Source organism: Oceanisphaera sp., assembly GCF_048268965.1.
GTDB lineage: Bacteria > Pseudomonadota > Gammaproteobacteria > Enterobacterales > Aeromonadaceae > Oceanimonas.
Genome location: NZ_JBLWUK010000004.1, coordinates 1 through 57,671, shown reverse-complemented (window position 1 = coordinate 57,671; position 57,671 = coordinate 1). Strand labels below are relative to the sequence as shown.

General features: G+C 54.4%; 48 protein-coding genes, 2 tRNA genes and 1 other RNA gene (1 of these 51 running past the window's edge). 20 read left to right on the top strand and 31 right to left on the bottom strand.

Annotated elements, in window-relative coordinates; all coding sequences use genetic code 11:
* From rbfA to rlmE, 11 genes are all read right to left on the bottom strand, one after another.
* A protein-coding gene (gene rbfA / locus ACN0VL_RS03570; RefSeq protein ID WP_417614752.1) for a 30S ribosome-binding factor RbfA crosses the window boundary here: on the bottom strand, positions 1 to 155 show its 5' portion. 274 nt of this gene lie to the left of the window's left edge; only the first 155 of its 429 coding nucleotides appear in the window; its start codon is at positions 153 to 155; its stop codon lies beyond the left edge, outside the window.
* A 130-nt stretch (positions 156 to 285) separates the two neighbouring features.
* Positions 286 to 2,976, bottom strand: a complete 2,691-nt coding sequence (gene infB, locus ACN0VL_RS03565; RefSeq protein ID WP_417614751.1) for a translation initiation factor IF-2 — start codon at positions 2,974 to 2,976, stop codon at positions 286 to 288.
* A 19-nt stretch (positions 2,977 to 2,995) separates the two neighbouring features.
* Entirely contained in the window at positions 2,996 to 4,498 is a 1,503-nt protein-coding gene (gene nusA / locus ACN0VL_RS03560) for a transcription termination factor NusA (protein ID WP_417614750.1), read from the bottom strand.
* A gap of 14 nt (positions 4,499 to 4,512) precedes the next feature.
* Positions 4,513 to 4,971, bottom strand: a complete 459-nt coding sequence (gene rimP, locus ACN0VL_RS03555) for a ribosome maturation factor RimP (protein WP_417614749.1) — start codon at positions 4,969 to 4,971, stop codon at positions 4,513 to 4,515.
* A gap of 193 nt (positions 4,972 to 5,164) precedes the next feature.
* Positions 5,165 to 5,241 (bottom strand) — tRNA-Met (locus tag ACN0VL_RS03550).
* Between the two features lie 76 nt (positions 5,242 to 5,317).
* Positions 5,318 to 5,404, bottom strand: a tRNA-Leu gene (locus ACN0VL_RS03545).
* 10 nt (positions 5,405 to 5,414) lie between these two features.
* The gene (gene secG / locus ACN0VL_RS03540; protein WP_417614748.1) at positions 5,415 to 5,750 is read right to left on the bottom strand and encodes a preprotein translocase subunit SecG; all 336 of its coding nucleotides are present in this window, start codon (positions 5,748 to 5,750) and stop codon (positions 5,415 to 5,417) included.
* 544 nt (positions 5,751 to 6,294) lie between these two features.
* Entirely contained in the window at positions 6,295 to 7,632 is a 1,338-nt protein-coding gene (glmM, locus tag ACN0VL_RS03535) for a phosphoglucosamine mutase (protein ID WP_417614747.1), read from the bottom strand.
* 4 nt (positions 7,633 to 7,636) lie between these two features.
* A complete protein-coding gene (gene folP / locus ACN0VL_RS03530; protein ID WP_417614746.1) occupies positions 7,637 to 8,470 on the bottom strand; it encodes a dihydropteroate synthase in 834 nt (277 codons plus the stop codon).
* 69 nt (positions 8,471 to 8,539) lie between these two features.
* On the bottom strand, positions 8,540 to 10,492 hold the full coding sequence (ftsH, locus tag ACN0VL_RS03525) for an ATP-dependent zinc metalloprotease FtsH (RefSeq protein WP_417614745.1): 1,953 nt from the start codon (positions 10,490 to 10,492) through the stop codon (positions 8,540 to 8,542).
* A gap of 42 nt (positions 10,493 to 10,534) precedes the next feature.
* Positions 10,535 to 11,164, bottom strand: a complete 630-nt coding sequence (gene rlmE, locus ACN0VL_RS03520) for a 23S rRNA (uridine(2552)-2'-O)-methyltransferase RlmE (protein ID WP_417614744.1) — start codon at positions 11,162 to 11,164, stop codon at positions 10,535 to 10,537.
* A gap of 84 nt (positions 11,165 to 11,248) precedes the next feature.
* On the opposite strand from rlmE, the gene yhbY reads away from it, so the two are divergent.
* A complete protein-coding gene (gene yhbY, locus ACN0VL_RS03515; RefSeq protein ID WP_417614743.1) occupies positions 11,249 to 11,545 on the top strand; it encodes a ribosome assembly RNA-binding protein YhbY in 297 nt (98 codons plus the stop codon).
* 109 nt (positions 11,546 to 11,654) lie between these two features.
* The gene (locus ACN0VL_RS03510) at positions 11,655 to 12,266 is read left to right on the top strand and encodes a PilZ domain-containing protein (RefSeq protein ID WP_417614742.1); all 612 of its coding nucleotides are present in this window, start codon (positions 11,655 to 11,657) and stop codon (positions 12,264 to 12,266) included.
* Between the two features lie 46 nt (positions 12,267 to 12,312).
* Here ACN0VL_RS03510 and greA read toward each other — a convergent pair whose 3' ends face one another.
* From greA to grpE, 4 genes are all read right to left on the bottom strand, one after another.
* Positions 12,313 to 12,789 carry a transcription elongation factor GreA gene (gene greA / locus ACN0VL_RS03505; protein WP_417614741.1) on the bottom strand — a complete coding sequence of 159 codons (477 nt, stop codon included), beginning with the start codon at positions 12,787 to 12,789 and terminating at the stop codon, positions 12,313 to 12,315.
* Between the two features lie 131 nt (positions 12,790 to 12,920).
* The gene (dnaJ, locus tag ACN0VL_RS03500; RefSeq protein ID WP_417614740.1) at positions 12,921 to 14,051 is read right to left on the bottom strand and encodes a molecular chaperone DnaJ; all 1,131 of its coding nucleotides are present in this window, start codon (positions 14,049 to 14,051) and stop codon (positions 12,921 to 12,923) included.
* Between the two features lie 91 nt (positions 14,052 to 14,142).
* Positions 14,143 to 16,068 carry a molecular chaperone DnaK gene (gene dnaK, locus ACN0VL_RS03495; RefSeq protein ID WP_417614739.1) on the bottom strand — a complete coding sequence of 642 codons (1,926 nt, stop codon included), beginning with the start codon at positions 16,066 to 16,068 and terminating at the stop codon, positions 14,143 to 14,145.
* A 125-nt stretch (positions 16,069 to 16,193) separates the two neighbouring features.
* Complete coding sequence (gene grpE / locus ACN0VL_RS03490) at positions 16,194 to 16,811, bottom strand: nucleotide exchange factor GrpE (RefSeq protein ID WP_417614738.1); 618 nt, start codon at positions 16,809 to 16,811, stop codon at positions 16,194 to 16,196.
* 193 nt (positions 16,812 to 17,004) lie between these two features.
* On the opposite strand from grpE, the gene nadK reads away from it, so the two are divergent.
* Both nadK and recN read left to right on the top strand, forming a co-directional pair.
* On the top strand, positions 17,005 to 17,889 hold the full coding sequence (gene nadK, locus ACN0VL_RS03485; protein WP_417614737.1) for an NAD(+) kinase: 885 nt from the start codon (positions 17,005 to 17,007) through the stop codon (positions 17,887 to 17,889).
* 150 nt (positions 17,890 to 18,039) lie between these two features.
* Positions 18,040 to 19,710, top strand: a complete 1,671-nt coding sequence (recN, locus tag ACN0VL_RS03480; protein ID WP_417614736.1) for a DNA repair protein RecN — start codon at positions 18,040 to 18,042, stop codon at positions 19,708 to 19,710.
* Positions 19,711 to 19,795: 85 nt separating this feature from the next.
* On the opposite strand, the gene udp is transcribed toward recN, so the two are convergent.
* Complete coding sequence (udp, locus tag ACN0VL_RS03475; RefSeq protein WP_417614735.1) at positions 19,796 to 20,554, bottom strand: uridine phosphorylase; 759 nt, start codon at positions 20,552 to 20,554, stop codon at positions 19,796 to 19,798.
* A gap of 231 nt (positions 20,555 to 20,785) precedes the next feature.
* On the opposite strand from udp, the gene ACN0VL_RS03470 reads away from it, so the two are divergent.
* On the top strand, positions 20,786 to 21,124 hold the full coding sequence (locus ACN0VL_RS03470; protein ID WP_417614847.1) for an outer membrane protein assembly factor BamE: 339 nt from the start codon (positions 20,786 to 20,788) through the stop codon (positions 21,122 to 21,124).
* Positions 21,125 to 21,160: 36 nt separating this feature from the next.
* On the opposite strand, the gene ACN0VL_RS03465 is transcribed toward ACN0VL_RS03470, so the two are convergent.
* Together ACN0VL_RS03465 and ACN0VL_RS03460 are read right to left on the bottom strand one after the other, a co-directional pair.
* Entirely contained in the window at positions 21,161 to 21,508 is a 348-nt protein-coding gene (locus tag ACN0VL_RS03465; protein WP_417614734.1) for an RnfH family protein, read from the bottom strand.
* Positions 21,489 to 21,938 (bottom strand): SRPBCC family protein, encoded by a 450-nt coding sequence (locus ACN0VL_RS03460; RefSeq protein WP_417614733.1) that lies wholly within the window; start codon positions 21,936 to 21,938, stop codon positions 21,489 to 21,491. The genes ACN0VL_RS03465 and ACN0VL_RS03460 overlap by 20 nt, the downstream gene beginning before the upstream one ends.
* 174 nt (positions 21,939 to 22,112) lie before the next feature.
* On the opposite strand from ACN0VL_RS03460, the gene smpB reads away from it, so the two are divergent.
* The 4 genes from smpB (at position 22,113) to ACN0VL_RS03440 (ending at position 25,656) form a co-directional block, all read left to right on the top strand.
* Positions 22,113 to 22,598 (top strand): SsrA-binding protein SmpB, encoded by a 486-nt coding sequence (smpB, locus tag ACN0VL_RS03455; protein WP_417614732.1) that lies wholly within the window; start codon positions 22,113 to 22,115, stop codon positions 22,596 to 22,598.
* 42 nt (positions 22,599 to 22,640) lie between these two features.
* Positions 22,641 to 23,000: a transfer-messenger RNA gene (gene ssrA / locus ACN0VL_RS03450) on the top strand.
* Positions 23,001 to 23,104: 104 nt separating this feature from the next.
* Complete coding sequence (locus ACN0VL_RS03445; protein WP_417614731.1) at positions 23,105 to 24,670, top strand: diguanylate cyclase; 1,566 nt, start codon at positions 23,105 to 23,107, stop codon at positions 24,668 to 24,670.
* 380 nt (positions 24,671 to 25,050) lie between these two features.
* Complete coding sequence (locus ACN0VL_RS03440) at positions 25,051 to 25,656, top strand: Yip1 family protein (RefSeq protein WP_417614730.1); 606 nt, start codon at positions 25,051 to 25,053, stop codon at positions 25,654 to 25,656.
* Between the two features lie 69 nt (positions 25,657 to 25,725).
* On the opposite strand, the gene purF is transcribed toward ACN0VL_RS03440, so the two are convergent.
* From purF to lrp, 8 genes are all read right to left on the bottom strand, one after another.
* Entirely contained in the window at positions 25,726 to 27,246 is a 1,521-nt protein-coding gene (gene purF / locus ACN0VL_RS03435; RefSeq protein ID WP_417614729.1) for an amidophosphoribosyltransferase, read from the bottom strand.
* A 20-nt stretch (positions 27,247 to 27,266) separates the two neighbouring features.
* Complete coding sequence (locus ACN0VL_RS03430; RefSeq protein WP_417614846.1) at positions 27,267 to 27,755, bottom strand: CvpA family protein; 489 nt, start codon at positions 27,753 to 27,755, stop codon at positions 27,267 to 27,269.
* 198 nt (positions 27,756 to 27,953) lie between these two features.
* Positions 27,954 to 29,561: an AbgT family transporter gene (locus ACN0VL_RS03425; RefSeq protein ID WP_417614728.1), complete on the bottom strand. Its 1,608-nt coding sequence runs from the start codon at positions 29,559 to 29,561 to the stop codon at positions 27,954 to 27,956.
* A 551-nt stretch (positions 29,562 to 30,112) separates the two neighbouring features.
* A complete protein-coding gene (gene serS, locus ACN0VL_RS03420; RefSeq protein ID WP_417614727.1) occupies positions 30,113 to 31,411 on the bottom strand; it encodes a serine--tRNA ligase in 1,299 nt (432 codons plus the stop codon).
* A gap of 106 nt (positions 31,412 to 31,517) precedes the next feature.
* Entirely contained in the window at positions 31,518 to 32,843 is a 1,326-nt protein-coding gene (locus tag ACN0VL_RS03415; RefSeq protein ID WP_417614726.1) for a replication-associated recombination protein A, read from the bottom strand.
* A gap of 1,005 nt (positions 32,844 to 33,848) precedes the next feature.
* On the bottom strand, positions 33,849 to 34,457 hold the full coding sequence (gene lolA / locus ACN0VL_RS03410; RefSeq protein WP_417614725.1) for an outer membrane lipoprotein chaperone LolA: 609 nt from the start codon (positions 34,455 to 34,457) through the stop codon (positions 33,849 to 33,851).
* Entirely contained in the window at positions 34,457 to 37,048 is a 2,592-nt protein-coding gene (locus ACN0VL_RS03405) for a DNA translocase FtsK 4TM domain-containing protein (protein WP_417614724.1), read from the bottom strand. Before ACN0VL_RS03405 ends, lolA begins: the two co-directional genes overlap by 1 nt.
* 176 nt (positions 37,049 to 37,224) lie before the next feature.
* Positions 37,225 to 37,728, bottom strand: coding sequence for a leucine-responsive transcriptional regulator Lrp (gene lrp / locus ACN0VL_RS03400; protein ID WP_239552505.1), 504 nt, complete (start codon positions 37,726 to 37,728; stop codon positions 37,225 to 37,227).
* Positions 37,729 to 38,339: 611 nt separating this feature from the next.
* Between lrp and trxB the strand changes: the two genes are divergently transcribed.
* Entirely contained in the window at positions 38,340 to 39,293 is a 954-nt protein-coding gene (trxB, locus tag ACN0VL_RS03395) for a thioredoxin-disulfide reductase (RefSeq protein ID WP_417614723.1), read from the top strand.
* Positions 39,294 to 39,417: 124 nt separating this feature from the next.
* Here the strand turns inward: trxB and dauA are convergent, their stop codons facing one another.
* The gene (dauA, locus tag ACN0VL_RS03390; RefSeq protein WP_417614722.1) at positions 39,418 to 41,190 is read right to left on the bottom strand and encodes a C4-dicarboxylic acid transporter DauA; all 1,773 of its coding nucleotides are present in this window, start codon (positions 41,188 to 41,190) and stop codon (positions 39,418 to 39,420) included.
* A 109-nt stretch (positions 41,191 to 41,299) separates the two neighbouring features.
* On the opposite strand from dauA, the gene ACN0VL_RS03385 reads away from it, so the two are divergent.
* The 4 genes from ACN0VL_RS03385 (at position 41,300) to infA (ending at position 43,176) form a co-directional block, all read left to right on the top strand.
* Entirely contained in the window at positions 41,300 to 41,473 is a 174-nt protein-coding gene (locus ACN0VL_RS03385; protein WP_417614721.1) for a CopG family transcriptional regulator, read from the top strand.
* Positions 41,474 to 41,484: 11 nt separating this feature from the next.
* Entirely contained in the window at positions 41,485 to 42,207 is a 723-nt protein-coding gene (aat, locus tag ACN0VL_RS03380) for a leucyl/phenylalanyl-tRNA--protein transferase (RefSeq protein WP_417614720.1), read from the top strand.
* Complete coding sequence (locus ACN0VL_RS03375) at positions 42,174 to 42,881, top strand: arginyltransferase (protein WP_417614845.1); 708 nt, start codon at positions 42,174 to 42,176, stop codon at positions 42,879 to 42,881. Before aat ends, ACN0VL_RS03375 begins: the two co-directional genes overlap by 34 nt.
* Positions 42,882 to 42,957: 76 nt before the next feature.
* Positions 42,958 to 43,176, top strand: a complete 219-nt coding sequence (infA, locus tag ACN0VL_RS03370) for a translation initiation factor IF-1 (protein WP_007419779.1) — start codon at positions 42,958 to 42,960, stop codon at positions 43,174 to 43,176.
* Positions 43,177 to 43,344: 168 nt separating this feature from the next.
* Here infA and clpA read toward each other — a convergent pair whose 3' ends face one another.
* On the bottom strand, positions 43,345 to 45,600 hold the full coding sequence (clpA, locus tag ACN0VL_RS03365; RefSeq protein WP_417614719.1) for an ATP-dependent Clp protease ATP-binding subunit ClpA: 2,256 nt from the start codon (positions 45,598 to 45,600) through the stop codon (positions 43,345 to 43,347).
* Positions 45,601 to 45,648: 48 nt separating this feature from the next.
* Positions 45,649 to 45,966: an ATP-dependent Clp protease adapter ClpS gene (gene clpS, locus ACN0VL_RS03360; RefSeq protein WP_417614717.1), complete on the bottom strand. Its 318-nt coding sequence runs from the start codon at positions 45,964 to 45,966 to the stop codon at positions 45,649 to 45,651.
* A gap of 403 nt (positions 45,967 to 46,369) precedes the next feature.
* Between clpS and cspD the strand changes: the two genes are divergently transcribed.
* The 4 genes from cspD (at position 46,370) to dbpA (ending at position 52,494) form a co-directional block, all read left to right on the top strand.
* The gene (gene cspD / locus ACN0VL_RS03355) at positions 46,370 to 46,579 is read left to right on the top strand and encodes a cold shock domain-containing protein CspD (RefSeq protein ID WP_417614716.1); all 210 of its coding nucleotides are present in this window, start codon (positions 46,370 to 46,372) and stop codon (positions 46,577 to 46,579) included.
* A gap of 165 nt (positions 46,580 to 46,744) precedes the next feature.
* Positions 46,745 to 49,393, top strand: coding sequence for a bifunctional uridylyltransferase/uridylyl-removing protein GlnD (gene glnD, locus ACN0VL_RS03350; protein ID WP_417614715.1), 2,649 nt, complete (start codon positions 46,745 to 46,747; stop codon positions 49,391 to 49,393).
* Between the two features lie 197 nt (positions 49,394 to 49,590).
* Entirely contained in the window at positions 49,591 to 50,622 is a 1,032-nt protein-coding gene (gene dapD / locus ACN0VL_RS03345) for a 2,3,4,5-tetrahydropyridine-2,6-dicarboxylate N-succinyltransferase (protein ID WP_417614714.1), read from the top strand.
* 495 nt (positions 50,623 to 51,117) lie between these two features.
* A complete protein-coding gene (dbpA, locus tag ACN0VL_RS03340; RefSeq protein WP_417614713.1) occupies positions 51,118 to 52,494 on the top strand; it encodes an ATP-dependent RNA helicase DbpA in 1,377 nt (458 codons plus the stop codon).
* Between the two features lie 62 nt (positions 52,495 to 52,556).
* Here the strand turns inward: dbpA and ACN0VL_RS03335 are convergent, their stop codons facing one another.
* Entirely contained in the window at positions 52,557 to 52,838 is a 282-nt protein-coding gene (locus tag ACN0VL_RS03335; protein WP_417614712.1) for a DUF3081 domain-containing protein, read from the bottom strand.
* 79 nt (positions 52,839 to 52,917) lie between these two features.
* The gene (locus ACN0VL_RS03330) at positions 52,918 to 54,822 is read right to left on the bottom strand and encodes an SLC13 family permease (protein WP_417614711.1); all 1,905 of its coding nucleotides are present in this window, start codon (positions 54,820 to 54,822) and stop codon (positions 52,918 to 52,920) included.
* A gap of 314 nt (positions 54,823 to 55,136) precedes the next feature.
* Between ACN0VL_RS03330 and ACN0VL_RS03325 the strand changes: the two genes are divergently transcribed.
* Positions 55,137 to 55,970, top strand: a complete 834-nt coding sequence (locus tag ACN0VL_RS03325; protein ID WP_417614710.1) for a S1 RNA-binding domain-containing protein — start codon at positions 55,137 to 55,139, stop codon at positions 55,968 to 55,970.
* Positions 55,971 to 56,226: 256 nt separating this feature from the next.
* The gene (locus tag ACN0VL_RS03320; RefSeq protein WP_417614709.1) at positions 56,227 to 57,213 is read left to right on the top strand and encodes a diaminopimelate dehydrogenase; all 987 of its coding nucleotides are present in this window, start codon (positions 56,227 to 56,229) and stop codon (positions 57,211 to 57,213) included.
* Positions 57,214 to 57,671 lie beyond the last annotated feature (458 nt).

Genomic DNA, 57,671 nt, shown 5'->3' with positions numbered 1-57,671 from the left:
AATACCTTGGCATAGCTCAAGTCTTTGGACAGCTCGACACCGGATACGGTGACCAGCTTCAGACGCTCATCTTTAATTTCCCGCTGCAGTATCATCGCAATTTCTTTTTGCAATTCCTGCCCAACCCGGCGGGCGCGGCTGAATTCTCTAGCCATAATGCTATTTTCCCATTAAAAAAGGAGCCAACAGGCCCCTTCATATCAAATCAGGTGACAAAAGAGCGGCCGGTTGCCACAGGCACAGCCGCTGCTTTCGACCCCGGTAAAATCGGGGTCGGCGTCGCCCTTACAGGGTGCGCTGTACTTCTACAATCTGGAAGACTTCTATCTGGTCGCCCACACGTACGTCATTATAGTTCTTCACGGCGATACCGCATTCCATGCCATTACGCACTTCCTGCACATCGTCTTTAAAGCGACGCAGAGATTCCAGCTCGCCTTCGTAAATCACCACGTTGTCACGCAATACCCGAATCGGATTGCTACGCTTGACGTTACCTTCGGTGACCATACAACCTGCCACTGCACCAAACTTGGGTGAGCGGAACACGTCACGTACTTCGGCCAAACCGATGATTTCCTGCTTGAATTCCGGTGCCAGCATGCCAGTCATGGCAGACTTCACTTCATCCAGCAATTCATAGATAACGCTGTAGTAACGCAGATCGATATCTTCAGATTCGATCATCTTGCGAGCAGACGCATCGGCACGCACGTTAAAGCCCAGAATAATGGCATTCGATGCCGCGGCCAGGCTGGCGTCGGTTTCGGTAATTCCACCCACACCCGAGCCGATAATCTTGACCTTGACTTCGTCGGTAGACAGCTTTTGCAAGGAGTCGGAAATAGCTTCAATGGAACCCTGTACATCGGCTTTCAGTACCAGGTTCACTTCGGCCACTTCGCCCTCTTCCATGTTGGCAAACATGTTTTCAAGCTTGGCGGTCTGCTGGCGTGCCAGTTTCACATCACGGAACTTGCCTTGACGATAAAGAGCCACTTCACGGGCTTTTTTCTCGTCACGTACCACTGTGGCTTCATCGCCCGCAGCCGGTACGCCAGACAGACCCAGAATTTCAACCGGAATAGACGGGCCTGCGCTTTTCACTTCACGACCCAGTTCGTCACGCATGGCACGCACTCGGCCATATTCCAGACCACACAGCACGATATCGCCCTGGTTCAGGGTACCTTCCTGTACCAGTACGGTGGCAACCGGACCACGTCCCTTGTCGAGGCGAGATTCGATGACTACGCCGGACGCCATGCCGTCGTAAATGGCTTTCAGCTCCAGTACTTCCGCTTGCAGCAGAATGGCTTCCAGCAGTTCATCGATACCCTGACCGGTTTTGGCCGAGATAAAGGTGAACATGTTTTCGCCACCCCAGTCTTCCGACATCACGCCGTGCTGGGAGAGTTCGCTCTTGACGCGGTCGATATCCGCTTCCGGCTTGTCCATCTTGTTGACGGCAACAATCAACGGGACGCCGGCGGCCTTGGCATGCTGAATCGCTTCTACGGTCTGTGGCATAACGCCATCGTCCGCAGCCACGACCAGAATAACGATGTCGGTGGCGCTGGCACCACGAGCACGCATGGAGGTAAAGGCGGCGTGACCCGGGGTATCCAGGAAGGTAATAATACCGTTATCGGTTTCTACGTGATAAGCACCAATGTGCTGGGTAATACCACCCGCCTCGCCCGATGCAACCTTGGCGCGACGAATGTAATCCAGCGTCGAGGTTTTACCGTGGTCAACGTGACCCATGATGGTCACTACAGGTGCACGTGTCTGACGCTCGGCATCGGTATCACGGTCGGACAGCACAGACTCTTCCAGCTCGTTTTCACGACGCAGAATGACTTTGTGGCCCATTTCTTCCGCAACCAGTTGCGCGGTTTCCTGGTCAATGACCTGGTTAATGGTCGCCATGGCACCCATCTTCATCATCACCTTGATGACGGCGGCGCCCTTGACGGCCATTTTATTGGCCAGTTCGGCCACGGTAATGGTTTCACCAATCTCGACGTCGCGGTTAACCACTTGCGCCGGCTTCTGGAAGCCGTGCTTCATCGAGTTGGGCATCATGACCTTGGCGCGCTTGCCTTTACGCAGACGCTCGTTGCGGCTTTCACGGTTTTCGCGGTCTTCTTTGTTCTTGCCGCCTTTGCGCTTCTTGCCACCGGTACGACGCGCTTTCTGCTCTTCGCTTTTATCCGCTTCATCTTCGGCGGCCTTGGCAGACGCGTTGGTCATAACATGGTAGTCGGCATCTTCAGGCTTCTTCGCTGCGGCTTCTTCTGCCCAGCGCTTTTCGTTTTCTTCTGCCAGCTTGCGTACTTCTTCCGCTTTCTTCTGGGCATCCAGCTCGGCTTTGCGCAAGACTTCTTGCTCACGCTGTTGCTTCAACTTTTCTGCTTCGCTTTTGGCCATATCGTCCACCTTTTTCTGCTCTTTGCTTTTGGGGGTTGCCCCCTGCTCTTTGGTGTTCCGAGCTTGCAGCTGAGCCTGGCGGGCTTTTTCTTCCGCGTCACGCTTGGCTTTTTCTTGCGCCTCTTGCTTGGCCTTTTCTTCGGCTTCACGTTTGGCTTGCTCTTCGGTTTCACGACGAGCCTGCGCTTCTGCTTCCAGGCGCGCCTGCTCTTCTGCTTGCAGCTGATTCTGTAACTCTTCAGCCGTGTCACGTCTTACGTAGGTACGCTTCTTGCGTACTTCAACCTGAACAGCCTTGCTCTTACCACCCACCACGGGCACATTCAAGGTGCTCATGGTCTTACGCTGCAGCGTCATACGCTTGGGCTCTTTTGCCTCAGCGCCGTGCTGTTTCTTTAAATGTGTCAGCAACTCGGCCTTTTCGGTTTCCGATACGGTATCACCGGTTGACTTCTCTATGCCGGCTTCGCGAAACTGCTGCACAAGACGATCCACTGATGTGTCTATGTCGCTGGCGAGCTGCGATAATGTAACTTCTGCCATTCATTTACCTCCGCTGATCTTATTCTTCGGTCTGGTCTCCAAACCAGCAGATATTACGGGCCGCCATAATCAGCTCCCCAGCCAGGGCTTCATCAAGACCTTCAATTCCTTCAAGATCATCAATACCCTGTTCTGCCAATTCTTCCAGATCCGCAACACCACGGGCGGCAAGCAAAAACGCCAGCTCCCGGGTCATGGAGGGCAGTGCGAGCAGATCCTCTGCCGGCTCAACCCCTTCGAATGATTCTTCTTGGGCCAACGCCCGGGTGGTCAGAGCGTCCTTGGCACGATTACGCAGCTCCTCCACCATGTCTTCATCCAGGCCTTCCACGCTCAACAGCTCGCTGACCGGCACGTAGGCAATTTCTTCCAAGGAGGAAAAGCCTTCTTCCATCAGTAGCGCGGCAAAATCGTCGTCGATATCCAGGTGCTGGGTAAAGAGATTGACGATCTTGTCACTTTCAACCTGATGCTTGCTCTGCAAATCTTCTACCGTCATGACGTTCAGTTCCCAGCCAGTCAGCTGGGCCGCCAAACGTACGTTTTGACCATTGCGACCGATAGCTTGCGCCAGGTTGCCTGATTCCACGGCAATATCCATGGAATGGCTGTCTTCATCCACTATGATGGAGGAAACATCGGCCGGGGCCATGGCGTTGATCACAAACTGCGCGGGATTATCGTCCCACAGCACGATATCTACGCGCTCACCGTTCAGCTCACCGGATACGGCCTGCACCCGCGCGCCACGCATGCCAACACAGGCACCGATAGGATCGATACGACGGTCGTTGGTTTTAACCGCAATTTTGGCACGGCTGCTCGGATCCCGGGCGGCGCCCATGATTTCAATGATTTCTTCACCGATCTCCGGCACTTCAATACGAAACAGCTCTTTCAGGAAGTCGGGATTGCTGCGGCTGACAAAAAGCTGGGCGCCTCGGGCTTCCGGACGAACGGCATACAACAAGCCTCGTACCCGGTCACCGCTGCGAAAAGTTTCGCGGGGCAGCATGTCTTCACGGAAAATTACCGCCTCGGCGTTGTTGCCCAGGTCCAGAATGACGTTATCACGGGTCGCCTTTTTGACCACACCGGTAATGATTTCACCTTCCTGATCCTTGAATTGCTCAACCACCTGCATCCGCTCGGCTTCACGTACTTTCTGTACGATAACCTGTTTGGCCGTCTGGGTAGTGATCCGATCGAAGGTAACCGAGTCGATTTCATCTTCGACAAAATCGCCAATCTGAATCTCGGGCTCATCAATTTGAGCCGCTTCTAGCGTCATCTCGCCGTAAGGGTTGGTCAGGGCGTCCTGATCGGCCACCACTTGCCAGCGACGGAAGGTTTCAAAGTTACCACTTTTACGATCGATTTCGACTCGTACCAGTATATCACCTTCATATTTCTTTTTTGTGGCCGTGGCCAGCGCGGTTTCCAACGCCTCAAAAATCTTTTCGCGAGGCACAGCCTTTTCGTTAGAAACGGCATCAACCACCAGCAATATTTCTTTATTCATGTCCGACCGCCTCGTTAGTCAAAGTTCGGAACCAGATGTGCTTTTTGGATATTAGCGAAGGCGATGGGAAACAGGGTTCCTTCCACCTCCAGACTGATCATGGTGTCGTCTACCGCCACCAGAAGTCCGCTCAGTTTACGACGGTTGTTCACCGCCATACGCAGGGATAACTCTACCTGCTGACCAATAATGGCCTGATAATGAGCCGGCTTGAACAGGGGGCGAGCCATACCCGGAGAAGACACTTCCAGATCATATTCGGTAGAAATGGGATCTTCCACATCTAACACGGCACTTACTTGCCGACTTACCTCGGCACAATCAGTTACTTCAATACCGTTTTCATGGTCGATATACAAACGTAAGGTCGAATGCCGGCCGGCGCGTACAAATTCGAGCCCCAGCAATTCAAAGCCCAGAGCCTCTACCGGCTCTGTCAGCATCTCGGTCAATCGTTGTTCCAATGTAGCCAAAGCTACCCCTCCGAAAACAAAAAAAGGGCTCGCAGCCCAGTGAATGTGCACCAATTGTTACTGGCGCTGAAGTGCAGATAACAAAAAGCCCCGATCTTCAAATCGGGGCTATTCACCTGTACCCTGACTGTTGTCTTTCGACAACCGCTTATCGCATCTACCGTTAAAACGAGCTGCAATAACCGTGAGGATTTGGTTGCGGGAGCCGGATTTGAACCGACGACCTTCGGGTTATGAGCCCGACGAGCTACCAGACTGCTCCATCCCGCGTCCGAAACGTACAAAACGTACAAAACGTACAAAATTATAGTTACTTTGAACTTAAAAGTACAACCTAACTCAATTTTGGTGCCGAGAGCGGGACTTGAACCCGCACGCCCATACAGGCACTACCCCCTCAAGATAGCGTGTCTACCAATTCCACCACCTCGGCAAAAACTTTTTTATTCGGGTACGTCGCTGTTATTGATAACAGGGACATCACCCGGGATGACACTTTCTTCTACTGCAGGTAAAGAAAGATCTTCCCATTCGCTTCCTTGCTTGGTGCTGTTGCTGGATAAGTTACCCAGTATCAGACTGACCGCAAAGAAACCGGCTGCCAGCAGGGTCGTCGCTTTGGTTAAAAAGTTACCCGAGCCGCCAGAGCCAAATACTGTATTGGAGGCACCTGCTCCGAAGGAAGCGCCCATGTCGGCACCCTTGCCTTGCTGAATCAACACCAGACCGATTAAGGTCAGTGCGATAAGCAGATACACCACTAAAAGAATTTCGTACATCAGCTATACCTTTGCTTGACGTCTGAGCCCCGCATCAGACTGCTGTCGGGAGCGGGGCTAATACTAGCGATACGATTCACCGGATACAAGCGCAAATTTCAAATATTGGTTCGAATGAGCGAAAAGCCAGCAAAAAGATGATTCTACAACCATTTTAAAAGCTGGCAGCCGTAAGCCTGTCTCTTCGTCACAAGTCGCCAGCCAGTGAATAATGCCCAGAGGCGACCGGGTAGCCTCCTCCGACACGCTTCAAGCACCTCCATGTGTCGCTCAGCACATGACATCCCTGTCCTGTGATGGTCGGCTGAGGCTATCCCAGCCGCCTCTTCTTAATCTCTGAGCTGTCGGCAGGTAACATTCACCGGTCACTCCATTGCCAATGGGAAGGCTGAGGGTGTCTGCTCCACCGACCATCCGCGCCAGGGATGGCGCGGTTTGAGCCTACAGGGAGGTATTCACGGCGTGTCGGAGGAGTGGTTCCCTCAGCCTGACAAGCCACACTAATATCAACAAATAGTTGTGACTAAAAGACAGGCGCCCAGCTTCACGCCTTGGGTGCCGGTATGGCGTCGGCAATATATTGCGCCAGGCGGGTCACTTGTTCCAGCTCCGGCCCTTCCACCATCACCCGGATCAAGGGCTCGGTGCCCGATTTGCGCAACAGCACGCGACCGGTCCCGGCCAGCTCTTGCTCGGCAGTGGCCACTCGGCTTTTTACCTCACTGTTGTTGAGGGGGTCGGTACCCGCTTCAAAACGTACATTGTTCAGTACCTGAGGATAAAGAGGCAGCAATTGACCCAGGCTTTGCAAGCTGTGATTGCCGGCCACCATGACCCGCAGTACCTGCAAGGCGGCCACTATGCCATCTCCTGTGGTGTTGTGATCCAGGCTGATGATATGGCCCGAGTTTTCACCACCCAGCTTCCAGCCGTGCTGCTTCAGCTGTTCCAGCACATAACGATCCCCTACCTTGGCACGCACAAACTGGATATCCTGTTTCGCCAACGCCAGCTCCAGTGCCATGTTGGTCATCAAGGTGCCGACCACGCCGCCACCTAAGGCACCACGTTTGACCGCATCCTGCGCCATTATGTACAACAGCTGATCACCGTCGAGCAAGGCGCCGGTGTGGTCGACCATGGCCAAACGATCACCATCGCCATCAAAGGCGATGCCCAAGTCGGCGCCATGCTCCTGTACCGCGGCAATCAACGCCTCGGGAGCGGTAGAGCCGACCTTGTCGTTAATATTGATGCCGTTGGGCTGGCCGCCAATACGGATCACCTTGGCACCCAGCTCTTCAAATACCGCCGGGGCTATGTGATAGGTGGCGCCATGAGCGCAGTCCAGCACCATGGTTAAGCCATCCAGGTGCATCTCGGACGGAAAGGTGCTTTTGCAAAACTCGATATAGCGACCCGCGGCATCGTTAATGCGGCTGGCTTTGCCCAGCTGCTCCGAGGGCACACAGTCCATGGGCTGATCCATCATGGCTTCTATGGCCAGCTCTACCTCATCGGGCAGCTTGGTACCGTCATGAGAGAAAAACTTGATGCCGTTATCGTAATAAGGATTGTGCGAGGCGCTGATCACTATGCCGGCTTCGGCCCTGAAGGTACGGGTCAGATAGGCGATGGCCGGGGTTGGCATGGGGCCCAGCAAGGCGGCTTGCAGCCCGGCGGCCGACAAGCCAGCCTCCAGTGCCGACTCCAGCATATAACCGGAAATACGGGTGTCTTTACCAATCATCACTTTTTTTGTACCGGTTTGCGACAGAACTTTACCCGCCGCCCACCCCAGCTTCATCACAAACTCCGGAGTAATGGGGTAGTCGCCCACCCGGCCGCGAATGCCATCGGTACCAAAATATTTTCTGCTCATTATATTATCCCTGATAGTGCCTGGCTTGTTGCCATACTCGCATGGCATCTGCCATTTCTTTTACATCATGCACCCGCAGTATTTGTACACCCTGACTCAGCGCAAACAAATGCGCGGCCAGACCTCCCGCCAGACGCTGGTCGACTTCGCGACCCAGCAATTGCCCCAGCATCGACTTGCGCGACATTCCCGCCAGCAAAGGCAGACCCAGCTGATGCAGCTGCCCGACTTTGCCCAGCAATTCATAATTGTGCTCTAACTGTTTGCCAAAACCATAGCCCGGATCCAGACAGATACGCGCCCGATCGATACCGACCTGATCGCAGGCCTGCAGGCGTTGTTGCAAAAACGCCGCCACTTCCGCCGTCACATCATCATAGTCCGGTGCCTGCTGCATGGTTCTGGGCTGCCCCTGCATGTGCATCAGGCAGATGGCGGCGCCACTGTCGGCGGCCACCTGCAAGGCGTTGGGCTCACGCAGTGCCCGAACATCATTGATTAAATCCGCCCCGGCCTTCACCGTCTCCTGCATCACTATTGCCTTGCTGGTATCAATCGATATCCAGCAATCCAGCTCCTGGCGCAGGGATTCTATCACAGGTACGACTCGGTCCAGCTCTTGCTGTTCGGTGACGGCACCGGCACCCGGGCGGGTCGATTCTCCGCCCACGTCAATAATGTCGGCACCGTCTTTTACCATCTGGACGGCATGGCGCAAGGCGGCGTCCTTGCCCACGAAGTGACCACCGTCCGAAAAGGAGTCGGGTGTCAGGTTGAGGATCCCCATAATTCGAGGAGAAGACAGATCCAGGCTTCTGGATGCACTTGATAACAGCATAACGGCAGGTTCCCACAAAATAAAAAGCCCCGAACAGGGGATGTTCGGGGCTTAATTTATCATAAAATATTAGTTGTTGGTGACATCACCGGGCTTGTTCAAGTCCGGTGTGCCCGCCTTGGGCTCATTGGCCTTGGACTCGTCCTTGTCACCGGTACTGGCGGTTGGAGCCTGGGGTTTGTCGTCAGAATCTTCTACCCAGTCTGCCGGTGGCCGTACGTGGCGACGCGCCATCAGATCATCGATTTGCTTGGCATCTATGGTCTCGTACTTCATCAGCGCATCTTTCATGGCGTGCAGAATATCGATGTTGTCCATCAGTATCTGCTTGGCACGCTGGAAGTTACGCTCGATGAGTTCTCTGACCTCGGCATCAATGGCATTGGCCGTCTCGTCCGACATATGCTTGACCTTGGCGGCAGAGCGTCCCATGAACACTTCACCTTCTTCCTCTGCGTACAGCAGCGGGCCCAGTTTTTCGGACAAGCCCCACTGTGTCACCATCTTGTGGGCGATATCAGTAGCCCGTTCGATGTCATTAGAGGCACCCGTGGTCACCTTTTCAAAGCCGTAAATAATTTCTTCGGCCAGACGACCACCATACAGGCTGGAAATCATGGACTCCAGGTGCTGCTTGCTGTAGCTGAAACGATCACGCTCGGGCAAATACATGGTCACACCCAGAGCTCGGCCACGAGGAATAATAGAGACCTTGTACACGGGATCGTGCTCGGGCACGACTCGGCCTACAATGGCATGACCCGCTTCATGATAAGCAGTCATGGCCTTTTCTTCCTCGGACATCACCATGGAACGACGTTCGGCGCCCATCATGATTTTATCTTTCGCTTTTTCAAACTCGTCCATCGACACCACTCGGCGTGAAGAACGTGCTGCGAACAAGGCCGCTTCGTTTACCAGGTTAGCCAGGTCGGCACCACTGAAACCAGGGGTTCCTCGAGCGATAACGCTTGCCTTGACATCGTCACCCAGGGGGACGCGGCGCATGTGTACTTTCAGAATTTGTTCACGACCACGCACATCGGGCAGGCCGACCACCACCTGACGGTCGAAACGACCCGGACGCAACAACGCAGGGTCCAGTACGTCGGGACGGTTGGTTGCCGCCACCACGATCACGCCTTCGTTGCCTTCAAAGCCGTCCATTTCAACCAGCATCTGGTTCAGGGTTTGCTCACGTTCATCATGACCACCGCCCAAACCGGCACCACGCTGACGACCGACCGCATCGATTTCATCGATAAAAATAATACAGGGGGCCGACTTTTTCGCCTGCTCGAACATATCACGCACACGAGACGCACCCACACCCACGAACATTTCCACGAAATCGGAACCGGAAATGGTAAAGAAAGGCACCTTGGCTTCACCGGCAATGGCCTTGGCCAGCAGGGTTTTACCGGTACCCGGTGGGCCCACCAGCAAGATACCGGTTGGAATACGGCCACCCAGTTTCTGGAAATGGCTGGGGTCGCGCAGATAGTCAACCAGCTCGGCCACGTCTTCCTTGGCTTCATCACAGCCGGCTACATCGGCGAAGGTGGTCTTGATCTGGTCTTCACCCATCAGACGCGCCTTGCTCTTGCCAAAGCTCATGGCGCCTTTACCGCCACCACCGCCCTGCATTTGACGCATGAAGAACACCCACACACCGATCAACAGCAGCATGGGGAACCATGAGATAAAGATAGACGTCAGCAGACTGGGCTCTTCAGGCTTTTCACCCACCACCCGTACGTTGTTATTCAACAAGTCATTCAGCAGCTGCGGGTCTTGCGCAGGCAGAATCGTCGTGAATCGATCACCGTTACGCTTGACGCCGTTAACGGTTTTACCGTCCATACGTACTTCACGAATTTGCCCTTGGCCTACTTCCTGTACAAACGTGGTGTAGTCCACCTGGCGTCCACTCGGTTCACTTGGGCTAAAGCTCTGGAATACCGACATCAACACCACGGCTATGACCAACCACAGGATCAAATTTTTCGCCATGTCACTCAAATTACTAACCTCACCGGCTGACAGTTTATGACTCTGAGAGTACTACAGTTTAAAACCTGTAGCTACAATATAGACCTCTCGCGAACGTGGTCGCGACGAGTCGGGTTTTCTTACCCTTACCGAACTAAAGGACCGGCGCACTTCCAGTAGAAATTCATCGAAGCCGGCCCCCTGAAACACTTTTACAACAAAACTGCCCTTGGGCGCCAATACCTGGCGACACATATCCAGTGCCAACTCGACCAGATACATGGATCTGGGCTGATCAACTTCCGGGGTGCCACTCATGTTGGGCGCCATATCGGACAGCAGTACATCGACCTTGTCATCCCCCACTCTCTCCAACAGGGCGTTGAGTACTTCCTCATCTCGAAAGTCCCCCTGTAAAAAATCGACGCCCGCTATCGGGTCCATGGGCAACAGGTCACAGGCAATCACCTTGCCTTTTAACCCGACCTGCTCTACCGAATACTGGCTCCAGCCCCCGGGGGCGGCTCCCAGGTCCACGACCGTCATGCCATGCTTCAGCAAACGGTCGCGCCCTTGTAGTTCTTCAAGTTTAAATACGGCTCGCGAGCGCAGGCCTTTTTTTTGCGCCTGTTGTACATATTTGTCGTCAAAATGCTCTTTAAGCCAGCGCGTTGAGCTGGCTGAGCGCTTTTTCTTCGTCATTAAATTATCGCTCTGCTATTACCATTAAAGCCTAGATGGGGGTACAATAGTCCCCTTTCAACCTATTAACTGAAGCATTTTGCAATGACCCTGACTAATAAGCAAAGACAATACCTCAAAGGATTGGCCCACAGCCTTAAGCCGGTGGTGTTGCTGGGCCAGCATGGCCTAACCGAAGGCGTATTGGCCGAGATCGATTTAGCCCTTAATTTTCATGAACTGATCAAGGTCAAGGTTGCCGCCGAAGACAGGGAAGTCAAAACGCTGGTCATGGATGCCATCGTCCGTGAAACCGGTGCCGTCAAGGTGCAAAGCATCGGCCACATCCTGACGCTGTACCGCGCCAGCGAAGAGAAAAAAATCAGCCTGCCCCGCGCCTGAACCTCAGGGCCACAGCCTGCTTTAGCGCTCCCTGGCCCCCCTATTTCCTCCCCTCATCGCCCCGCTTTACGCTATGGTTTAGATATTATTATCTGCCATTGGGGTTGTGATGCCCAGTCACCCTTACCTGACCGACGAAGAGCTCGCCATGATCAACGAGCAGTACTCGGCCAATAGCCCGAACACCCTGCTGACACTGCCATTGGTGATGGATGCCAACATAGAGCCATTACTGGAGCAGGCGACAGCACTCGAGCTGAAACTAGACCTCGGGCAGATAAAGCTGAGCTTTCCGGTCACCTTGAATCACCCCGTGGCCAGCCAGGAGCAAGTTGTCCTCAGTGCCCCCAATATCATCACCAACGGCGGCCACCCTCGTGCCTGGCGTCTGCCACACCCCCAGAATATCAAGCTGGAGCAGCCGGACGGGAAACCGCTGGCCGCCGAAATCCGTGACCTGTCTATCAATGGCATGATGCTGCTGTCGCTGCGCTCCCTGTTTACCTCATCGTCCGGGCGACCGGCACAGAAAAAGGTGATACTGAGGCTGGGACAAGCGCAACAACTGCCGCTGCAACTCACGCTGGTACGCCAGCACAAGGGGGCGCAGTTCTGGCTGACGGCAGTCTGCTTTGAGCTGGATACGGCGGACAAGTCTACCTTGTCCGACTTCGTATTTCGCGGCTTTTTAGCGCAAATAAACAGACAGCAGGCGCCATAGCGCCTGCTGTCTGGATGGTCTAACCGGTTTACGCTCGTGGCAGAGCTTACAGGTATTGAACCTTGATAATTTCGTACTCTACTTCACCACCGGGCGTCTTCACCACTGCCACATCGTCCACTTCCTTGCCAATCAAGGCGCGGGCGATCGGCGAGTTGACCGAAATCATGTTGGCCTTGATGTCCGACTCGTCATCACCCACGATTTGATAGGTGATTTCTTTTTCGTCATCCACCTTGAACAAATCCACCGTCGAGCCAAAAATGACCTTGCCGCTGTTGGGTATCCGGGTCACGTCTATTACCTGGGCATTGGAGAGTTTGGCTTCAATTTCCTGGATCCGCCCCTCACAAAATCCCTGCTCTTCACGCGCGGCATGATACTCGGCGTTTTCTTTCAAGTCGCCGTGTTCACGTGCATCGGCGATAGAGGCGATTATTTTCGGTCGTAACACCGACTTGAGGTGTTCCAGTTCTTCTCGCAGTTGCTGTGCACCACGAACGGTCATAGGAGTTTGTGTCATAATGAAAACCCAGTCCCTTTCAGACAATAAAACAACAAGAGCCCTGTCGAACATCGGCACAGGGCTCATAGTATACATCTTGTGTCAGCCGCTGGGCTGCTATCTAGCCAACCGAGGTTAATACAGCCGGCTTAACGGGTCAAATCGTCGAAGAAGCGCTTCACTCCCTTGAGAAAGCCCTCGGTCTTGGGCTGATGCTTGTTCGCAGCCACACCACCACAAGAGTCTTCCAACTGACGTAATAACTCTTTTTGTTCTTCGGTCAGGCTTACCGGCGTTTCAATATACGCCTTGCATACCAAGTCACCCATTTGGCCGTTTCTGGCCGAGCGCACCCCTTTGCCCTTGAGGCGGAACATGCGTCCGGTTTGGGTTTCAGGAGGTATCTTAAGCTTGACCCGTCCGTCCAGCGTCGGCACTTCTACTTCGCCACCCAGGGCGGCGGCAGTAAAACCAATCGGCACTTCGCAATACAGATTATTGCCGTCACGAACAAAAATTTCATGGTCGCGTACGTGCATCTGTACATACAGGTCGCCGGCGGGGGCGCCCGCTTCACCGGCCTCGCCTTCGCCGGATAGACGAATGCGATCACCGGTATCCACACCCGCAGGTATTTTCACCGACAGGGTCTTGGTTTTTTGGTAACGGCCTTCACCATGACACTTGTGGCACGGATCGGTAATGGTCTTGCCTTTACCACGACAATGCGGACAAGGCTGCTGTACGGTAAAGAAGCCCTGGCGCATCTGCACCTGGCCATGACCATGACAGGTAGAGCAAGTGCTGGCTTGCGTACCTGCCTTGGCACCGCTGCCATCACAGACATCACAACCCACCAGTGTCGGTACCTTGATCTCTTTGGTCACGCCCCGCACGGCTTCTTCCAGCGTCAGCTCCATGTTATAGCGCAAGTCGGACCCTCGGGCCGAGCGCTGCTGACGGCGCTGACCGCCACCGAAGATATCGCCGAATACATCACCAAAAATATCGCCGAAGTCGGCGCCACCGCCAAAGCCATGACCGCCCTGCTGACCATTAACCGCATCGTGACCAAACTGATCATAGGCGGCACGCTTTTGCGCATCGGTCAGGACTTCGTACGCCTCGGTGGCTTCTTTAAACTTGTCACCGGCGTCAGCGTCAGTCTTGTTACGGTCGGGATGATACTTCATCGCCATCCGCTTGTAGGCTTTCTTTATCTCGCGCTCATCGGCCCCTTTGGAGACGCCAAGCACTTCGTAATAATCTCGTTTTGACATAGGCTGAGTACTTACCTGAGTCCTGTTAACACAAAGGCGGGCGTTGGTATCCCAACGCCCGCTCTGGCAGCGTTAATACGCTGGGTATAACTTACTTTTTGTCGTCTTTAACTTCTTCAAACTCGGCATCAACCACGTCGTCATCGGCCTTGGCAGATGCATCTTTTGGCTCACCGGCAGCTTGTGAAGCATCGGCTTGCGCCTTGGCCTGTGCCACTTCCATCAGCTTTTGTGACACTTCCATCAGCGTTTGCTGCTTGGCTTCAATGTCGGCCTTGTCTTCACCGCGAGCGGCAGTTTCCAGCTCGGTCAACGCCGCTTCAATGGCGCTCTTGTCGTCGGCAGCCAGTGCATCGCCTGCTTCTTCCAGTTGCTTGCGAGTCGCGTGAACCAAACCATCAGCCTGGTTGCGGGCACCTACCAGCTCCTCGAACTTCTTGTCGTCCTCGGCGTTGGCTTCGGCGGCACGTACCATGGCTTCGACTTCTTCTTCGCTCAGACCGGAAGAGGCCTTGATGGTGATCTTCTGCTCTTTACCCGTGTCTTTATCGACCGCAGATACATGCAAGATACCGTCGGCGTCCAAATCGAAGGTCACTTCAATTTGTGGCAGGCCGCGTGGGGCCGGACGAATACCTTCCAGGTTGAACTGACCCAGTGACTTGTTATCGCTGGAGCGCTTGCGCTCACCCTGCAGCACATGAATGGTCACCGCTGCCTGGTTGTCGTCTGCGGTTGAAAAGGTCTGGGACTTGCGCGTTGGAATCGTGGTGTTTTTCTCAATCAGCGCGGTCATTACGCCACCCATGGTCTCGATACCCAGAGACAGGGGAGTAACGTCCAGCAGCAGTACGTCGGTTTTGTCGCCGGACAATACCGCACCCTGAATGGCTGCACCCACGGCAACGGCTTCATCCGGGTTAACGTCTTTACGTGGTTCCTGACCAAAGAAGTCGCTAACGGCTTTTTGTACCAGCGGCATACGAGTCTGACCACCGACCAGGATCACGTCATTGATGTCCGATACGGACAGACCGGCGTCTTTCAGTGCCGTTTTCACCGGCTCCAGTGACTTCTTCACCATGTCGTCTACCAGTGACTCCAGCTTGGCGCGGGTCAGCTTGATGTTCAGGTGCTTGGGTCCTGTAGCGTCGGCAGTAATGTAAGGCAGGTTCACCTCGGTCTGCTGGGCAGAAGACAGCTCACACTTGGCTTTTTCTGCGGCTTCTTTCAAACGCTGCAGGGCCAGCATGTCTTGACGCAGATCGAAGCCCTGTTCACGCTTGAACTCGTCTACCAGGTAACCAATCAGACGGTTATCGAAGTCTTCACCACCCAGGTGGGTGTCACCATTGGTTGCCAGTACTTCGAAGGTTTTTTCACCATCCATGTCATCGATTTCGATGATGGAGATATCGAAAGTACCACCACCCAGGTCGTAAACCGCTACTTTGCGATCGCCCTGAGTCTTGTTAACGCCGTAGGCAAACGCTGCTGCCGTTGGCTCGTTGATAATGCGTTTTACGTCCAGGCCTGCGATACGACCGGCGTCTTTGGTTGCCTGACGCTGTGCATCGTTAAAGTAGGCAGGTACGGTAATTACCGCCTCGGTCACTGCTTCGCCCAGGTAGTCTTCGGCGGTCTTCTTCATTTTCTTCAGGACTTCTGCCGACACCTGTGGTGGCGCCATTTTTTTATCTTTGGCTTCTATCCAGGCATCGCCGTTGTCGGCCTTAACAATCTTGAAGGGCATGAGTTTAATATCACGCTGTACTTCTTCGTCTTCAAAGCGACGACCGATCAGACGCTTGATAGCGAACAGAGTGTTGTGTGGGTTGGTCACCGCCTGGCGCTTGGCTGGCTGGCCAACCAGTGTTTCGCCATCATCGGTATAAGCGATGATAGAAGGAGTAGTACGAGTACCCTCGGCGTTCTCTATTACGCGTGGATTATCTCCGTCCAGAATAGCGACGCAAGAGTTAGTGGTACCCAAATCGATGCCGATGATTCTACCCATAAAATCCTCTCTGAATATCTTGGTTTAAACAGTAAGCAGTTTTTATTTTGCTTTAAGCTCTATATGTGGCTGCCAGCGACGTCTTTCAAGGCATGGCTCACATTTTTTAAATAACAGCCGATATTTTACGCCTGGGTGTCTACGGCAGGCCCCTTGGCCACCATCACCATGGCAGGACGCAGTATCCGGCCATTCAGCTCGTAACCCTTCATCATGACGGCCACCACAGAGTTGGGCGCAACCTCGTCACTTTCTACCATGCTCATCGCTTGATGCTTGTTCGGATCGAACGGCGTCCCCGTTGGGTCAATTTGCAACACGCCAAACTTCTCTACCGTGGTTAACAGCGATTTCAGCGTCAGCTCTACGCCTTCATAGACCGCCTGAAAGGCATCACTTTCCTTATCGGTATGCTCCAGGGCCCGCTCCAGGCTGTCGATAACGGGCAACAATTCGCTGGCAAACTTTTCCAGTGCAAATTTTTGTGCCTTTTCTACATCCTGTGCGGCGCGGCGACGCAGGTTTTCCATTTCGGCCAGCGCACGCAGTGCATTGTCTTTTTCCGCCTGGGCATTGCTGGTCGCCTCGGCCAGCTGTTGCTCCAGCTCGGCGATATAAGTCGCATCCTGCTGAGGCTGTTCGCTCTCTACCGATGACTCGGCCTGGGTGTCTTGGGTGTCTGTGGTCAGCGGCTCTTGCTCGACGGCCTGCTCTTTATCAGCCTGATGTTGTTTGTCAGCCATGTTGTTTCCTCTATATATTTGCTAGCTTGCAGCCTATATGGGGGGGGCAGGTTCAAATTTCAAGAGAATATTTTTGCGATTCCCGATCACCCTGTGGTGCTCGGGCACAGGGTTAATTAGAATGGTGCATTACTCGGTCTGATTATGGATGACCGCCTTTGCTATCTCGTCTTTCAGCCAGGTCTATATATCGATGGATACCGAATTTAATACCATAGCGCTTATTGGCAAACCCGATCACGAGGGGGCCAACCAAACGCTGGTCGCCCTCTACCAACACATTGTTGCCTTGGGGCTTAATGTGGTGATAGAGCGTCGCGTCGGCGAACAGCTAGGGCTTGATGACGTTGAACTGTTGGAAATGGTTGAGCTGGGCGAAAGAGCAGACCTGGCCATAGTAGTAGGTGGCGATGGCAATATGCTCGGTGCCGCCCGCGTGCTGGCCAGGTTCGACGTGGCCGTGGTGGGCGTCAACCGGGGGAACCTGGGTTTTTTGACCGACTTGTCACCGGACAGTTTTGAGCAGCCCCTCGAACGCCTGCTGGCCGGTGACTATCAAGCCGAACACCGCTTTCTGCTTGAGGCGCAAGTACACCGCCATGGCCAGCTGAAAGCCAGTAACTCCGCCATGAACGAGGCGGTGTTGCACCCGGGTAAAATAGCCCACATGATCGAGTTTGAGGTGTATATCAATGGCAACTTTATGTATAGCCAGCGGGCCGATGGCATGATTGTCGCCACGCCCACCGGCTCGACGGCCTACTCGCTGTCTGCCGGCGGCCCTATCTTGACCCCCAATCTGAATGCCATCACTCTGGTCCCCATGTTTCCGCACACCCTGAGTTGTCGCCCTATCGTTATCGACGCCGACTCGCACGTTAAGATGGTGCTGTCCCCCAACAACAAAACCGGGCAAATGCTGGTTAGCTGCGACGGCCATGTGTCGCTAACGGTACAGCCGGGTGATGAAATACATATCAACAAGAGCCCGCACAAGCTCAAGTTGCTCCACCCCCGGGGGCATAACTACTTTGAAGTCTTGCGCAGCAAACTGGGCTGGGGCAGCAAGCTGTTTTGAATGGGTGATGGATAAGACGTAACAAGTGAGGAGTGAGGGGAAGACACTTTTTTCCCTCACCTCCTTTGTCTTGTAATTTCAACTTGCCACTGTACAAAACCACAGTATACTGTTTTTATAAACAGTATCATTTTGTGCAGGGGTTCCACCATGTTGCTTCAGCTCACCATCAGCAACTTTGCCATCGTCTCTTTTCTTGAGTTGGACTTGCGGTCGGGCATGACCAGTATTACCGGCGAAACCGGTGCCGGAAAGTCCATCGCCATCGATGCGCTGGCCCTCGCCCTGGGCGAGCGAGCCGATGCCGATACCGTCAGACCCGGCGCCGACAAAGCCGACATTAGCGCGCGCTTTCGTATCGACAAACTGCCGCGAGTAAAAGCCTGGTTAAGCGAACAAGAGCTGGACGAACAAGACGAATGCATCCTGCGCCGTACCCTGAGCCGCGAGGGGCGTTCTCGTGGCTATATTAATGGCACACCGGTGCCGCTGGCTCAGCTGAAATCGCTGGGGGCGCTATTAATTAATATTCATGGCCAACATGCTCACCAGGCCTTGCAAAAAAACGATTATCAGCGCGGCTTGCTCGATGCCTACGCCGGCCATCATCAGTTGATGCAAACAGTGAGCAAACATTACCAACATTGGCGACTGCTCACCAATGAGCGCAAACAATTACAAAGCGATCAGGCCCAGTGGCAGGCACAACGCCAGTTGCTGGAATATCAGGTGGCCGAGCTGGACGAGCTTGCGCTCGAGGCCGACGAGTTTCCTACCCTGGAAGCCGAACATACTCGACTGGCCAACGGCGCCGAATTATTAAATGACTGTCAGCTGGCCATGAATGTGCTGGCCGATGGCGAAGAAAGCAATGCCCTGCAGCAGTTACGTCATGGGTTGAAGATCGTGACCGAGCTTTGCCAGATGGATCCGCGTTTGGCGCCGGTACTGGAAATGCTTGAAAGCAGCCTGATCCAGCTGGAAGAAGGTCATGGTGAGCTGAGCCGCTACCTGGACAGAATGGAGCTCGATCCCGAACGCTTGTATGAAGTCGAATCACGCATGGCCAAGGTGATGGAGCTGGCACGCAAACATCATGTTCTGCCTGCCGAGTTGCATGACTTTCATCAAAACATTGCCACCCAGCTGGCCGACATGGATCACAACGACAGCCGCCTGCAGGAGCTGGCAGAAGAAGTAGCGCAAGCCAAAGAACAGTTTTTGCTGGCCGCCGAGCGGCTTAGCCAAAGCAGACAGCGCTATGCACAATCACTTAATAAACAAATTACCGCCAGTATGCGTCAACTCAGCATGGAGCACGGCCGTTTTGAAATGACAGTAACGGCGGATCAAACCGCGGGTTATTCGCCATTGGGCATCGACAAGGTCGAGTTCTTGGTGTGCACCAACCCGGGCCAGCCCATGAGCCCACTGGCCAAGGTCGCATCGGGCGGTGAGTTATCCCGCATCAGTCTCGCCATTCAGGTGATTACGGCACAAAAGGTCGAGACGCCGACCCTGATCTTCGACGAAGTCGACGTGGGTGTCAGTGGCCCGACGGCCGCCGTGGTCGGCAAGCTGTTACGCCAGTTAGGGGACTCCACCCAGGTATTGGTGATCACCCACCTGCCCCAGGTGGCCGGTAATGGTCATCAACATTACTTTGTTAGCAAAGACAGTGCCGACAATGACACTCAAACCCGCATGCAAGAGCTGGATGAACACTGTCGACTGCAGGAACTGGCCCGCTTGCTGGGCGGCAACAAGATTACCGAAAATACCCTGGCCAACGCCCGGGAACTCCTGGTGAGTGAAGCATAACGACAAGCGTGAGGCGTGAGGCGTGAGGCGTGAGGCGCCAAGATAGGCCCGGTGTTCAGCTGGGCCAGTCTCATTTCAAGTTATTCTAAACCAAACGGCGGGCGGCGCCGATGACGATCTCGATGGCTTGCTGCTCGGCCGCTTGCAGAGTGCTTTGGTCAGGCGTTTCCTGCTGGGTACGGTTCACAATCACACCGGCGACACAACCGGCCTTAAGCCCCATGCTGGCACACATGGTGAACAAGGTGGCCGATTCCATTTCGTAATTCAGCACGCCCATTGCCTGCCACTCTTTCATGCTGCCCTGCAGGTGACCTGGTACTCGGGCACTGTAGGTATCGTAACGCTCCTGCCCCGGATAAAAGGTATCCGACGACGCCGTTATACCCACATGCGGACTCAACCCCAGCTCTCGTGCGGCATCCACCAAGGCACAACTACAGTCAAAATCGGCGACGGCAGGAAACGCCAGCGGCGCAAAGTGACGGCTGGCACCATCCAGGCGTACCGCACCCTGGGTCACTATCATGTCACCAATATTGATGCCTGGCTGAATGGCTCCCGTGGTACCAATGCGTAAAAATGTCGTGACCCCAAGCTGAGCCAGCTCCTCTACCGCAATAGAGGTAGAAGGACCACCAATACCGGTAGAGCACACCACCACCGCCTTGCCTGCCAGCTCGCCCAGCCAGGAAGTAAATTCCCGATGGCTTGCCAGCAGTCGTGCATTGCTCAGTTGGCTGGCAATACAGGCTACCCGCTCTGGGTCTCCCGGTATAATAGCGAGTTTGGCACCTTGCAGATCGTCGTCGGTAATGCCTAAGTGAAAAACGTGCTTAGCCATAGGCTGCTCCCAAATTACAGCGTTAAAAAAGGTTGATAAAACACTCGCCTCAATATGGCAGTCCCCCACTTCACGGAACCTCGCCGCCATTAACGAGTCAGATTGCCATTGCCATCATATGGCTCCACTCTCGAACCCACACCCGAGCCGGAATAATAGGTGAGCATCGGCTTTTACAAGGTCGACGCCAGCCGCTATTATGGCGGCAAGTCACACAGGATATATGCACATATGCAACTCAAAACCTTGATTTTACCTTTATTGTTTACTCTTCCTCTAACCGGTTGCAGCCTGGTTTACAAGGTGGACATTCCACAAGGCAACTACATAGAAGAAAAACAGGTCGAGCAACTCCGCCAGGGCATGAGCCAGGAGCAGGTCCGCTTTCTGTTAGGAAACCCCATGAACCTGGACACCTTCAATCATGACCGCTGGGTTTATCTCTATTACTTCAAGCCCGGTCGTGGTGAGGTGGAGCAAAAGCAGCTTGTTCTGGACTTCAGTAACAATGCACTGATTGCAATCGGTGGTGACTATCAAGCTCCTGCCGCCTTTACCCAGGGCCTTTGATAAAACCGGATGACCATGGCAACGCCATGGTCATCACTAGGATTTTTGTTTGGTGCGGTTTTCAGCGGGTCGGCCCCCGGTCACCTTGTCTGCACGCCCTTCTTCTTTTGCCTGCTCGGCACGACGGCGGCGAATTTCCTTTGGATCGGCCAGCAGGGGGCGGTAGATCTCTATTCTGTCTCCATCGCGCAGAACCTGGTTCAGCTTAACCTGACGTCCAAAAATACCGACCATGTTGCTGCCCAGATCGATCTCGGGGTACTGCTGCAAAATACCGGACTGCTCAATTACCTGCTGGACCTGATTATCCGCCGGCACCTTGAGGCTCAATACGGTTTGTTTGTTCGGTAACGCGTATACTACTTCAACCTGGATAAGACTCACGGCCATACACCTCTCTTGCCCGCTCACTAAACGAATGCACCATGGCATTGGCCAGCTCTTTGAAGATACCGCCAAACGCCAGCTCGACCAGTCGAGAAGTAAACTCGAAATACAGCTCCAACTCTACCTTGCAGGCATCCTCATCCAGCGCGGTGAAGGTCCAACCACCATTCAAGGCCTTGAAAGGACCGTCGACCAACTCCACTCTGATATGGTGATAAGGAGTCAGCTCATTACGCGTGGTAAAGGTTTTACGAATCCCCGCCTTAGAAACATCTAGCGCGGCTGTAATCGTATTATCAGACTCGGAAACGACGCGGCTGTCGACACAACCAGGCAAAAACTGTGGGTACGAGTTGATATCGTTTACCAATTCATACATTTGTTGCGCGCTAAACATCACTAACGCGCTGCGAGTAATACTCGGCATAACTTCTCCTGGCAGCAAAACGCCCTTATTTTAACACTAATCTCGGCGGGACTCACGACTGGCACAGCGAGTTCGTACCAATCGCGCTCAACTGATAATAAATTGAACAAAAACAACGCAATTACCGTCTTGGTAATTCCCAAGGCAACGAAGGACCCGTATAATGGATGCACTATGACAAAAAACAAAGCCAAGAAAAAAGTCGGTTCCAGCACCATTGCCCTTAACAAGAAGGCAAGGCACGAATATTTTGTAGAAGAAAAATTTGAAGCTGGACTTGAACTACAAGGATGGGAAGTAAAAGCGATGCGGGCGGGCAAAGCCAACATCGCCGATGCTTACGTTTTCCTGCGCAATGGTGAAGCCTTCCTGTTTGCCGCCACCATTACGCCACTCAACGTTGCCTCTACTCACGTAGTATGCGATCCCATGCGCTCGCGCAAACTGCTGCTGAAGCGACGCGAGCTGGATCGTCTCACCGGTCAGATTGAGCGCGAAGGCTATACGCTCGTGCCTCTGGCGCTGTACTGGTCCAAGTCGTGGGTAAAAATCGAAATAGGCTTGGTAAAAGGTAAAAAGAGCCATGACAAGCGCCAGGACGTCAAAGAACGTGACTGGAAACGCGAAAAAGATCGCATGATGAAACATAAAAATCGTTAACACTTGTGATTTGTTCTGAATTGCCATACCATAAAGTTACTTGGGGCTGATTCTGGATTCGACGAGATTCTCGAACTCCTAGGTGCATGCCGAGGTGCGATAGGCCTCGTTAAAAAATCGCAAAAAAATAGTCGCAAACGACGAAAACTACGCACTAGCAGCTTAATAACCTGATAGAGCCCTTCTGCCCTAGCTTGTCTGTGACTTAGGGAATTGGAAGGTCATCCTTCACAGAATCGCGTGGAAATCGAGCCTGACGGTGGAAGCGTTAAAACTAATTTAGGCTAGTCATTCTGTGGCGTGTCTGTCCGCAGCAGGTGGCGAATTCAATGACTGACTAAGCATGTAGTACCGACGACGTAGGTTTTTCGGACGCGGGTTCAAATCCCGCCAGCTCCACCAATCGATTGGAAAAGGCCACCTCAGGGTGGCCTTTTTTTATATACTCACCATACCTCTAACCACCCTATCCAGTTTAGCTGCTTTTCACAGGTTGTCTTACAGTAATGCTTCTTCGTTCCCTTATAACAATAAATCTGCGTAATCTTATCCTGACGTTGGCCATACTGAGTGTCCTGATCACCCTGGGCAACAGTTTTCATGCTACCTATCAAGTACAGCGCACCCTGCTGATTGAGAACACCCTGGAGTCGAACCGAGTCTATGCAGCCAAGCTGGCCGAAGTGACGGATGTATTTCTCAAGGTGACACAAAGTCACCTCGCCTACAGTGCCAGCTTGCTGAGCTCTCGGATGAATGACAGCCAGGCGCTCATGGAGGAAGTTCGTCGCCTGCATCAGCAATCCGACTCCTTTAACTCGGTTGTTATCGTCAATACAGAAGGGCTGATTATCGCATCGTCTCCGCCCGCCTTGGCCCTTAACGGCATCAAGATTGATACTCCCAGTGCTCGTCAGTCCCTTGAGGCCAAGCGACCATTAATTACCGATCCCTTTATTTCCCCTGCCGGCAATTACCTGATCAGCCTGTCGCACCCTGTTTTTGCCGACAATGGCGACTATCTGGGCTATATCAGCGGCAGTATCTATTTAGGGCAAGACAATATATTGGGCGCCATTCTCGGAAAACACTATTACCAGGACGGCTCTTATCTTTATGTCGTCGATCGTAATAAAACCCTTATTTATCATCCTAAAGAGCAGCGCATCGGCCAGGTCATTACCAACAATGTTGCCATCAATGAAGTGATTGCCGGCAAAGAACATGCCTACGCCCTGTTCAATTCAGAAGGGACTGAAATGCTGGCAGGCTTTGCCCCTGTTCATCGCGCGGGGTGGGGAGTGGTGGCACAACGGCCGAAACAAGGCGCTCTGGCAGAGCTTGACGGCCATATTCTCAATGTATTTCTGAAAAGCCTGCCTCTTACCTTCCTGACTCTGGCCGGCATCTGGCTATCTGCCCTTTTTATTGCCCGACCACTCTGGCAACTGGCCCAAAGTGCCACAGTAATGAGCCAACAGGATATTTCCAAGATACACTCCTGGTACTTTGAAGCCGCTCACCTCAAACAGGCAATTCTAAAAGGCATGGGATTACTCAACGATAAAATCAGCCAGTTGCATACCGATAGTCACACGGACGCAATGACTGGCCTGCTCAACCGTCGGGGCATGCAGCAGGTGCTGGACCAATACCAGAAAGAGCAGCGCTCTTTTTCCGTGATCACCCTGGATATCGACCACTTCAAGCAGGTTAATGATCACTACGGGCACGATGTGGGTGACAAGGTGATTCAAACCCTGGCCACGTTGATGATGAGCAATGCTCGAAAGGAAGACGCTGTATGCCGCAGCGGTGGGGAAGAGTTTATTATTTTTCTGCCAGATACCCAGCCGGATGTCGCCTTTAAGGTAGCAGAGCGACTACGACAACAGGTTGCTGAGTTCGACATGCCAACGGCAGGGTTTATCACTATTTCATTGGGTATCGCCCACTGGCCCGGTGAGCCCAAGGCCATCAAATCAATACTCAAGCAAGCGGATCAGGCTTTGTATCTGGCTAAACAGCAGGGGCGAAACCGCACCATAATGTCGGAAGATATACGGCCTTGACGACCTCGCCTAGCGTTTTCTCGAGTACGGGTTAAAAGCGGCTCTAATACCAAAACCCATTAAACAACTGCTCTGATGTTGGGTCGGAGCGCCTGTGGGCGACTGCTCTGTCGCCTCTGCTGCTCCGGTTCAATCTTGAATCCAAGGCAAACCCCGTGCCGATGTTACCCCCCACTGGATACCGTATTTGGCTGTTTTTTTGTGCGTAGCGACACAAGCAGGCAGATCCTGAAATGTGGTTTATACTTAGTTTAACCAAACGAGCACAGGGGTCTTTTTAGTGGCGCAAGAGACGAGAGTACAGCGGAGATAGCAAGAACACATTTCATGTTACTCCAGGATAATCGCATAGTGACAGTCATAACCAGGGGAATAAGGCCATGATTTTAGACCGTATTTGGGGTTTGTATGCGCATCCCAAAACAGAATGGCATACTATAGATAATCACCATGAAAGTTTTAGCTACAGCTTGGTACACTTGGCGCTTATCGCGCTGATACCCTCGGTGTGTGCCTATTTTTCAACGACGCTAATCGGTTGGAACCTGGGGTACAGCCACATCGACAACATGATGCTGACGCACGAGAGTGCACTGGTGATGGCCGTCGGCATGTACTTCACCCTGATTGCCGGGGTATTTGCCCTCGCCTACCTGATGTTCTGGATGGCAAAAACCTTTGGTGCCAAACCCAGCTTCAGTCATACCGTTGAGCTGGCCTCCTATACCGCGACCCCCCTGTTCATGACCGGCTTCGCCCTGTTTTATCCCGAGCCGATCTTTCTGATGGCCGTGGGTTTGGCCGGGGTCGCCTACTCGGTTTATCTGCTGTATTCCGGCATTCCCATTATCATGCGGATTCCCGAAGAGCGTGGTTTTATCTACGCAAGCTCAGTGGTCACGGCCGGTTTGGTATTGCTGGTTTGCATCATGGTAGGGTCTGTCATCCTGTGGAGTGTGGGTCTGGGGCCCATTTACACTCACTAGACATAATGTAGTTACATAAAAAAAGGGCCTTAACAGGCCCTTTTTTGTTTATTTTTCAAGTCACAGCTATCACTGGCCTTCGTTATAAATGCCCAGATGACTACTGTCAGCACAGTCGGACTGTTTGCTGCTGTCGTTACGCAAGGCATTCAACTCGTCTAGGTACGCCTGATTGACGTCTTGCGTGACATACTCGCCGGTAAATACCGAGGTTTCAAAACGACGCAGCTCCGGGTTGAAGTGGCGTACCGAATCTTCCAGGTCTTCCAGGTCCTGAAATATCAGGTTGTCGGCACCAATCAACTGGCAGATTTCATCCACTTCTCGGCCATAGGCGATCAACTCGTTAACCGATGGCATATCGATGCCATAGACATTCGGGAAACGAATTTCAGGGGCCGCAGACGCAAAGTAGACTTTTTTCGCACCGGCTTCACGGGCCATCTGGATAATCTGCTCCGAGGTGGTACCACGTACGATGGAGTCATCCACCAGCAGCACATTTTTACCGGCAAACTCGGATGGAATGGCATTGAGCTTGCGGCGTACCGACTGTCGGCGTTGATTCTGGCCGGGCATGATAAAGGTACGGCCGATATAGCGGTTTTTTACAAACCCCTGTCGATATGGCAAGTCCAGGTTATGGGCGATTTCGAGGGCGATATCACAGGATGTTTCGGGGATAGGGATCACCACGTCGATATCCAGATCTTCCCATTCCCGTGCTATTTTGGCACCTAGTTTCTGACCCATTCTGGCGCGAGCACCATAAACGGATACCTTGTCGATAAAGGAGTCCGGGCGTGCAAAATACACATATTCAAAAATACAGGAGTGATGCTGGGGCTCGGCTGCGCACTGCTGGGTAAACAGCTCACCCTGCTGGGTGATATAGACGGCTTCGCCGGGCGCCACATCGCGGATCAGGCTGAAACCGACCGCATTGAGTGCCACACTTTCAGAGGCCACCATATATTCGGTGCCACCACCCTGCTCACAATCACGCTTACCCAGTACCAGCGGACGAATACCATTGGGATCACGAAACGCCACCATGCCATGGCCGATAATAACGGCAACGGCGGCATAAGCGCCTCTGATCTGCTCATGCACCTTGCTGACTGCGGCAAATACATGACTCGGCTCGAGGTGCAGCGTTTGTGTTTGCTGGTCCAGCTCGTGAGCCAGCACATTCAGCAAGATTTCAGAATCGGAGCTGGTATTGATATGACGGCGAGCAAGGCGAAACTGCTCTTCTCTCAGCTCACGCGCATTGGTCAGGTTACCATTGTGTGCCAGGGCAATTCCGAAGGGGGAATTTACATAAAAGGGTTGCGCCTGCGCCACACTGCTGCTGCCAGCAGTCGGGTAACGCACATGGCCAATGCCAACGTTACCAATCAAGCGTTCCATATGACGCTTTTCAAAGACATCTTTAACCAAGCCATTGGCCTTGCGCTGGCGCAATGTATTGCCGTCTATGGTGACGATGCCCGCAGCATCCTGCCCTCGGTGTTGCAACACCGTTAGGCCGTCATAGAGCGCCTGATTTACTGGAGTCGTACCTTGAATTCCGACAATCCCACACATGTCCTACTTTCCTCAATTCATTATGGCTTGGGGGGTAAAAAGCTGGATGAATTTTGCACCAGGCTGAAGAACCACTGGATCACGATACCAAATTCCGGGATCAACCGAGATTGCTGCCACCACAAACTCTGAGAGAAAGCAGTCATGGTATCGATAAAAAATAACAAGGCGGCCACGATCAGAACGCCGCGCACGGCACCAAAACAAACGCCGAGTACACGATCCGTGCCTGACAGTCCGGTTTTGGTGACCAGCTCACCAACGACGTAATTGATTAGGGCACCCAGGATAAGGGTTAATACAAATAGAATAGCAATGGCCGTGCCATTGCGCACCAAAGGATCAGAAATATCAAGCAACACGCTGAGATCGGCATAGAACTGACTGGCAACAAAAAAAGCGGCAAACCAGGTCACCAGCGACATTGCTTCTTTTACGAATCCCCTGACCAGGCTAATGACCGCCGAGAGGCCAATAATGCCTAAAATTACATAGTCTATCCAAACCATCATCTACTGCCGAGGACCTCGTTAATGTTGCATATTCTACCAAAAGAGCATGTCAAAAAGCGAAAGAAAAACGGATAAACTTCATTCAACATAAAACTATCTCGCGAATACATTCCCTGCATAAAAGGGGCCGGCGCAGCTAGCCGCACCGACCCCGGGCTGATAATGATCGCATTATAGCCAGTCTAACCGCTTAATTTATAACCCGCTGTAGTAGGTGGCGGCACCCGGTCCCACCGGCAGGCCGAACACAAATACCCAGACAAAGAACAACAGGCTCCACCCTAACAAAAACACGATCGAATAGGGTAACATCATGGCCATCAGAGTCCCAATTCCCAAGTCTTTCTTGTAACGGGCCGCAACCGCCATAATAAGGCCAAAGTAGCTCATCATGGGGGTGATAATGTTGGTCGTCGAGTCACCGATGCGATAAGCGGCCTGAATGACCTCGGGTGAGTAGCCCACCAGCATCAACATGGGAACAAAAATGGGTGCCGTAACCGCCCACTGGGCAGACGCTGAGCCCAACATCAGGTTGATAAAGCCGCACAGCGCAATGAAGCACAGCATTAGCATGGGGCCGGTCAGTCCAATATTCTGCAAGAAGGTCGCCCCTTGCACCGCAATCACGGTCCCAAAGTTGGTCCAGCTGAAAAAGGCGACAAACTGGGCGGCAAAAAACACCAGCACTATGTACATCCCCATGGAGCTCATGCTTTTCGACATGGCATCAATGACATCCCGATCACTTTTCATGGTGCCCATCATGCGGCCATACACAAAACCGGGAATGGCAAAAAACACGAAAATAAAGGCCACTATTCCCTTGAGAAACGGCGAACCCGCAATGTCACCGGTTACCGGATGACGCAGCACACCGCTTTCCGGCACTATGGTCAACGCCAGTAGCGCACACACCACCAGGGCGGCCAGACCCGCTCCCTTAAGGGCTCGTTTTTCGGCCGGCGTTACCTGGCCCATGCCGCTCATATCGAGGTCGCCATCGGCGTCGGTCTCGTTGTATTTACCCAGTTTGGGCTCAACGATTTTTTCGGTCACAAAGGCGCCTAAGGCGGCAATCACAAAGGTACTCACAAACATGAAGTACCAGTTTACTTCCGGACCCACCACATATTCGGGGTCGATGATGTTCGCCGCCGTCTGGGTAATGCCCGACAACAAGGGATCAACCGTCCCCAGCAACAGGTTGGCACTGTAGCCCCCCGAGACACCCGCAAACGCCGCCGCCAGTCCCGCCAATGGATGACGACCCAGCGAATGGAAGATCATGGCCGCCAGTGGGATCAACACCACGTAACCCAGCTCCGACGCCGTGTTGGAAACAATACCGGCAAATACCACTGTCACCGTCACCATGCGTTTGGACGCATTCATCACCAGAGCGCGCATGGTAGCCGACAACAGACCGGAATGCTCGGCAATGCCGACCCCAAGCAAGGCAACCAGTACGGTGCCCAAGGGAGCAAAACCGGTAAAGTTGCTTACCAGGCTGCCCACTATACGTGACAGCCCTTCGCCATTGAGCAGGCTGACAACCTGGATCATGCCATCACTGGCGCGGCCGGCTGCACCACTCGGCCTGGGATCCGCCACGCCGAGTTCAAAATATCCGGCAATACCCGATGCAATCAAAATAACGGCACATAAGATGGCGAACAAGGTAACGGGATGTGGCAATAAGTTGCCTAGCCATTCAACAGCATCCAGAAAGCGGGTAAAGCCGCCTTTTTTCTCCACTTCACCTTGGGAGGCGCCTTTATATTCAGTTGAACGCGACGTCATGTCTTTTTTCTCCATCAAACCCAGAAATCCGGCACAGCCGGACAAACGAACCAGACCACCAGCAACAGCACAAGCAGTCGATAAAACTTTCTAGTACATTAAAGTTAAACAGATGTACCAGATAGTTAAAAAATAATGGGGGATTATACACACGGAGCGTCACTCACCAATAAAATATTACGCCAACCTGTCTGGTTTTTATGAATTATTTGACTGGCATCAGGTAATTCAACGAAATAATTGCATGCTCTTCGGCCAGGTAGTAAGGAGGAATGCAGCCAGTGTGGCCAGCTCCGACTCTGATGTCTGTATAGGAGTCGATAATGGCCGGTTTGGTCGCTGGGCTGAATGCCGAGTTCGATGACGGTTTTTATGGTGCGGGGGCAGGCTTTTTTAGGTCGCCCGGAGGTGGCATTGGGGTTGCTGCTGGCCGACGCTTTCCACACAAGCGACTGGCCCTGAAACAACAAAGCCGTAAGCCAGATAACGCTGTGGTTACTGGCTTACGGCTGCTTGATAGCCCGGTTCAGGGTGAGATCAACGGCAGGGTGTTAACCGATAAATTGCAGGCCACCCATGTAAGGCTGCAGTATTTCGGGAACGGCAATACGGCCGTCTTCCTGCTGGTAGTTTTCCAGCACGGCAACCAGTGTACGGCCTACGGCCAATCCGGAGCCATTCAAGGTGTGCAGCAGCTGCGGCTTGCCGTCTGCACCGCGCACCCGGGCCTGCATGCGACGGGCCTGAAAGTCGACGCAGTTGGACACGGACGAAATTTCCCGATAGGTATCCTGTGCCGGCAGCCACACTTCCAGATCATAGGTCTTGGCAGCACCAAAGCCCATGTCACCGGTGCACAGGGCCATGACGCGGTACGGCAGCTTCAGTCCCTGCAGTACTTTTTCGGCATGGCCGACCATTTCTTCCAGCGCATCCCACGAGGTGTCGGGGTGCACAAGCTGCACCATTTCTACCTTGTCAAACTGGTGCATCCGCACCAGACCACGGGTATCTCGGCCATAAGAGCCCGCTTCGGAACGGAAGCAAGGAGTGTGGGCGGTAAATTTCAGCGGCAGCTCTTTCGCGTCGAAGATCTCGTCCCGGCCGATATTGGTCAGTGGCACTTCAGAGGTGGGGATCAACGAGAAACGACGTACCTTGCCGGCTTCGTCGCCTTCTCCCTCAATGGCGGTATGAAACAGGTCCGCAGAAAACTTGGGCAGCTGGCCGGTACCAAACAGGCTGTCGCTGTTGACCAGATACGGTACATAACACTCGGTATAACCGTGCTCCAGGGTATGCAGGTCCAGCATGTATTGTGCCAGTGCCCGGTGCATGCGGGCGATCTGCCCCTGCATGATCACAAAGCGAGAGCCGGATATTTTCACCGCGCCTTTAAAGTCCAGGCCAGCCAGTGCCTCGCCTAATGCCACATGATCCTTGGGTTCAAAATCAAAGCGGGTGGGCTCGCCCCACAGGCGGACTAGCTCATTATCATCTTCGTCTTTGCCAACCGGCACCGACTCATGGGGCAAGTTGGGAATCGCCGCATTAAAGGCTTCGATCTCACTGAGCAGTTTATCCAGCTCGACCTTGCAGCCATCGAGTTCGTCATTAATGCTGGAAACGGCTGCTTTTAACGGCGCTATGTCTTCACCGTTGCGCGCCGCCTGGCCAATGGCTTTTGAGCGCGCATTACGATCAGCCTGTAATTCCTGGGTGCGTGATTGCAAAGACTTGCGCTGTTCTTCGAGGCGATTAAACAAAGCAGTATCGAGCGTAAAGCCACGGCTTGCCAGCCGAGCAGCCGTGTCGGCGATGTCGCCGCGCAGGTATTTGGAATCCAGCATGAGTTACCTTATTAAATGCATGTGCGCGTAAAATCTTGCGTATAACGCGCAGAGTTAAAGTCATCAAGTGACCACCAAGTTTAGCAGCCACCCGACCCGGAGCCAACTAGCTACCGGCCTGTTGATCGAGGTTTTTCAGATAATCGAGCTTGGCTTTTACTTTTTGCTCAAAGCCGCGCTCGTTAGGCTGATAATAACGGCGCTGTGCCAGGGCGTCGGGCAAGTAGGTTTCACCGGCCGCATAGGCTCCGGGCTCATGATGGGCATAACGATACTCGGCCCCGTGCCCCAGCTCTTTCATCAGCTTGGTGGGTGCGTTGCGCAGATGCACAGGCACGTCGTAATCGGGCAGGTCCCTCGCATCTTTCAACGCCGCATTCCAGGCGGTATAAAGCGCATTACTCTTGGGGGCACAGGCGAGATAGACGATGGCTTGCGCGATGGCCCGCTCCCCTTCTGCCGGCCCAACCCGGGTAAAGCAATCCCAGGCCGCCAACGCCACATCCATGGCCCTGGGGTCCGCCAGGCCGATGTCTTCGGAGGCAATGGCCAGCAGGCGGCGAGCTATGTACAAAGGATCGCAACCGGCACTGATCATGCGGGCATACCAGTACAACCCCGCATCGGGGTTGGAACCACGAATCGACTTGTGAATGGCCGAAATCAGGTCGTAATAGATATCGCCCTGATTATCAAAGCGTGCCAGGCGCTCGCCGGTTACCTCGGCCAGCAAGGCTTTGTCGATGCGGCGCACGCCCCCCTGCAACTCGGCCATGTCTGACAGTAGTTCCAGATAGTTGAGTGCCTTGCGGCCATCACCGTCCACCAGCTGGGCCAAGGCAACTTGCACGCCATCGGCCAGCTCAATGCCCTGCCCGGCCAGGCCCCGCTCATCATGCAGTGCCTGGGTTATCATCCGCTCTATGTCAGTTGGCTCCAGCCGTTTCAGCAAATAGACTCGTGCCCGGGACAACAAGGCGTTATTGAGCTCAAACGAGGGGTTTTCGGTGGTGGCGCCAATAAACGTCACCGTGCCGTCTTCTATGTGGGGTAAAAAGGCATCCTGCTGAGACTTGTTGAAGCGATGTACCTCATCCACAAACAAGATAGTGCGCCGGCCGGCCAGCTTGTGCTCTCGAGCCCGCTCTATGGCAGCCCGTATTTCTTTCACCCCCGAGGTGACTGCCGACACCCGCTCTACCTGGGCATCACAATAATGCGCAATCAGTTCGGCAAGGGTCGTTTTGCCAGTCCCTGGTGGTCCCCACAAAATCATGGAGTGGCAATGCCCGGCTTCCAGCGCACGGCGCAGCGGTTTGTCCGGCCCCAAAATATGGGCCTGGCCCAGATATTGCTCTAGCCGTTGCGGCCGCATACGGGCCGCCAGCGGGCTAAAATCGTCTTGTTCAAAGTCGAGACTCAAGGTGCTCATCAAATGTCTCCGTGAGAAACCCCGGCCTTTCAGGTCGGGGAGAGATAACACATTGGCGCAGCGCGCCAACGGTTTCTATACTTAACCTGTCTCTAGCAGACCTACGGCGGGGCTCGCCGGATGTTAAGCCTGCGGAGTGGATGTGAGACTTAGGCGGATATGGGGTTGGTTCGACACTGTAAAATCCGCCAATTGTGCGGAATTTACAGCGATAACCAAGCTCCCGCCTGAGCAATCCACCGTGAAACAGGAACCCGTCAGGTGACTAACGGGAATTCCCTTCGTTTACGGAGGGGAGGATGTCAACTCCACAAAAACGGCAGAAGACAACGCTGTCAGTCCTAAACCTGCCTCTTAGTCACAAGTCGCTAACCAGTGAGTTAATGCCCTGAGGCAACTGGGTACCCTCCTCCGACACGCTAAACCGCATCCTTGCGACGCTCAGCACATGACGTCCTTGTCATGTGATGGTCGGCTGAGGCTATTCCAGCCGCCTCTTCTTAGCCTCTGAGCTGTCGGCCAGTCACCTTAACAGGCAACTCCGTTGTCAATAGGAGGGCAGAGGGTGTCTGCTCCGCCGACCATCCGCACCAGGGCCAATAAATGCTCCTGCCATCTTGGCATTCCTACCCTCCCTGGCGGTCAGATAGCGCGGTTTGAGCCTACATGGGGCGAGCTTGTCTCGCCGTGACGAATTGTTTTGGCCTGACCGAATATCCAGTGAATATTCGCAGCAGGCTAAAACAGTGAGTATCCCGTTCCACGGCGCGTCGGAGGAGTAGTGCCCTCTGCCTGACAAGCCACGCTAACTTCAACAAATTAGTTGTGACTAAGAGACAGGCTATCAGCAATAAGTAAACCGATGAACGAAAGCGGTCTCTGTAATGGGCCAGTGTAAAGGGTGAGGCGTGAAGGGTAAAGGCCAGGCTCCAAGCCTGTGTAACAACAAAAAAACCGAACCCTGACAGTTCGGTTTTTCTTGCAGCTGAAAGCTGACTGCTGGGTTTAGCGTTGGTCGTCGATCATCACGCCCGCCGGGGGGCGAAAGGTGAAGGTGCTGCTTTCTGTTCTGGGCTGGGTATTCACCTGGCTCAGGGTAAACTCGCTGCGTTGACCGCCCGACTCCAGCACGGTAAAGCGCTGAATCCGATTACGATTATCAAACCGCAGACTGAACTGGCTGATCAATTCACCGGGATCTTTACTGGTCACCACATAGGCATCGCCGTTACGGGTAACATCATATTGCTGCCAGCGCTGGCCATCACCACCGGCAATCAGCAGAAAAGGCGTATTCCGAATGGCGTCTTCCAGTGGCGATATGCTGACCTGTTCAACGAAGGGGTCATACATCCACACGTTGTTACCGTCGGACACTATCACGCTTTCGTCCGGCGATACGGTATGCCAGCGAAAACGATCGGGCCGTGCCAACTGCATGGTGCCCTGGGCACTTTGCATCGGCTCCCCCTGCTCATCGAATACCTGCTGGCTGAAGTCGGCAGAAAAACGGTCAAAGGCGGCCAGTTTCTGTTGTAACTCGGACCGGGCATCGGCCAGCGCCACGGCGCTAACCGACCACAATAACATACTCAAGGCGGCTATCTTTTTCATTAGTTACGCTCCCTAACTGGCGGAGGTGCCAAAACTTCACGTTGGCCGCTGCCCATGGCTTCACTGACAATACCCTGCTTTTCCATTTGCTCTATCAGACGGGCGGCGCGGTTGTACCCTATCTTAAACTTACGCTGTACCCCAGAGATAGAGCCGCGACGCGTCTCTACGACATAAGCTACCGCTTCATCGAACAAGGCATCGGCTTCCTGATCACCTCCTTCCGGCACTTCGCCGGGCAGCAGGCCTTCTGCGCCCACATCACCGCTTAATATGTCTTCAATATAATCCGGCTCGCCGCGCTCTTTCCACGCCGCAACTACCTTGTGGACTTCGTGATCATCAACAAAGGCACCGTGCACCCGGGTGGGCGTACTCTCCCCTGCCGGCATATAGAGCATGTCGCCCATGCCCAGCAGCGATTCTGCGCCCTGCTGATCCAGAATGGTGCGCGAGTCAATTTTGCTCGATACCTGAAACGACATTCGTGTAGGAATGTTGGCTTTAATCAATCCGGTTATCACATCAACCGACGGGCGCTGGGTAGCCAGAATCAGATGAATACCCGCCGCACGCGCCTTTTGCGCAATACGGGCAATCAGCTCTTCTACCTTTTTGCCCACTATCATCATCATGTCGGCAAACTCATCGATTACCACCACTATGTGTGGCAGCTTCTCCAATGCCGGAGGATAGGTGTCCATCGATTGCGTGGGATCCCACAGCGGGTCACGGATAGGTTCACCGGCATCTATCGCTGCTTGCACCTTGGTGTTGTAGCCGTGCAGGTTACGCACGCCCACCGCCGACAACAGTTTATAGCGACGTTCCATTTCCCCTACACACCAACGCAGCGCATTGGCGGCTTCTTTCATGTCGGTGACCACCTCGGTCAACAAGTGCGGAATGCCTTCATATACCGACAATTCCAGCATCTTGGGGTCAATCATGATAAAGCGCACTTCTGCCGGGGTCGCCTTATACAGAATGGACAGGATCATCACGTTAACGCCAACCGACTTACCGGAGCCCGTCGTACCGGCCACCAGCACGTGAGGCATCTTGCCCAGGTTCACGATCACCGGCTCGCCGGCAATATCCTGTCCCAGCACCAGAGTCAGCGGGTGCTTGCTGTCGGCAAATGCCTGGCTGTCCATCACCTCACGCAGATAGACGGTGTCACGCCGCGTATTGGGTAGTTCCAGTCCGACGTAGGGCTTGCCCGGAATCACCTCTACCACGCGCACACTGATGGCGGACAAGGAGCGAGCCAGGTCGCGATCCAGGCGGCTGATTTTGCTCACCTTGATGCCCGGCGCCAAATCCAGCTCAAACCGCGTGATCACGGGCCCGGGATAGACGCCCACCACATTGGCCTGCACGTTATAATCTGCCAGTTTGGCCTCCACCAAGCGGGCAATGCGGTCCAGTTCATCCTCGCTGACCGTATGCTGGCGCGGCTTGGGCGGGTCGAGTAACTCGACCGAGGGTAAAGGTAACAACTCGCGGCTGCGCGTTGCCACAGGAGCCGGTGCGGCCGGCGGTGGAGACGCTGCAGCGGGCGCGTCGTCTTCTTTCAGCCAGGGCAAATCGAGGTCATCGTCTTCGTCGTCATCCAGCGCCCAGCTGTTGGTGTCGACTCTAGGCGTGGGTGCAGGTGCGGGTGCGGCTGCCATGGCCGCTTCCGGCTCGTCCACATCACCCAGTACCGGCTCTTTGCGTACGGGGGGTCTTTTCTTCTGTAATGGCGGGCGTTTTTCACTCTCTGCCGGCAGCGGAGCCAGCAAGGGATCATCCTGCGCTGCATCGGCGACCGGCTCCGGCTGCAACTCGGTATCGGCAGGGCTGGCAAGACGCTCTTTAAAGCGGCGCCACCCCGTAAAACCGGCCTCGGGGGCAGGAGCCGTGGTCTCGACGGGCATGGTTGTAGTCGGTTGCGGCTCCTCGGACTGGCGCCGTAACAGGCTGTTTGCCTGCCAGTCGGCAATGCGCCGGGGCAGCTGACTCAACCACTGAGGAGCATTGATTGCCACCGCGCCCAGACGCTCGACAATCAGTAACCAGGACCAGCCGGTAAAAAACGTGATCCCGGTGGCAAAGGCGAAGAGCAACAGCAAGGTGGTTCCCAGCATGCCAAACACAGGCCCCATGGCCGATGCCAGCATGTCACCGATCAGGCCGCCAGATGAGAAGTAGTAGATATCCCCCAGGTTCATGCTGGCCATCGTTTGCAGGCTGAGCAGCAGCATTAAAAAGCCGATAATGCGCAGGCTCAGTGTTAAATAGCAGATCTCGCTCAAGGCCCGCGGACGCCACAACGTGCCCCAGCCAACCAGCACCATCAACAAGGGCACTAAATACGCCGAAAAGCCAAAGACAAACAGCAGAATATCGGCCAGCCAGGCACCTGCAGGGCCGGCAGCATTACGAATATCTCCCCCCCATGCCGTTTGTGACCAGCCCGGATCAGAGGGGTGGTAAGAAACCAGAGACAACATCATGAAGATCGCCAGTAACACAATGGTGATCAGTCCGGCTTCAAACAGACGCTGTAAACCAGACATGGGAGTAAACAGCTTTTTCTCCGCCAAACGCCTGCTCCTCACTTTTTAAATTAGGTTTTTCAATGGCAACCGAAGCTGAAGACGACAACTTGAGTCGTCAGCAACCAAACGACAAACGAGCGGCCGGGGCCGCTCGCAGGATTCAGGAGGTTGGTCTGCTCCTGCCCGTATAAAAATACCAGAGCCGAGCACATTAGCACAGCTTATCGGGTATTTATCACCAGACGATTACTCTGCTTCACTTCTTCCATCACGACATAGGTACGGGTGTCGTTGACGCCAGGCAGGCGCAACAGGGTTTCACCCAGCAGCTTACGGTAAGCCGACATGTCCGCCACGCGCGTCTTCAGCAAATAGTCGAAATCCCCGGACACCAAATGACACTCCTGAATTTCTTCGAGCTTTTGCACCGCGTCGTTGAACTCGTCAAACACGTCTGGCGTACCACGATTAAGGGTAATTTCAACGAATACCAGTAGCGAGGCATCCAGGAACTGGGGGTTGAGAATAGCAGTATAGCCTTCGATATAACCCTGACGCTCCAGGCGACGCACGCGCTCCAGACAAGGGGTCGGGCTTAACCCGACCCGCTTCGACAGCTCGACGTTGGAAATTCGGCCGTCTTGCTGCAGCTCATTGAGTATATTACGATCGATACGATCAAGCTCTTTGGCCGGCCTGCTATTCAAATCCAACACTTCATCCATCCTTTGACTCATTTTCGATACATTCCACTGTGAACATAAAACCTATATGGCATAAAACCACACCCTAATGCAATAGCGGTACTAGATTGGTATGCATTTCAACCGGCCGTAATGCCGGGCGTGCCGTCATTCCGCAAGCAGAATGCAAATAAATACACACAAAATACGATTATCTATACAATTTAATTGACGATACCCTAACATGACACAAAGCAAACGGATAGCACATTTGTTTGATTTAACCACCAATTCGTCATTAAATATAATTTATAACGTCAATATCGGGTATTTAAACCAACAAGGTCAATAAGAGTGATATTTATCACGGAATAAGCAATAAAATACTCGACACCGCCCCCCGCTCCAGACCGGCCATCGTAAGCAATTGTTAAAACTGGACTTTTCAATCAGATTTATCACCTCGACGGCAAACAGGCAATAATGCATAAATATTCATCAACCTCACCAGGGTAATGCATGTCGGCGGTGCGACCCGTTTGTCTGTGACACTTCCCATGATGGCCGCCCCTTCGTTGTGCTTTATTCCCTGAGGCCTATCCCCTACAATCGATTCCACTTTTATCTGCCAATTGCCAAGGTTGGAGCAATATATGAGCCAAGCAAAACATGCCAAACTGCTAATTCTGGGTTCGGGTCCTGCAGGTTATACCGCCGCCGTCTATGCGGCTCGCGCTAACCTCAACCCGGTACTGGTGACGGGTATTCAGCAAGGTGGTCAGCTGACCACCACCACAGACGTGGAAAACTGGCCAGGTGATGCAGAAGGATTAACCGGCCCGGCTTTAATGGAGCGTATGCAGGCCCATGCCGAACGCTTTGAAACCGAAATACTGTTTGACCATATTAACAGTGTCGACTTCAGCCAGCGCCCGTTTCGCCTCAAGGGTGACAACAGCGAATACAGCTGCGATGCCCTGATTATCGCCACCGGCGCCTCGGCCAAATATTTAGGCCTGCCTTCTGAAGAAGCGTTTCAGGGCCGTGGCGTCTCTGCCTGTGCAACCTGCGACGGTTTTTTCTATCGCAACCAGAAAGTGGCCGTTATTGGCGGCGGTAATACCGCCGTAGAAGAGGCTCTGTACCTGTCGAACATTGCCGCCGAAGTACACCTGGTGCATCGTCGTGATACCTTCCGCTCCGAAAAAATCCTCATCGACAGACTGATGGATAAAGTGGCCAACGGCAACATAGTGCTGCACACCGACCGTACCCTGGACGAGGTGCTGGGCGACAACATGGGCGTCACCGGCGTGCGTCTGAAAGACACTCAGAGCGATGCCACCGAAGAACTGGCCCTGGCCGGGGTCTTCATCGCCATTGGTCATCAGCCCAATACCGGCATGTTTGAAGGCCAGCTGGACATGGAAAACGGCTACCTCAAAGTACAGTCCGGTCTGCATGGCAATGCCACGCAAACCAGCATTGAAGGGGTGTTTGCCGCCGGTGATGTAATGGACCACGTTTATCGTCAGGCCATTACCTCTGCCGGCACCGGCTGCATGGCCGCCCTGGATGCCGAACGCTATCTTGACAGCCTGAAGTAAAACATCGAGCCATAAGTAGTAACAAAAACGGCGCCGTTGATACGGCGCCGTTTTTGTTCAACAGCCAGCCATAACGTTCAGCTACAGACAGCCTTTGTTTTGTCGTCGGTGCCGGGCGCCCGCTTTAACGCCTCACGACTCCCCCCTCACGCCTCACCACTTCCCCCTCACCATGCCGCGCCCTTACCTGCTCCAGCGCTTCTTGCAGGGTGGAATAAAACGATAACTCGTTGGCGATGGGCTGTACTCCGGCTCGGGCCAGGGTTTTTAACGGCTGAAATTGCAGGTCGGCGATCACCACTTCTATTTTTCGCTGCTGGCACTGCTGTACGAAGCGACTCAGCGCCGCCTGACCTCCCGCATCCAGAATAGACACCGCATCCATATACAAAATCACGCCGCTTTGCTCCCGGCACCAGGTCGCCAGCTCGCTGAATACGCGATCGGCGGCGGCAAAAAACAAGGGGCCGTTGATTTTAAACACCGACCACCCTGCCGGCAGTGGCCTGTCCAGCAGCTGTGGGTGAGCAGAAATATCAGACACCCGCGTCATTTCGGCAATATCGCGCACAAACAATACCGCCGCCACCAGCACCCCCACGGTAATGGCCAGCACCATGTCGAATAAAATGGTGAGCGAAAAGCAGGTGAGAAATACCAGAACGTCGCCCCTGGGCGCGGTTTTCAGCAGCCTGATCGACTTGTGAGCCTCACTCATGTTCCAGGCCACTACCATTAGCAAGGCGGCCATGGCGGGCATGGGTAAATAGGCCAGCATGGGCGCCAGCAACACCAGGGCCGCCAACACCACCAGTGCATGCACCATGCCGGCTACCGGCGATTCGGCCCCCGCCTTCACGTTGGCAGCCGAACGGGCAATGGCGGCAGTGGCGGTAATACCACCAAAAAACGGCGCCAGTATGTTGCCTATGCCCTGCCCCAGCAGCTCGCTGTTGGCGCTGTGACGCTTACCCGTCATGCCATCCAGCACCACGGCACACAACAAGGACTCAATAGCCCCCAGCATGGCAATGGCGAAGGCGGCCGGTAACAAAGCCCTCAGCAATGACCAGTCCAGGGTTAACGCTGCCCCGTCGGGCCCGGGTTGCAGCCAGGGCCAGACCCACTCGGGCAATACCGGGGGTATGCCTTGTCCGGTGCTGCCATCGGGTAATAAATAACTGAACTGGCTGCTGATGGTGGCAATTTCCAACCCCTGCCCGTTCAACAGCAAGGTCACCACACTGGCCACCAGCACCGCCGGCAAGTGTGCGGGAATACCGGTTTTCAGTCTCGGCCAGCCCAGCATAATGGCCAGCGTCAGCAAGGCGACCAGCACGCTTGGCCAATATAAACCAGGCACAGCCGCGGCCAAAGCCTGCACCTTGCCCACATAATGTTCGGGCAGAGTGGTCAGCGTCAGGCCCAGAAAGTCTTTGAGCTGCAGAGTGGCAATCACCACGCCAATGCCACCGGTAAAGCCAAGGGTGACGGGCGCGGGTATGTATTCAATCAGGCGGCCCAGTCGCACCAGCGCCATGCCAATCAGGATCACGCCCGACATCACGGTGGCCAGCAACAGGCCCCCCAGACCATATTGCTGCGCCACGGGAAACAAAATCACCACAAAGGCGGCGGTGGGGCCGGAAATACTGAAGCGGGAGCCGCCGGTCAGCGCAATCACAAAACCGGCAATAATCGCGGTATACAGCCCGTACTGGGGAGCCACGCCACTGGCAATCGCCAGCGCCATGGCCAGAGGTATGGCAATAATGCCCACCGTGATACCGGCCAGCACATCTTTTAATAATCGTTGACGGTTGTAGCCTTCCTGAAAGCAGCTCTCGCGCAGCGCGTGGCCAATGCGTAGCGAAAACAAATGTGCCCGATGCGGCATGTTTTTCTCCCAACGACCTTATATTTAAGTGATGTCATCGATTATATGCCCATTGATTATTCATTCAATGTTAATATGATTAACATGTATTATGATATTTGGAGCCAATATGGAACAACGTACCGCTCGCTTGACCTTGTTAATCGATCCGAGAAAAAAGGCGCTGTTTGAACAACTGTGCGCGCAGGAAGATGTCACGCCGTCACAAAAGGTACGGCAGTTTATTCGTGATTATATCGAGCAGAAAACCGGCCAGGACTGGCTCGATATCATCAAGGACTAAGGCCGCTTATCATGCTGACCTTACTCGATCATCAACTCTGGTTTCCGCCGCCTTCCCAGGCGCTGCAAGATCCGAACGGCCTGCTGGCCATGGGCGGCGATTTAAGCCCCCAGCGGCTGTGGCTTGCCTACCAGATGGGCATCTTCCCCTGGTTTGAACAGGGTCAACCCATGCTGTGGTGGTCACCCGATCCGCGCGCCGTCATTGCACCGGATCAGCTTCATGTCAGTCGCAGCCTGGCCAAGCTGGCGCGGCGCAATCGTTACCGGCTGACCATCAATACCGCCTTTGATCAGGTGATCCATGCGTGTCGCTCATTGAGAGAACATCACGAAGGCACCTGGATCACCGCCGATATCGAACAGGCTTATTGCCAGCTGCACCGGCAAGGTCACGCCCACTCGGTTGAGGTGTGGCAAGAGAATCGTCTGGTAGCCGGTCTGTATGGTATCAGTCTGGGGAAGCTGTTCTGTGGTGAGTCCATGTTTCATCGGGTCGACAATGGCTCCAAACTGGCCATGCTCGGCCTGTGCCGCCACTTCAGCCGATATGGCGGCGAGCTGGTCGACTGTCAGCTGCCCAACCCCCATCTGATGTCTCTGGGTGTGCAAACTTGGCCGCGTACGCGTTTTTTGCATAAACTAAAACAGCTACAACAACAGCCGCTCACATCGGGATGCTGGCAATCAGGCGAGTTGGTATTATGCGAGAAGTCAATCTCAAGGTTGGGCTGACCCCCAAACATCCGTGCAGTTATCTTGCCGGGCAAAAAGAGCAATTGCTGGTGCTGCTCGACAAGAAACTGCTGTGCCTTGAGGGCTACGAACAGCTGTTAAGTGCGGGCTTTCGCCGCAGTGGCAGCGATATTTACCGGCCCCACTGTCAGCTCTGCAGTGCCTGTGAATCGCTGCGCATCGATGTGGCCCGGTTTGTACCCAGTCGCAGCCAAAAGCGCATTATCCGCCTCAACCGCGACATCGAGGTTATCCCCAGCGAACAGGACAAACCCGAATACTTTGACTTGTATGCGCGCTATATCAACCAGCGTCATCAGGACGGTACCATGTATCCGGCCAATCGCGACCAGTACCAGGGCTTTTTACAGTGCGACTGGCTGCCACCGCTGTTTATCGAGTTTCGGCTCGGGCAGCAACTGGTTGCCGTGGCGGTCACCGACAGGCTGAAAGAGTCTCTCAGTGCCCTTTATACCTTCTATGATCCCGAGCTGGAGCACAGATCCCTGGGCTCTTTTGCCATATTGAGCCAGGTCATCATGGCAAGGGAACATCACAAAAAGTGGGTTTATCTGGGCTATCAGGTAGATGATTGCCAGAAAATGAATTATAAACAACACTTCCGCCCTCATCAGCGACTTGTCGCCGGACACTGGCAAGCGATGAAAGACTGAGCGGAAACTTTACACTCAGGGCGAAATCCGGCATGATCGCTGCCGCTTTTATTGCCTGCGTTAACAAGAGGACTCAATGGCTAAAGAAGACAGTATTGAAATGCAAGGGACCATTCTGGATACCCTGCCGAACACCATGTTTCGCGTTGAGCTGGAAAATGGCCACGTGGTAACCGCTCACATCTCCGGAAAAATGCGTAAGAACTACATTCGTATTCTTACCGGCGACAAGGTCACTGTTCAACTGACTCCTTACGATTTGTCGAAAGGACGTATCGTTTTCCGCGCTCGTTAATTCGTTCGCCAGTCACACTCGGAGGCGAGCAGCCAGCATTCGCTGTTGCTTGCTATGCGCCGGGTGCTTTGCTTGCTTGTGTTCTGCCAGGCATCTGCCTCTTGAATAAAAAATGCCCGGCTCCCTCTCGGGGGCCGGGCATAGTGGCATTATGTACTCAGACCCATTTTAGTGAGCCAAAGAGGCTTCCGACTGATAATCAAAGTGCAGTTTGTTGTCCTCAAGGGTGACTTTGACCGAGCCGCCACCAACCAGTTCGCCAAACAGCAGCTCGTTGGCCAGCGGCTTTTTCAGTTGCTCCTGAATCACCCGCCCCATGGGTCGAGCCCCCATGGTTCTGTCGTAACCCTTCTCGGCTAACCAATGACGAGCCGGCTCGCTCACTTCCATCGATACGCCCTTGGCATCCAGCTGTGCCTGCAGTTCGACAATAAACTTGTCGACCACCTGATGAATCACCACCATATCCAGATTATTGAACCAGATTATATGGTCTAAACGGTTACGGAATTCCGGCGAAAAGGTACGGTTGATTTCGCTCATCGCATCGTGGCTGTGATCCTGCTGCTGGAAGCCAATCGACTTGCGTATCGTCTCCTGCACCCCGGCGTTGGTGGTCATCACGAAAATCACATTGCGAAAGTCCGCCTTGCGTCCGTTGTTATCGGTCAGGGTACCGTTGTCCATGACCTGCAGTAACAGGTTGAACACGTCCTGGTGTGCCTTCTCGATTTCATCGAGCAGCACCACCGCATGAGGGTGCTTGATCACCGCATCGGTCAACAGACCGCCCTGGTCGTAGCCCACATAACCCGGTGGCGCACCGATTAAGCGCGATACCGTATGGGACTCCATGTACTCGGACATGTCAAAGCGTATCAGCTCTATGCCCAGCACCCGTGACAATTGCTGTGTGACCTCCGTTTTACCCACCCCGGTCGGGCCGGCAAACAGGAAGGAACCAATCGGCCGATTCTCGTTACCCAATCCTGAGCGACTTAAACGAATGGAGTCGCTGAGCACCTCTATCGCCTTGTCCTGACCAAACACCACCATTTTCAACTTGGATTCCAGGGTTTTCAGGGCTTCTGTATCCGAGCTGGAAACGGACTTTTCCGGAATACGCGCAATTTTGGCCACTATGGCCTCAATATCGCCCACCCCTATGGTTTTCTTGCGTCGGGATGGCGGCATCATGCGGATTTTGGCTCCCGCCTCATCGATAACGTCAATCGCCTTGTCCGGTAAATGACGATCATTGATGTATTTGGCCGACAATTCGGCCGCCGCCCTCATTGCCTTGTTGGTGTAGCGCACATCGTGATGTGACTCGTAGCGGCTTTTCAGCCCCATCAAAATCTTGGTGGTGTCTTCCACCGAAGGCTCGGGAATATCGATTTTCTGAAAGCGTCGTGCCAGGGCGCGATCTTTTTCGAAAACCTGGCTGTATTCCTGATAGGTGGTGGAGCCCACGCAACGGATCTGCCCGCTGGACAACATGGGCTTCAGCAGGTTGGCTGCATCCAGCTGACCACCGGAGGCGGCGCCTGCCCCGATAATGGTGTGAATTTCATCAATGAACAGTATGGCGCCCTTCTGCTTTTCAAACTGCTTCAGCAGCGCCTTGAACCGTTTCTCAAAGTCCCCACGATACTTGGTGCCCGCCAGCAAGGACCCCATGTCGAGGGAGTAAATCACGCTGTCGGCAATGATTTCCGGCACCTCGCCGTGCACGATACGATAGGCCAGGCCTTCGGCAATTGCGGTTTTACCTACCCCTGCCTCCCCCACCAGCAGCGGGTTGTTCTTGCGGCGGCGGCACAACACCTGAATGGCCCGGCTGACTTCGTGATCGCGACCGATAAGCGGATCGATACGGCCCTCTTTCACCCACTGGTTAAGGTTGGTGACAAAGCCTTCGGCCTGATTACTTGCTGCTTCTTCGCTGCCGCTGTCTTCCTGCTGCACGGACGGCGCATCTTCCTGTTCGCCGTCCTTGCGCACACCGTGGGACAAAAAGTTCACCACATCCAGACGGTTGATCTGGATTTTCTTCAGCAGATAGGCGGCCTGGGATTCCTGCTCGCTGAAAATGGCGACCAGCACGTTGGCACCGGTGACTTCGGCATTGCCGGAGGACTGCACATGAAACACCGCCCGTTGTAACACCCGCTGAAAGCCGAGTGTCGGTTGGGTTTCAATATCGTCTCCCACCGGCAATAGCGGTGTGGTCTGTTCGATAAAAAGATGGATTTCACGACGTAGCTGCTCAAGATCGGCACCACAGGCAGTGAGTGCCTCTTTGGCAGATGGGTTATTCAACAACGCCAGTAGCAGGTGCTCCACCGTCATGAACTCGTGGCGAGCACGGCGCGCTTCGTTGAAAGCGTCATTCAATGTGCTCTCAAGATCTTTGTTCAACATAGGCACCTCCCCTAAAAACTTCGGTGTCCCGTTGCGGCGGGTACTAACTCATTCCTGCTCCATGCTACATAACAACGGGTGTTCGTGTAGTCGAGCATAGTTATTCACTTGCGCTACCTTGGTTTCTGCTATTTCAGCAGTAAACAGTCCACAGACTCCTTTACCTTGATAATGTACTGCCATCATCACCTGTGTTGCCTTGTCCTCATCCATGGCAAAGAATCTTTGCAGTACCTCCACCACAAAATCCATGGGGGTATAATCGTCGTTATTCAAGATGACCTTGTACATAGGAGGGGGTTGCAGCGCAGTCTCTTCCACCTCTTTTAGCTGATCACCATCGGCCTGCTGTATTCTCCTGCTCATATATCTACTCTAAATCACCGTTCCAGATCTCGCTACAACATAGCTGTCAAATTTAGACATCTGTGCGTGGCGTCCTTTAAAATCATGGCTCAAATACCACTGGTTGACTATCAGGATATCAGGAACAGGGTAGAGTGTCTTTTCCTTCACCCTACCGCTTACACTGGCCCTGTCAATAGGGTTGATGCCTGACTGTGAGCCAAGAAACAAGGCTTGACTCGTCTTATTGTTTGATTAGAGTGGTGTCTTGGTAATGATTAAACTGGCCATGGTACAAGGCTGGATTTAGTGGTTACCGCATCCGGCGAAGAATCGCCTGTAGTGATAATCAGCCCTGTTCAACAGATTCATGGCTGAGCAATCAATGTTGTTTAGGATGTTTGAGCATAAGGGATGCACGAGTATGACAACCGGTACGGTGAAGTGGTTTAACAATGCTAAGGGATTTGGCTTTATCTGCCCACAGGACGGCGGTGATGATGTGTTCGCACACTTCTCCACTATTGAGATGGATGGATATAGAACCCTGAAGGCGGGCCAGTTGGTACAATATAAAATTGAACAAGGCCCAAAAGGGGATCATGCGACCAGCATCAGACCCGCGGGCGAATAATAATAAAGCACGGATACCCGGTATCTAATAATCAAGGCGCTACGGCGCCTTTGTTGTTTCTCCCTCCCAGTGCCGGTGTAAAGTGGGGAGAAAGCACTGTGATATGCTAACTTAGGGTCTGTTGACCCTGGTGCCTGCTTAAGACTCAGAGGATATTGCCGCCCTATGGATGCCAGCCTGCTTGCTCCGGCCCTGCTAGACCCGGCCGAACTCACCCTGCCCAAGTGCAAAGCCATGCTGGCACGCCTGCAGCAATGGCTTGAACAGCGCTTTAATGCGGGCGACGACATCATGGAGCTGGTGAGCACCCGCTCCCAGCACATGGATCAATTGCTGACCGGGTTGTGGCAGCACTTTGGCCTGGCACAAGACCCGCAGCTGGCGCTGGTCGCCGTCGGTGGTTACGGCCGCGGTGAACTGCATCCCTACTCTGACATCGACCTGCTGATCCTGAGTGAAGACGCCAACCCGGCCATGAATGAACGTATCGGGCTTTTTATTACACGGTTGTGGGATCTGCGACTGGAAGTCGGCCACAGCGTGCGCTCGGTGGCGGAATGCATCCGGCAAGGAGAGCAGGATCTCACCGTCGCCACCAATTTAATGGAAGCGCGCCTGATCACCGGCTGCTACCTCACCTTTGCCGCCTTAACCCACGCCACCGAGCCTGACTCTTTCTGGCCCAGCCATACCTTTTTTGAAGCAAAACGGGAAGAGCAGGCTCAACGACACCGCCAGTACCAAGACACCAACTACAAGCTTGAACCCGACATTAAGAACAGCCCCGGCGGCCTGCGGGACATTCAAACCATCAGCTGGGTGACTCGCCGCCACTTTGGTGCCACCACGCTGCACGAAATGGTCAGTCACGACTTTTTAAGTCAGGACGAATACCTCGAGCTGCTCGATTGCCAGAACTTCTTGTGGAAGCTGCGCTTTGCCCTGCACATGGCCATCCACAAGTCCGATAACCGCCTGCTGTTTGACCGGCAACGTGCCGTCGCCACGGCACTGGGGTTTGCCGGTGAAGGCAACGAGCCGATAGAGCAGATGATGAAGCGTTTCTATCAGACGGTGCGGCGGGTGGCCGAGCTTAACGAAATGTTACTGCAGGTGTTCGACGAAGCCATTCTGGGCCACATCGCCATGGATGTGACGACGCTGACTCCGGAATTTCGTTTACGCGGCACCCTGATTGATGCCATCGACCCCGAGCTGTTTATCGAACAGCCAGCGGCCATTTTGCGGCTGTTTTACCAGATTGCCGCTCAGCCCCAGGTAACGGGTATCTATTCCAGCACCCTGCGCCAGCTGCGTGATGCTCGCCGGCTGTTGCCTGACTTTTTATGCGAACGCCCCGATTGTCGACGGCTGTTCATGATGCTGATGCGCCATCGCCAGGGCTGTGGCCTGGCGCTGACGCTGATGCACCGCTATGGCATTCTGGCGGCCTACCTGCCCCAGTGGAATAAAATTGTCGGCCAGATGCAGTTCGACATGTTTCATGCCTACCCGGTAGACGAGCATACCCATCGCTTGCTGAAAAACATTTACCGCTTTCGAACCCCCGAGGCAAAACGCAGCCATCCGCTTTGCTTCGACATCTGCAGCCGCTTGCGCAAACCCGAGCTGCTCAATCTGGCCGCCCTTTTTCATGATATCGCCAAGGGCCGTGGCGGCGATCATTCCGAGCTGGGTGCCGAAGATGCGCTGGCATTTTGCCTGCAGCACGATCTGGATAAATCCGATGCCCGCCTGGTATCCTGGCTGGTGCGCCAGCACCTGTTGATGTCGGTCACGGCACAGCGACGCGATATTTACGACCCCGACGTGATCAGCGAGTTTGCCGGGCTGGTCAGAGACGAGCTCCGACTCGATTTTCTGTATGCCCTGACCGTGGCCGATATTTGTGCCACCAACGACAATCTGTGGAACGACTGGAAAGGCAGCCTGCTGCGAGAGCTGTATTTTGCGACCCAGAAAGCCCTGCGCCGTGGCCTGGAAAACCCGCCGGATCTGCGTTTGCGTATTCGCGAAAACCAGCGCCAGGCTCGACAGATCTTGATCCAGCTGGATACCTCGGATGAGCAAATCAAATCCCTGTGGTCCCGCTTTACCGCTGATTACTTTTTACGCCACACCCCGGAGCAAATTGCCTGGCACAGCCGGCACATCATTGCCCACGACGATAGCCAGCGTCCCCTGGTGCAAATCAGCCAGCAACCGGGCCGAGGGGGCAGCGAGCTGTTTATCTACAGCCCCGACTCCCCCAACCTGTTCGGTCGCGTCGCCGCGGCGCTGGATCAGAAAAATCTCAATATCCACGATGCCCAGATCATGACCTCGAAAGACGGCTACGCGCTCGATACCTTTATCGTGCTCGAACCCGATGGTCAGCCGATCAGCGGTGATCGACTCGGCGAACTATGCCAACGCCTGAGCGAGGTCTTGCTCAGCTCGGCTCCGCCCACCATTCGGATTCGCCCACCGTCGCGCCGGCACCGGGAGTTCACCGTCACCACCCAGGTTAATTTTTTGCACCCTCAGCGGCCAACCAAGCGCACCTTGATGGAACTGGTTGCGCTCGACACCCCCGGCTTGCTGGCCAGAGTCGGCAACGTCTTTAGCCAGTTAAAACTCAACTTGCACGCCGCCAAAATCACCACCATCGGCGAGCGCGTAGAAGACTTTTTCAGCCTGACCAACCAGCACAATTGCCAATTAAATGAACAGGAACAGCAATTACTGCGCGAAAAACTGGTCGAAGAACTCGCTCAGGACGGAAAAAGTGTGATAAAAAACACCCTAAGTTGAAATGCTGTACGGGCTTGACGTTTGTTGACTGTCCACTTACCGCTCCCTTGTTCGGCACCGGTGCCCCATGCTGTTGCCATACACAGCTGAACGGCTCAACAAACTGCAAGCTTCAGCCTGTAACTGACTGACATCCGGCTGGCCGCCTTGCGCGCCAGCCGATTACGCATTAAAACCAAATACACGGAGTGACCAGGATGGCAAACTTTGCTTTCGGTCTGGGTGTGGGCACCAAGTCCGCCAAAGGTGAATGGCTGGAGATTTACTATAATCTGCCGCTGCTCAACGCAAACGACACACTGATTAACGCAGTGGCTGCGACAATCGGTTACCAAGGCGGCAACGCTGCCATCGAAATCAACACTACACAGCTGAAGGATCTGGCCGCGGCTTTTCTGTCTGCGGACGCACCTGAGCAGGCCGACATAGTGACGGTGCTTGAAGGCACCCGCCAGCCGCTGGTCGTCACCATTCTGGACACAGATGCTGCACCGGCAAGCACCGCCGAGGTTTACCTCAAGCTGGCGCTGCTGTCTCACCGTCTGGTCAAGCCCCACGGCCTGAACTTGTCCGGTATGTTCGGCCTGCTGCCCAACGTGGCCTGGACCTCCGAAGGGGCCATCGCAGTAGACGAGCTGGCCAAACGCCAGCTGGCGGCCCGTGCCCAGGGTCGCACCATCAGCGTTGACTCCGTCGACAAATTCCCGAAAATGACCGACTACGTAGTACCGGCCGGCGTGCGTATCGGTGATGCGTCCCGGATCCGCCTGGGAGCTCACGTCGGCGAAGGCACCACCGTCATGCATGAAGGTTTCATCAACTTCAACGCCGGTACGCTGGGGGTCAGTATGGTTGAAGGCCGCATTTCTGCAGGAGTTGTGGTGGGTAACGGTTCCGATCTGGGTGGCGGTTGTTCCACCATGGGCACCCTGTCCGGTGGCGGCAACATCGTCATCTCTGTGGGCGAAGGCAGCCTGCTCGGCGCCAACGCCGGCCTGGGTATTCCGCTGGGCGATCGCTGCACCATAGAGTCCGGTCTCTACATCACCGCCGGCGCCAAAGTGACCGTGCTGGATGACCAGAATCAGGAAGTTAAAACGGTGAAAGCCGCCGAGCTGGCAGGAAAATCCGACCTTATGTTCCGTCGCAACTCCCAGAGTGGCCGCATCGAGGTGAAAACCAACCAGTCCGCCATCGAGCTGAACGCCGAGTTGCACAAACACAACTAAGTTTGTGTCTGCCAGAGGTCTGCCTCAGGCACCTCCCACGACACGCCATGAACTCATCCTTGAGGGCTCGGGAAATGCCCTCCATGGCATTTCACGGTCGTGGGAGGCGATCTCTGCTGCCTCTTCTCAAGCACCGAGTTGCCTGTAGACAGCACGGACAGGCAACTCCGTAGCATCAAGGAGGATAAAGGGATCTTCTCCGCCGACCATCACATGACAGGGACGTCATGTGCTGAGCGTCACAGGGATGTGCTTGTAGCGTGTCGGTGGAGGAGACCCTTTGTCCGACATTTATAGAGCAGAAATAGATCTGCTATTTAATCAGTTTGGTATTATCCCCCCCTTCGCCAGGGTGAGGTTTCTTCGCGGGAGTCACCAGGCAAGTCGCGGCTTTATGTGTACCAAACAGTCAAAAATCACCACAGGCGGTGCTTTTCTGCTATTCTATCGGCCTGCCTGTGTGCACCTCCTTTTTCTGACCTCAAGAGTTTCTCCGTGAACAACACCGAATTTTCCACCCTGTCTCTGGACCCTGCGCTGATCGCCAACCTGACCAGCCTTGAATATACCCGTATGACGCCAATCCAGGCTCAGAGCCTGCCGCTGATGCTTGACGGCAAAGATGTGATCGCCCAGGCCAGCACCGGCAGCGGTAAAACCGTGGCCTTTGGTCTGGCCTTGCTGGCTCGCCTTGATGTCAATCGACTGGGCGTGCAGGCCATGGTGATTTGCCCCACCCGGGAGCTGGCCGATCAGGTAGCCCGCGAACTGCGTCGCCTGGCCCGAGCCATGGCCAACGTCAAGCTGGTGGTGCTCTGTGGTGGCTCGCCCACGGCCGCGCAAACCGCGTCCCTCGAGTTTGGCGCCCACATAGTCGTGGGTACCCCGGGGCGCATGCTCAAGCACCTGGAGCAAGGCAGCCTGATACTGGATGATCTTAATACCCTGGTGCTGGATGAAGCAGACCGCATGCTCGACATGGGCTTTGCCGATGACATAGAACGCGTCGTCGCTTTCGCACCCAAGCCACGCCAGACCCTGCTCTTTTCTGCCACCTACCCGGAAGGGATTGCCGATCTCAGCCGCGGGTTGCAAGACGCCCCGGAGCGTGTATCCGTTGCGGATGAAAACAGAGCCGACACCATAGTACAGCTGCTGTTTGAAGTGACGCCCAACCTGCGCAAGCAGGCACTGGCCACCTTGCTGGCCCACTATGCCCCCCGCTCGGCCGTGGTGTTCTGCAACACCAAGCGCGCCTGTCAGGAAGTGGCCGACCACCTGACCAACCTGGGTTTTGCTGCGCTGGCGTTAAATGGCGATTTGGATCAGCGTGAACGCGATCAGGTGTTAATCCGCTTCGCCAACGGCAGTGCCAATATTCTGGTCGCCACCGACGTTGCGGCCCGCGGCCTGGATATCAAAGAGCTGGCGGCGGTGATCAACTACGACATCACCCAGGATCCGGAAGTTCATGTGCACCGCGTTGGCCGCACCGGTCGTGCCGGCCAGCAGGGCCTGGCATTAAGCCTGTACAGCGCGCAAGAAGCCTATCGCGTCAACATGATCGAAGAATACCAGCGTGCCCCCATAGTGCAGGGCTCACTGGCTGACTTGAATGGCAACATAGCGCCGCTGCAGCCAGAGATGGTCACCCTGAATATTGCCGGTGGTCGCAAAAGCAAGATCCGCGCCGGGGATATTCTGGGCGCTCTGACCGGGGAAGCAGGCATTAAAGGTGCCGAAGTCGGCAAAATCGATATTTCAGAAATGCAGTCTTACGTGGCCGTGCACAGAGAGGTGGCCAAGCAGGCGCTCAAGCATCTGCAACAGGGTAAAATTAAAGGCCGCACCGTCAAGGTACGACTCATTTAAAACCCTGGCGAAGCGTGTAGGGTAAAATCAAGAGCCGAAGGGTGTTTTCCCTTCGGCTCTGCTTATTCTTCGCCCCGCTCACGGTCATTATAATGACGGTGAATATAGTCAATTTTGTCCATAAACTGACTCTTTAACTTTTCACTGCTGTAATCAAACTCATAGCTTTGATGAAAGTTCAGCTGCAAAGTCACGCCACTGCCAGACAACACCACGCTGTAGCCGTCAAAGTCACTGCTGGCCATTATGCCTTCCAGCATGTGCCCTTCTTCATGAGGTTCACCAAAACGACGGATCTTGTCAAAGACCTCCAGCACAACCTTGTTGTTTAGCTCGTTCTGCATGCTTATCTCCTCAATTTATCTCCGCCTTACGTCTTCAGTTTAACTTACAGCGTAAGGCTGATAGCGGTATTTTCCTGAATTACAGGGGCCACACCCACAACAGCATGGGTACGGTGACCAGTATCACCAGAATATCCAGCGGCAACCCCAGTCGCCAATAGTCACTAAAGCGAAAGCCACCCGGGCCCAATATCAGGGTGTTATTCTGATGGCCAATCGGCGTTAAAAAGGCACATGAGCCACCTATGGCCACCGCCATTAAAAAGGGATCCATGCTCACCCCCAACTGGTTGGCGGTACCAATGGCAATCGGGCTCATCACCGCCGCCGTCGCGGCATTGTTCATTAAATCCGACAGGTTCATGGTGACCACCAGGATCAGAACCAGTGCTATGGTGGCATGCCCCTGGGCCAGCCCATTCAATAACAGATTGGCAATCAACTCGGCGGTACCACTCGACTCCATGGCTTGTGCCACCGGAATCAGGGCCCCCAGCAGCACGATCACCGGCCAGTCGATGGCACTGTATACCGAGCGTGGCGGCACGGTGCGCACCACCATGGATAATAATACCCCTGCCGCAAATGACACGGCGGCGGGTAGCAAACCCAAGGCCGCCGCCATCACAGACGCCGCCATGATCACGGTCGCCAGCAGCGCCATGCGCTTGTCGGGAATACGCAACTCACGCTCGGCCAAGGGCACGCACCCCGTGCTGGAGGCAAACTCGGCAATGGCTTCCGGCCCCCCCTGCATCATCAGGAGATCACCGGCTCTAAACGCCTGGGCCCGCAGCCGTTTGACCGAGCGTTTACCCTGGCGCGATATCGCCAGCAGGTTAATACCATAGCTGGTTCTCAGCTGAATGCCGGTGGCCGTGCGCCCCAGCAAGCCTGAGCTGGGCAACACCACCAGCTCCATCAGCAACACTTCGTCATTGGCGTCGCTACTGCTCTCATCCGCCTTGTCGCTCTTGTCAGCCTTGCTCGCCGACGCCGTCTCTGTAGTCTGGGCGGCAGCCACTGCTTCACCACTGTCGTTTTTATTGTCCTCCCTGGCTTTTTCCTTTTCTTTCTCTTTTTCATCCCGGGTTGCCTTGGCTTCTTCCAGCTTCAGCCCCAGGCTGGACAAGGCACTGGACAGGGTTTCCGCTTCCGCTTCCAGCATCAGAATATCGCCGGCCTTCGCGCGCCGACGTGGGCTAGGTGGCGAAACTCGCACCGCGTTGCGCACCAAGCCCAATACCTGAGCATCGGCCTCGACCAGTGCCTGCTCTATTTCACGCAGCGTCATCCCTTCGGCCTTGCACCCCGCGGGGACCAAGGCCTCGGTAATATAGGCGCCCGAGTCAAAGCTGTCGGCACCGCCCTGCTTGCGCCCCGGCACTATGCGCCAGCCTATCAGCGCCACAAAGCTCACCCCCACCGCGGCCACCACCAGGCCAACCGGCGTAAAGTCAAACATGCCGAACATGCCCTCGCCACTCGCCTCGCGAAAGCCCGACACTATCAGGTTGGGGGGAGTCCCTATCAGGGTGGTCATGCCGCCGAGTATGGTGCCGAATGACAAGGGCATTAATACCTTGCCGGTAGGAATTTGCTTACGGCGCGCCATTTGTACTGCCACCGGCATCAAGAGCGCCAAGGCCCCCACGTTGTTCATGAAGGCTGACAGAACGGCCCCCAGAAAGGTCAGCGCCGCAATCGATAGGGTCGGTCCCGCATTCGAGGGCAGCAGCTTGCGCGTCAGCACATCAACGGCCCCGGAGCTTTGCAGCCCCTTGCTTAACACCAGCACGCAGGCCACGGTAACAACGGCCGGGTGGCTGAAACCGTCGAAGGCGACGTCTGTCGGTACCAGCCCCGTTAAAATACAGGCGAGCAAGGAGCCGGCCGCCACCATGTCATGACGCCAGCGCCCCCATAAAAACATCAGCACTGTGCTGATCAGAATAATAATAATGGTGATCTGTTCGGGGTTCATTGATTGCTCACTCCTGCTCAAGGTCGGAGGGGGTCCTTAACACGGTGCTTTCCCAGAGAGATCACACATAACGCTACCCGCTTAATACTCAAGTGCGGCCTTCCGAGTGTAGCAGTATTCCTGCTCACTCCAACAATAAAAAACCAGGGCGGTTCCTGTTAAAAAGCACCACTAATTCATTGAACCCAAAGGACTAACCATCAACTTTTGCTCGTCAACCTCATGCTTGTACTCCACAGTGATTTGCTCGCGCAACGGTGGCCTTTATGGCTGGGCCGAGCTAAAATCGTTTTTTTAAATATACGGTAGTACTCATGATCAAGCTTGGCGATAACAACACCCTGCCCCTGTTACGATTAGACGAAAAAGGCGGCTGGCTGGATGCGGGAGAATACGGGGAAACATTTTTGCCGCGGCGCCAATTGCCGGCCAACTGTCAGCCTGGTGATGAGATAGCCGTGTTCATCTACCTGGACTCGGATCAAGAGCCGGTGATCACCACAGAGACCCCCAAGGCGTTGGTGAATCAGTTTGCCTCGCTAAAAGTCGTCACCACCAACCGTTTGGGTGCCTTTCTCGACTGGGGCATGAAAAAAGATATCTTTGTGCCGCAGCGCAGTCAGGCCAGACCCATGGAGGAAGGCCGGCATTATGTGGTGTACCTGTATCTGGATCACGAAGGGCGCATGGTGGCCAGCAGCAGGCTGGACAGTTTCCTCAGCCGCGAGCTGCCGGCCTATAAGCCAGGTCAGGAAGTTGACTTGCTGGTAGCCGAGCACACCCCTTTAGGCTTTAAAGCCATAGTGGACAATCAGTTCTGGGGCATGTTGTTCCGCTCGGATATTTCGGGTCGCGTTCCCATGGGCCTGAGCAGCAAAGGTTATGTCAAACAGGTGCGGGACGACGGAAAAATCGATCTTACCCTGTTCAAGCCCGGCCCCGGCAAGGTGGATGATGCGGCACAAGCGGTACTCGACAAGCTCGAGCGCGCCGGTGGCGTCATGAAGGTGAACGATAAAACCGACCCGGACACTATTTTCCGCCTGTTTGGCATCAGCAAGGGCACCTTCAAAAAAGCCATTGGCGGTTTGTACAAGCAAGGCCGCATAGTGATTGAAGCCGATGGCATTCGCAGCACCAAACACTAAACAGCCTTTAGACTGCCGGTATGCAGTCATGTCCTTTCAATGATAATATTGCCCTGTTACAAATGCAGCTTAATGGCATAAATAGGCGGTGCAGCGATTGCAACCGCCTGACAAGCAATGGAAACGTAACAGCTTTGCTCATCTTTGCGCCTTGATTAGGCTGTCGCAAGACTGCATTTGTAGCGTATTGCCCGCTAACGCAAATACATACAAATACTGCTGGCTAGCCAGTACAGCTCAAACAAAAGGTTGATTGATGACACAGATAAGAATCGCCATCGCCGGCTATGGTAACCTCGGCCGCGGTGCCGAAGCCGCGATTAAACAAAGCCCGGACATGCGCCTGGTTGCCGTGTTCAGCCGCCGCGATCCTGCCAGTGTCGAGCTACTCGACAGTGCGGTGCCCGTTTATGCGATGGCCGATATAGAACAATACCAGAACGACATAGATGTTTTGATATTGTGTGGCGGCTCCAAATCCGATTTGCCCGAACAAGGCCCTCATCTGGCCGGCCTGTTCAACATAGTCGACAGCTTTGATACCCACGCCAAAATTCCGGAATACTTTGCCGCATTGGATAAACCGGCACAGGCTGCCGGCAAGGTGGCCCTGCTGTCTGTTGGTTGGGATCCGGGTCTGTTTTCACTGAATCGTCTGTTTGGCGAAGCCATTTTGCCTCAGGGCGAAACCTACACCTTCTGGGGTAAGGGATTGAGCCAGGGTCACTCCGATGCGGTACGCCGCGTGGCGGGGGTTAAGTTCGGCGTGCAATATACCTTGCCTTCCGAGTCGGCAATGGCCCGGGTGCGCAATGGCGAGCTGCCACAGTTAAGCACCCGGGAAAAACACACGCGCGAATGTTTTATCGTGCTGGAAGACGGCGCCGATGCCGAGACGGTACGCAATACCATAGTCACCATGCCGGACTACTTTGCCGACTACGACACCACGGTCAACTTCATTGACCAGCAGACCTTCACCGAACAGCATGGCAACATGCCCCACGGTGGCTTTGTGATCCGCAGTGGCGAAACCGGTACCGACAACACCAAACAGGTGCTGGAATTTTCATTGAAGCTGGGCAGCAACCCGGAATTCACCTCCAGCGTACTGGTTGCCTATGCCCGTGCCGCTCACAAGCTTAACCAGGCTGGCGAGACCGGCGCAAAAACCGTGTTCGATGTCGCGCCAGGATTACTGTCGCCCAAAACCCCGGCACAACTGCGTAAAGAAATGCTGTAAACCCGTGATGGGTAAAGCGTGAAGCGTGAGGCGTTAACCACGTCACACTGCGCAAAAAAGCACCGAGCCTGAAGGTTCGGTGCTTTTTTTTAAACCCAAACGGTGTTAACTAATATCTCATAACTGATGTGGATACTGGGGCTAGCTTTTCTTTCTCGTCACCCTCGCGCAGGAACGTCATCCTCGCGTAGGAACGTCATCCTCGCGAAGGCGGGGACGGGGACGGGGGTCCAGTGTCTTTGCAGGAGAAGCGCAGGCTGACAGATCTGCACCACAAGCCCTGGATTCCCGCATTCGCGCTGAGGGCTCCCCAGTTTTTTGCAGATCATGCCGAAACACCTGGTGAGAATAAGTAAAGGCGGCTCAACCTTGCCAAGGCTCGCTCCAGTAGCGAGCTTGTTACTCGCCGGGGTTCATGAAATAGCATTTGCTTGCCTAGTGTGAGAAAGGACAGCACC

What these genes read in the sequence shown, in the direction of transcription:
- infB (WP_417614751.1), bottom strand. Translation starts at nt 2,976, where the DNA reads ATGGCAGAAGTTACATTATCGCAGCTCGCCAGCGACATAGACACATCA.
- nusA (WP_417614750.1), bottom strand. Translation starts at nt 4,498, where the DNA reads ATGAATAAAGAAATATTGCTGGTGGTTGATGCCGTTTCTAACGAAAAG.
- secG (WP_417614748.1), bottom strand. Translation starts at nt 5,750, where the DNA reads ATGTACGAAATTCTTTTAGTGGTGTATCTGCTTATCGCACTGACCTTA.
- glmM (WP_417614747.1), bottom strand. Translation starts at nt 7,632, where the DNA reads ATGAGCAGAAAATATTTTGGTACCGATGGCATTCGCGGCCGGGTGGGC.
- folP (WP_417614746.1), bottom strand. Translation starts at nt 8,470, where the DNA reads ATGCTGTTATCAAGTGCATCCAGAAGCCTGGATCTGTCTTCTCCTCGA.
- rlmE (WP_417614744.1), bottom strand. Translation starts at nt 11,164, where the DNA reads ATGACGAAGAAAAAGCGCTCAGCCAGCTCAACGCGCTGGCTTAAAGAG.
- yhbY (WP_417614743.1), top strand. Translation starts at nt 11,249, where the DNA reads ATGACCCTGACTAATAAGCAAAGACAATACCTCAAAGGATTGGCCCAC.
- ACN0VL_RS03510 (WP_417614742.1), top strand. Translation starts at nt 11,655, where the DNA reads ATGCCCAGTCACCCTTACCTGACCGACGAAGAGCTCGCCATGATCAAC.
- greA (WP_417614741.1), bottom strand. Translation starts at nt 12,789, where the DNA reads ATGACACAAACTCCTATGACCGTTCGTGGTGCACAGCAACTGCGAGAA.
- dnaJ (WP_417614740.1), bottom strand. Translation starts at nt 14,051, where the DNA reads ATGTCAAAACGAGATTATTACGAAGTGCTTGGCGTCTCCAAAGGGGCC.
- dnaK (WP_417614739.1), bottom strand. Translation starts at nt 16,068, where the DNA reads ATGGGTAGAATCATCGGCATCGATTTGGGTACCACTAACTCTTGCGTC.
- grpE (WP_417614738.1), bottom strand. Translation starts at nt 16,811, where the DNA reads ATGGCTGACAAACAACATCAGGCTGATAAAGAGCAGGCCGTCGAGCAA.
- nadK (WP_417614737.1), top strand. Translation starts at nt 17,005, where the DNA reads ATGGATACCGAATTTAATACCATAGCGCTTATTGGCAAACCCGATCAC.
- recN (WP_417614736.1), top strand. Translation starts at nt 18,040, where the DNA reads ATGTTGCTTCAGCTCACCATCAGCAACTTTGCCATCGTCTCTTTTCTT.
- udp (WP_417614735.1), bottom strand. Translation starts at nt 20,554, where the DNA reads ATGGCTAAGCACGTTTTTCACTTAGGCATTACCGACGACGATCTGCAA.
- ACN0VL_RS03470 (WP_417614847.1), top strand. Translation starts at nt 20,786, where the DNA reads ATGCAACTCAAAACCTTGATTTTACCTTTATTGTTTACTCTTCCTCTA.
- ACN0VL_RS03460 (WP_417614733.1), bottom strand. Translation starts at nt 21,938, where the DNA reads ATGCCGAGTATTACTCGCAGCGCGTTAGTGATGTTTAGCGCGCAACAA.
- smpB (WP_417614732.1), top strand. Translation starts at nt 22,113, where the DNA reads ATGACAAAAAACAAAGCCAAGAAAAAAGTCGGTTCCAGCACCATTGCC.
- ACN0VL_RS03445 (WP_417614731.1), top strand. Translation starts at nt 23,105, where the DNA reads ATGCTTCTTCGTTCCCTTATAACAATAAATCTGCGTAATCTTATCCTG.
- ACN0VL_RS03440 (WP_417614730.1), top strand. Translation starts at nt 25,051, where the DNA reads ATGATTTTAGACCGTATTTGGGGTTTGTATGCGCATCCCAAAACAGAA.
- purF (WP_417614729.1), bottom strand. Translation starts at nt 27,246, where the DNA reads ATGTGTGGGATTGTCGGAATTCAAGGTACGACTCCAGTAAATCAGGCG.
- ACN0VL_RS03430 (WP_417614846.1), bottom strand. Translation starts at nt 27,755, where the DNA reads ATGGTTTGGATAGACTATGTAATTTTAGGCATTATTGGCCTCTCGGCG.
- ACN0VL_RS03425 (WP_417614728.1), bottom strand. Translation starts at nt 29,561, where the DNA reads ATGACGTCGCGTTCAACTGAATATAAAGGCGCCTCCCAAGGTGAAGTG.
- serS (WP_417614727.1), bottom strand. Translation starts at nt 31,411, where the DNA reads ATGCTGGATTCCAAATACCTGCGCGGCGACATCGCCGACACGGCTGCT.
- ACN0VL_RS03415 (WP_417614726.1), bottom strand. Translation starts at nt 32,843, where the DNA reads ATGAGCACCTTGAGTCTCGACTTTGAACAAGACGATTTTAGCCCGCTG.
- lolA (WP_417614725.1), bottom strand. Translation starts at nt 34,457, where the DNA reads ATGAAAAAGATAGCCGCCTTGAGTATGTTATTGTGGTCGGTTAGCGCC.
- lrp (WP_239552505.1), bottom strand. Translation starts at nt 37,728, where the DNA reads ATGGATGAAGTGTTGGATTTGAATAGCAGGCCGGCCAAAGAGCTTGAT.
- trxB (WP_417614723.1), top strand. Translation starts at nt 38,340, where the DNA reads ATGAGCCAAGCAAAACATGCCAAACTGCTAATTCTGGGTTCGGGTCCT.
- dauA (WP_417614722.1), bottom strand. Translation starts at nt 41,190, where the DNA reads ATGCCGCATCGGGCACATTTGTTTTCGCTACGCATTGGCCACGCGCTG.
- ACN0VL_RS03385 (WP_417614721.1), top strand. Translation starts at nt 41,300, where the DNA reads ATGGAACAACGTACCGCTCGCTTGACCTTGTTAATCGATCCGAGAAAA.
- aat (WP_417614720.1), top strand. Translation starts at nt 41,485, where the DNA reads ATGCTGACCTTACTCGATCATCAACTCTGGTTTCCGCCGCCTTCCCAG.
- infA (WP_007419779.1), top strand. Translation starts at nt 42,958, where the DNA reads ATGGCTAAAGAAGACAGTATTGAAATGCAAGGGACCATTCTGGATACC.
- clpA (WP_417614719.1), bottom strand. Translation starts at nt 45,600, where the DNA reads ATGTTGAACAAAGATCTTGAGAGCACATTGAATGACGCTTTCAACGAA.
- clpS (WP_417614717.1), bottom strand. Translation starts at nt 45,966, where the DNA reads ATGAGCAGGAGAATACAGCAGGCCGATGGTGATCAGCTAAAAGAGGTG.
- cspD (WP_417614716.1), top strand. Translation starts at nt 46,370, where the DNA reads ATGACAACCGGTACGGTGAAGTGGTTTAACAATGCTAAGGGATTTGGC.
- glnD (WP_417614715.1), top strand. Translation starts at nt 46,745, where the DNA reads ATGGATGCCAGCCTGCTTGCTCCGGCCCTGCTAGACCCGGCCGAACTC.
- dapD (WP_417614714.1), top strand. Translation starts at nt 49,591, where the DNA reads ATGGCAAACTTTGCTTTCGGTCTGGGTGTGGGCACCAAGTCCGCCAAA.
- ACN0VL_RS03335 (WP_417614712.1), bottom strand. Translation starts at nt 52,838, where the DNA reads ATGCAGAACGAGCTAAACAACAAGGTTGTGCTGGAGGTCTTTGACAAG.
- ACN0VL_RS03330 (WP_417614711.1), bottom strand. Translation starts at nt 54,822, where the DNA reads ATGAACCCCGAACAGATCACCATTATTATTATTCTGATCAGCACAGTG.
- ACN0VL_RS03325 (WP_417614710.1), top strand. Translation starts at nt 55,137, where the DNA reads ATGATCAAGCTTGGCGATAACAACACCCTGCCCCTGTTACGATTAGAC.
- ACN0VL_RS03320 (WP_417614709.1), top strand. Translation starts at nt 56,227, where the DNA reads ATGACACAGATAAGAATCGCCATCGCCGGCTATGGTAACCTCGGCCGC.